The organism is Pseudomonas sp. BF-R-30 (assembly GCF_019956175.1).
GTDB classification, from domain to species: Bacteria; Pseudomonadota; Gammaproteobacteria; order Pseudomonadales; family Pseudomonadaceae; genus Aquipseudomonas; species Aquipseudomonas jessenii.
On record NZ_JAHBDE010000028.1, the window covers coordinates 1 to 57,671 of the forward strand.

Below are 57,671 nucleotides of genomic sequence, written 5' to 3' on the forward strand. Positions count from 1 at the left end.
TGTTCTCGAAGGTCACGGACTTGGCCGTATTGGCCTCGACCATGGCCTTGCCCAGCACCCGGGCGGTCTGGTCGTAACCACCGCCCACCGAACCCGGGGCCATGAATTTCACGGTATCCAACGCGAAGGCTGGTGCGACCAGCACCGCAGCGGTCAAACCGGCGGCCATGCAGCGACTGAAACGACGGATCAAGGCGGACATGGGATCTCCTGATTACATTGTTTTTATCGGTGCCGCTTGCCCATCGAGGTGTGCGATGGACCGGGGCCTGCAAACAAGCTTAGGCCATGGATTCATGGGTTGACTTGTTTTGCTGAAACCACCCGCCAAATGCGCCGCCCCCCCCTTGTAGGAGCCTCCCTGTGGGAGCGAGCTTGCTCGCGATGACGGAGTGTCAGTCGACATTTTCGGTGTCTGACACACCGCCATCGCGAGCAAGCTCGCTCCCACAGGTTCTCGGGTTCCATTGCGACAAAACAATGTCCAGGGCCTAACCTCATTGGCTAAGTGACCAACAACCCGTCGAGCTCGCCGATGCGCAATGTCTTGAAGTCAATGATTTACGTCGCCTTCGCGGTTCTGGTGGCAAGCCCGGGATGGCTGTTGGCGGGGGATATGGCCGACGCCCCCGCTCCTGCCCCCGCTCCCGCAGCCCCGATCATCAGCATCTCCGACAGCGAATTGCTGGGGGTGCAAAACCAGCTCAACAGCCTCAAGCAGCAGGTTTCCCAGGCCAGCAATTACACCCAGCTGGAAAGCTCACAGGACCAGGTGCAAGTACTGATTCAGGACATTGAACGCCTGTCCACATCGCTGCTGCCTGGCCAGGCGCAATTGCAGGCGCAACTGAACGTGCTGGGGCCCGTGCCGCTTGACGAGAACGCACAGGTGACATCTGCAATTACTACCCAACGAGACGCCCTCGGCGAGCAAAAAAACAAGATCGATAGCCAACTCAAAACCCTGGCCGCGCTTAAAATAAGTGCCGCCGAACTGATCACCCAGATTGCCAGCATTCGGCGCAGCTTGCTGGAAGCGGAAGTGACCCAGCAGACCAGCAGTATCCTGAGCCCGAGATTCTGGTCGCCATTGTTCGCTCTTCCGATCGAGGACCGTCAACGTTTCAGCGCCCTCATCGAGCAACTCGAGGCCACGCACCGAGCCGCCTGGCAACCCGGACAACGCGGGATCACGGCCACCCTGCTGATCCTGGCCCTGGTCATATGGACCGTGGGTCGAAACCTCGCCGGCCGGGTTCTGGCGTGGCTGTGCTTTCATCGAATGCCTGCAGGCCGGCTGCGGCGCAGCTCCCTTGCGCTGGCGTCGGTGATGGCGACGGTGCTGACCGCTGGCATCGCCCTGCAACTGCTGCATTTTGCCGGGACCCGGCAACTGCCCTACCCCCCCCTGCTGGCCGACCTGGCGCAATATCTGGAAAAGCTGGCCTATACCTGCGTACTGATCACCGGATTGAGCCGCGCACTGTTGTCCACCAAACATCCTTCCTGGCGCCTGCCCGATATTGCCGATCCGGTGGCGCTGGCGATGGAGCCCTATCCGAGGTTGCTGGCCAGCCTGCTGCTGGTGCTGGTAACCCTGGTGCAGATGAGCAATGTCACCGGCATGAGCGCCGAAGTGGTGTTGTTCGGTCGGGGCATCGTGGCATTGGTCGCGGCACTGGTGATCGGTGCGCTGCTGTTGCGCGTCAGCAAGACGCGCAGAGACCTGATCGTTGCCGGAGAAGCCCCCGAAGGCGTCACCACCTTCGCCGGCCTGATTTACACGTTCACGGGCGCTGCCGTGGTGGTGTCCCTGTTCGCCCTGTTGATTGGCTACGTGACGATGGCCCGGTTCATCACCTATGAAATGGTCTGGATATTCATCATCTGCGCCGGTTTCTACCTGCTCACACAGGTCTATCAGGACACCTGCGACTACGTTTTTTCGCCCCGGCAACCCACCGGCAAGACCATCAAACAGCTGCTGGGCATCGGCAATCCGCGCCTGGAACAGATCTGCACCGTGTTATCCGGAGCCGGCCGCGCCATCCTGATACTGATTGGCCTCATTGCGCTGTTTGTCGGCGGGATCGGTACGACACTCGGGCAACTGTTCACCGGCACGGTGGCCGTACTTGGCGGTGAAGGGCTGCGCAAGCTGAACATCGTCCCGGACAATTTGATGCATGCCCTACTGACACTGATGATCGGTGTCTACCTGATTCGCACCCTGCGCCGCTGGCTGGATCGCGAATTCCTGCCGAAAACCGAGATGGACCCGGGCATGTGCGCCTCGCTCAGCACCCTGTTCGCCAACATCGGCTACGTGTCCGTCGTCCTGCTCACGCTGGCATCGCTGGGGATCAAGTGGACCAACCTGGCCTGGATCGTCAGTGCCCTGTCAGTGGGTATCGGCTTTGGTCTTCAGGAGATCGTGAAGAACTTCATCTCCGGCCTGATCCTGCTGACCGAGCGCCCGGTGAAGGTCGGCGACCTGATCAGCATCAGCGGCGTCGAAGGCGACATCCGCCGGATCAACGTACGGGCCACGGAAATACAACTGGCCGACCGCTCGATCATGATCGTGCCCAACTCCCACCTGATTTCGCAGAACCTGCGCAACGTCACCCTCGGCGGCAGCGCCCAGGGCGTAGTGATACTCGAGCTGATGTTCCCGTTGGATATCGATCCGGAGCTGGTGCAAAACCTGCTGATGGACACCTACACCGAGCATGAATCCATTCTGGATAAACCAACGCCGTTTTTGCGCTTCAGTCAGCTGAAACCCGAAGGAATCACTTTGACCATCACCGGCTATGTCGGCAGCCCACGCACGGTCGGCGCGATCAAGAGCCAGCTGCTGTTTGAAATTCTCAAGCGGTTGGGGGCCGCCGGGATTGAACTGACGAAACCGCCACCCGCAGCATGATGTGGGAGCGAGCCTGCTGGCGATGGTCGCCAACGATAACGCGAACTAACTGACAGACCGCATTATCTTGACGTTTTTCGCGAGCAGGCTCGCTCCTACAGGTTGATCAATGTGCGATACACACCGACTTGAGCTCGGTGTAAGCCTCGATCACCGCACGGCCAAACTCACGGCCCATGCCCGATTGCTTGACACCACCGAACGGCATCGCCGGGTCGAGCAGCACGTGGGCGTTGACCCAGACCGTACCGGCTTCGATGCGAGGCACCAGGTTCATGGCCTTGCCCAGGTCGTTGGTCCACAGGCTGGCCGCCAGGCCGTAGCGGTTGTCGTTGGCCAGTTCGATCACGGCGTCTTCGTCGTCGAACGGCATCACGCCCAGTACCGGGCCGAACACTTCTTCGCGGGCCACGGCCATGCTGTGGTCGATGTCCGCCAGAATGGTTGGCTGCACGAAGAAACCATCACCCTCCAGCAACTCGCCGCCAGTCACCACCCGCGCACCTTGCTGGCGGGCCAGTTCGATGTGCTTGAGCACGCTTTGTTGTTGCTTGCGCGATACCAGCGGGTTGATTGCCGCGTCGCAATTCATGCCAGCGCCAATCGGCATCGAAGAAACGGCGGCGGCCAGGGCTTCGACGAATTGGTCGTGGATCGAACGGTGCACGTAGAAGCGCGAGGCCGCGGCGCAGACCTGGCCGTTGTTCAGCAAGCCGCCGAGGATCGCGCCTTGCACGGCTTTTTCGATGTCGGCATCGGCGAGCACGATCATCGGGTTCTTGCCGCCCAGTTCCAGGGAGAAGCGCGTCATGTTCTCCATGCACGCCACGCCGACACTCTTGCCCACGGCGGTGGAACCGGTGAACGATACTTTGCTCACCAAAGGATGCTGGGTCAGCACGCCGCCAACGGAGGCGCCGCCACCGGTAACCACGTTGAATACGCCAGCCGGGATGCCGGCTTCCAGCGCCAGTTCAGCCAGGCGCATGGCGGTCAGCGGGGTTTCCATCGCCGGCTTGATGATCACCGTACAACCGGTGGCCAGGGCTGGCATCAGCTTCCAGGCGGCGATCAGCAGCGGGAAGTTCCACGGCACAATGCCGACCACGACACCGACCGGCTCACGCTTTGTGAACGCGGTGAACTTGGCACCCGGTGGCAACGGGATCGACACGTCGAAGGTCTGGCCTTCGATCTTGGTCGCCCAACCGGACATGTAGCGCATGAACTCCACCGTGGCGTTGAGGTCCAGGGCGCGGGCCATGTTGATCGACTTGCCCTGGCTCAGGGTTTCCAACTGAGCCAGTTCTTCGGCGTGCTCTTCGACCAGGCGGGTGAAGTTCAGCAGGATGCGTTCACGGTCCGCCGGGCGCAGGCTCGACCACACGCCGGACTTGAACGCCTTGTGGGACGACTGCACGGCGCGCTCGACGAGTTCCAGCGGTGCATCCAGGGTTTCGCACAGGGTTTGCCCGGTGGCCGGATTGACCACGGCGATGCTGTCGCCCTCGGCAAGCACCCACTGGCCGTCAATGAAGCAGCCGTGACGACGTTCGAGGAATGCAGCAACCTGGGGCAGGATTTCAACGTTGCTCATAATTCACCTTTCATTCAGACGATGTGTTCAGGCGCAAATCCGGCCTGATCAGTGTTGTTCTTTGAGGAAGCACGCGACCGCCTGGCGGTCGTCGGCGGAAGCCAGGCCCATGTAGGGCATGTAGGTGCCCGGCACGAAAGCCTGGGGCTGGGTGATCAATTGCGTGATGTTCTCGGCCTGCCAGTCGACGTCTTTGTCGCGCATGGCCTGGGAGTAGCTGAAACCCGCCAGCGAGCCGGACTTGCGCCCATACACACCAAACAGGTTCGGCCCCATCATGCCGGTCGTACCCTTGGTCACCGCGTGGCAGACGCTGCACTCGGTGGCAAACACTTCGGCACCACGGCGCGTGTCCGGGGCGCACTCGGCGGCGGACACCGCCTGAACCAGGGTGAAAGACAGCAAACCGATCACGGGCAAACGCAGCGAAGTGAACATAGGAAAACGACCTTGAAAATCCACACGCCCGCCAGCAGGCGAGCGCCAACACTAAAAATGCCGAGGCAACGGTGCTTCGGCAGGTTGGTAGGGATTGTCGGTGGTCGCCGGTACGCAGGTTTTGCCCTGCGTGCCAGTTGTATTGGCCGGGCTGCCAAACCGGACAATCTGGCATGCACAACCAACTAATTGGCAAACAGGGAAAAGGGCAAACAATAGCCGCACCTTAGTATCCGGACAGACCGCAAACCTGCGCTCAAGAACAAGAACGGATGCCACACCATGCTCAAGTCCCCCTTGCTTCGTCTCTCGACGCTCGCGCTGATGATCAGTGCCGGCAATGCCGGTGCCTATGAACTCTACGCCGATGACGACAGCCATCTGAACGCTACCCTCGAAGCCGTGTTCGGCATTTTCCACAGCCAGGAAAACTACGCCCTGTCCGGTCGCCTGAATGAAGGCAGCTCGTCGTGGCGCGAGGGCTACATCAAATACGGCTTGAGCTTCGATCAAGGCCTGGGCGGTGTGGGCACCGCGTACGGAGCGGCGAACATGCTCAGCTCCGGCACCTGGGGCGATGGCGATGCGGCCGGCTTCTCCGATGGTTCGGAACGCACCACCAAGTTCGAAGACGCCTACCTTGGCTGGCGCTCGGCCGATCTGTTCGGCGCGCTAGGCAGTGACGGCGTCGACCTGTCCTTTGGTCGCCAGAACATTGTGGTCGGTGACGGTTTCCTGATCGACGGCGACGCGCTGAACATGGGCAAAGGCCTGGCCGACGGCGAATTCAACCGGGGCGGCGCTTACTACCTGGCGGCACGCAAGGCCTTCGACGAAACCGCCGTATTGCGTCTGGGCGGCAAGGAAGGCTGGCGCAGCGACCTGATGTGGCTCAAATCCGACAACCGCGCCCAGGCCAAGACCGAAATGTACGTCGGCACCCTGGAGCACGTGGCCGAGGCCGGCACGGTCGGCCTGACCTTCATCAAGACCACCGATATCGATGAACAGTACGCCTCGCCGATCCAGCTCGAACGCGACGGCATGAAGACCTACAGCCTGCGTGCGGCGGGCAACGCCGGGGTGAAAGACCTGTTCCTGTCCGGTGAATACGCCAAGCAGGACAAACCCAACACCTCCAGCGAAGACGCCTGGTACCTGGAAGCCGGCTGGACCTTCTCCGACGCGGTCTGGACGCCTGGCGCCAGCTACCGCTACAGCCGCTTCTCGGAAGGCTACGACACCCTGTTCTACGGTTTCAGCCGTGGCTACGGCACCTGGTTCCAGGGTGAAGTGGCGGGCAACTACGCCGGGCCGTTCAACAGCAACTCGCGCATCCAGAACGTCACGCTGAAAGTTTCGCCACTGGAGAACCTCACCGTCGGCGCGATGTACTTCAACTTCGACACCATCGACCGCAACCTGGGCAACACCGATGGCCACGAAGTCGACCTGTACGCCGAATGGCACGTCAACGACCACCTGACCGTGATGCCACTGGTGGGCATCTACCAACCGGACAAGAGCGCCGAAGACGGTGGTACCCAACTGGGTAACAACGACAAGAACGTCTACGCCCAGGTGGTGTTCGCCACCGGCTTCTAATCTCGGCCGCGGGCAGTGGCCACGCCATTGCCCACGTGGAAAAAGGTATTTCCAATGCACAGAACATTCCTGACGATCCAGAGCAAGATCGCCCTGCTCGCCGGTCTCTGCCTGCTGTTGGTCGTCGGCTTGTTGATGGGTTTGTCGCTCTATCAGACCCACAAGAGCAGCCGGCAAGTGGCCGAGGCCAGCGGCGACATGCTCGCCAATGCGGCCAGGGAACACATGCAGGCCCTGGGCAAAGTGCAGGCCATGCAAGTGCAGCGCACCTTCATGCAGACCCACGAATACGGCCAGGGGTTATCGCGCTACTTGTTGTACCTGCGACAGTTGCAGCATCAGGGCAGCCTGACTCGCCCGCAACTGCGCCAGGAACTCAGCACCCAGCTTCACCAAGCCTTGATCGACAAGCCCGACCTGCTCGGGCTTTATGTCATTTTCGAACCCGGTGGACTCGACGGTGCCGACGCAGACTCCGCCGGCCAGGCGGCCTTGGGCAGCAACGAAACCGGTCGCTTTGCGCTCTATTGGGTGCAGAGCAAACCCGGCGAGCTGCAGGCGGTCATCGGTGACGAAGGCCTGCTTGCCAACACTGAGCCGGGCCCCAGCGGTGCACCGTACAACGCCTTCTACACCTGTGCCCGCGACACCGGCCAGGCCTGTGTGCTGGAACCTTATTTCGACGAGGCCTCCGGCAGCCGCAAACTGGTGACCAGCGTTGCCTTCCCGCTGCTGGAAAACGGCAAGGTCATTGCCGTGGTGGGACTGGATATCAACCTCGCCGCCTTGCAACACAACAGCGAAGCCAGCGCCCGTGAACTGTTCGATGGCAACGGCCAGATCAGCATCGTCAGCCCCCGTGGGGTGATTTCTGCCAACAGCCAGGACGTCGGTCGCCTCGGTCAGCCGATGGACAATGCCGAAGTGATGGACAGCCTGCGTCAGGGCCAGCCAAAAGTGTTTGTCGACGCCCGGCAAATCAAGGTGCTTGAACCGCTGGCGCCGATTGCCGGAGCCGCGCCATGGGGCGTGTTGGTCGGTGTGCCGCAGAACGTGTTGCTGGCACCGGTCACCACGCTGCAGAACGAACTCGATGCCCAGGGCGTGCAAAGCACCGCGCTGGAGCTGTTGCTCGGTGGCGGTTCGGCCCTGCTCGGCCTGCTGCTGATCTGGTACACCGCGCAACGCATCACCCGGCCGCTGCAAGTGCTGACCCGGGTCATGGAAGACATCTCCCTCGGCGAAGGCGACCTGACCCGTCGCCTGCAAGTGCAATCGCGAGATGAAATCGGCCAACTGGCGACCGCCTTCAACCGCTTTGTCGAGCGCATCCACCATTCGATCCGCGAGGTGTCATCGGCGGCGTTGGGGGTGAACGAAGGCGCGCGGCGGGTGCTGGATGCTTCAAACTCGTCGATGAGCAATTTCGACGATCAATCCACCCGTACCAACAGCGTGGCGGCGGCAATCAACCAGTTGGGCGCGGCCGCGCAGGAGATCGCCCATAACGCCTCCGATGCCTCGCAACAGGCTTCGTCCGCACGGCAGCAAGCCGAGGATGGACGCCAGGTGGTGCAGCGCACGATCGAGGTGATGAACGAACTGTCCGGCAAGATCAGTGCCTCCTGCGCCAACATCGAAGTGCTCAACGACAAGACCGTGAACATCGGGCAGATCCTCGAAGTGATCAAGGGCATCTCCCAACAAACCAACCTGCTGGCGCTCAACGCAGCGATTGAAGCGGCGCGGGCGGGTGAAGCGGGTCGTGGATTTGCGGTGGTGGCGGACGAAGTGCGCAGCCTGGCCGGACGCACCCAGACTTCGGCGCTAGAGATCCAGCAGATGATCGAAGAGCTGCAAGTGGGAGCCCGGGAATCGGTCACCACGATGACCGAGAGCCAGCGCCACAGTGAAGAAAGCGTCACCATCGCCAACCTCGCCGGCTCCCGCCTGGGCAGCGTGACCCAGCGCATCGGCGAGATCGACAACGTCAACCAGTCCGTCGCCGCCGCCACCGAAGAACAGACCGCGGTGGTCGAGGCCCTGAATGTCGACATCACCCAGATCAACACCCTGAACCGGCAAGGCGTGGAGAATTTGCAATCGACATTGAGGGCTTGTACCGAGCTGGAGCAACAGGCGGCGCGGTTGAATCAGTTGGTGGGGAGTTTTCGGATCTGAGATTTTGGTTGCCTGATATGCCGCCATCGCGAGCAAGCTCGCTCCCACATTTGGATTTCTGCCGTGCACAAAATCCGTGTACACCTCAGATCCCCTGTGGGAGCGGGCTTGCTCGCGATGAGGCCATCACATCCAACATCTCCACTGGCTGACACTCCGCTTTCGCGAGCAAGCCCGCTCCCACATTTGGATTTCTGCCGTGCACAAAATCCGTGTACACCGCAGATCCCCTGTGGGAGCGGGCTTGCTCGCGAAGAGGCCATCACATCCAACATCTCCACTGACTGACACTCCGCCTTCGCGAGCAAGCCCGCTCCCACATTTGGATTTCTGCCGTGCACAAAATCCGTGTACACCGCGGATCCCTTGTGGGAGCGAGCTTGCTCGCGATGAGGCCACCACATCCAGCACCATCGTTGACTGACACTCCGCCATCGCGAGCAAGCTCGCTCCCACAGAGATCAAGGCAAGCCCGCACAAATCTGGCACCCACAGCCAATGACATGGCATGCGCACACAGCTGCCGCGCCGCACCCCGGGCGTAGTATCGAACCCGACCTCAGGGCACAACCCGCTCCAGGGCGCCCTGCAATGCAACGCTGAACCCCTCCATTTCTCACTAACAACAATAAATCGACCCTCGGGTCGCGGGAGATTTCTGTGCTCAAGAAAAGTGCGCTGGGCTGGCCAAAGATTGCCGGCCTCGGAATTGCGTTGGTGGTGGCCGGGCAGTTTTCCGGCTGGAACTTCGGGCTGGCGGCCGGTGGCTGGCTGAACATGCTGATCGCCACGTTGTTGATGGCCCTGCTCTGCGGTGGCCTGGCGTTATGCGTGGCGGAAATGTCCACCGCACTGCCCAGTGCTGGCGGTGTATTCGTCTATGCGCAAAGTGCGTTCGGGCCGTTCGTGGGTTACCTCGTTGGCGTGGCCTGTGCCCTGGCTTTGACCATCGGCACCGGTGCAGCTGCGACCTTTATCTGCGCCTACACCGAATCGATTTTCGGCCTCGGTGGCTGGCCAGTGAAGATTGCCCTGTTCACGGTGATCATCGGCATCCACATGCGCGGTGTCGGTGAGGCCATGGGCCTGACGTTCATTGCCGGCGTAATCGCCGTTGTCGCCCTGCTCACGTTTGGCGTGGCCATGGCGCCCCATGTCGAGTTAGCCAATTTGCTGAAGTTGCCCGCCAGCGTCGCAACACCGGTCAGCCTTGGCGGTATCTTCGCCTGCGTGCCATTCGCCATCTGGCTGTTCATCACCGTTGAGCAAACCGGCTCGGCCGCCGAGGAGGCGCACAATCCCGGTCGCACCATGCCCCGCGGCATTCTAGCGGCCATTGGCACGTTGCTGGTGACCGCGCTGGTGGTGCTGGTATGCGCACCGGGTGCCGGTGGTGTCGAGCTCGTCGGTTCGGCAGGTGATCCGCTGTATGCCGCGATGTCCAGCAACAGCGCCTTCGGTGAAGGTTCATGGCTGGCCAGGGTGATTGGCTGCGGCGCGGTGTTCGGCCTGATCGCGACCTTCTTCTCGCTGGTCTACGCCGCGTCCCGGCAACTGTTCGCCATGGCCCGCGACGGCTTGTTCCCGCAATGGCTGGGCAAGACCGGCAAGCGCGGCACGCCCTACCCGGCGCTGCTGCTGATCGGTGCCATCGGCCTGCCGCTGTCCGAAGTGGACCCGGCCACGGTGATGCTCGCGGTCGTGTTGCTGCTCAACGTTTGCTACCTGTTCATTTTCGGCGCGTACCTGCACATCAAACGCAACCAACCGGACCTGCCACGGCCGTTCACCCTGGTCGGCGGCAAACTGGTTGCCTGGCTCGGCCTGGCCCTGACGCTGGTGGTGATCGCCGCCTGCTTCCAGCTCGACATGCTGATGCTGATCGCCCTCGCCGTGACCTTCACCCTGTGCATTTTCAATTACCTGTTGCGCAACCGTCGCGCCACCGTCATCGAGGTTCCAGACCATGCCTGAAGACACTCTGCTGCAACGCCGCCATCGCGTACTCGGCAGCGCCTCGCCGTTGTTCTACGACAAGCCCTTGCATCTGGTGCGTGGCGAAGGCGTCTGGCTGTTCGACGTCGACGGTCGCCGCTACCTCGACGTCTACAACAACGTTCCCTGCGTCGGTCACTGTAACCCCCATGTGACCGAGGCCATGCACCGCCAGGCCACCACGCTGAACATCCACACCCGCTACCTGGATGAACACGTGGTGCGCTACGCCGAGCGCCTGACCGCGACCTTCGCCGCGCCGCTGGACACCGCCATGTTCACCTGCACCGGCAGCGAAGCCAACGAACTGGCGCTGCGCCTGGCGCGGTTCGCCAGTGGCGGCACCGGCATCATCGTCAGCGACTACAACTACCACGGCAACTCGGCATCGCTGGCCGAAGTCACCACCGCCCTGCCCTCGCCGGAACCCTTCGCCGCCCATGCCCGGGCCGTGCCGATTCCGTGCCTGTACCACGCACCGGCCGGCACCACCGAAGCGCAACTGGCCGAGCAGTACGCGGCCAACATCGCGGCGGCGATTGCCTCGATGCAAGCCCAGGGCATTCGCCCCGCCGCGCTGCTGATCGACACCCTGTTCGCCAACGAAGGGCTGCCACGGGTACCGGCCAGCTTCGTCAACAAGGCGGCAGCGCTGATCCGTGCAGCAGGCGGATTGTTCATCGCCGATGAAGTGCAGTCCGGTTTCGGTCGTACCGGCGATCACCTGTGGGGCCATCAGGCCCACGGCGTGGTGCCGGATATCGTCACCCTTGGTAAACCGATGGGTAACGGCTATCCACTGGCCGGGTTGATCACCCACAAGGCGCTGGTCGAATCCTTCGGCCGCCACGCCATGTACTTCAACACCTTCGGCGGCTCGCCGGTCGCGGCAGCGGTTGGCATGGCGGTGCTGGATGTGATCGAGCAACAGCAACTGCTCAAGAATGCGCAAAACGTCGGCGCTTATGTGCAGCAACGCTTGCAGGAGCTTGCCAACAAACACTCGATCATCGGCGACGTGCGCGGCAAGGGTCTGTTCTTCGCCATGGAGCTGGTACGTGATCACGCCAGCAAGGAACCGGCCGGACTGGAGGCGCGCAAGGTGGTCAACGACATGCGCGAGAACGGCGTGCTGATCAGCAAGATCGGCGCTGGCGACAACATTCTCAAGCTGCGCCCGCCGCTGGTATTCAGCCGCGACCACGCTGACTTGTTCGTCGACACACTGGACAGCGCCCTTAGCGCGATTTGAGGCTATTGCCATGACTGAATTCCGCAGACCTGCATTCGATACCTTGAGCCATGACCAGCAAGTAACCCGTCTGCACGAACTGGCGCGCCATGCCCTGCAACAGTGGGAAGGGGAATTCGCCGACATCGAACTGGTGAAGTTCCGCGAGAACGCAGTGTTCTCGGCCCGCCGCCACGACGGTCAGCGCGTCGCCCTGCGCATCCATCGCAATGGTTATCACTGCGAGGCCGCACTGCGTTCCGAGCTGCAATGGATGGAAGCCCTGGCCAGCGCAGGTATTACCGTGCCGCAGATTATCCGCGCACAGAATGAAAGCCATCTGATCGAAGTCACCCACCAGGCCATCGGCGAGGCACGTCACATCGACATGCTCGCCTGGCTGCCCGGTGCCACCGCCGGTACTTCCGAGGCGGGTGTGCAGTCCGATACGGAGATCGATTTCCTGTTCAATGAGGCGGGGGCGATTGCCGCGCGCATCCACCTGCATTCGGCGGAATGGCAACAACCGGACGAGTTTGTCCGGCATGCCTGGGATGAAGAAGGCCTGATCGGCGCCAATCCGTTCTGGGGGCGTTTCTGGGAGCTGGAGCAGCTCAGCGACGAGCAACGGGATCTGCTGCAACAGGCCCGGCGTACGGCGCGCAAGGACTTGCGCCAGTACGGTCGGCACCTGGGCAACTTCGGCATGATTCACGCGGATCTGGTGCCTGAGAACCTGCTGATCGAAGGGCCGCGACTACGGTTGATCGACTTCGACGATGCCGGGTTTGGCTGGCACATGTTCGAGTTGGCCACGGCGCTGTACTTCTGTCTGGATGACCCGCGCTTTGATCAGATCAAGGTGGCGCTGCTCGACGGCTACAACGCGGTCAAGCCGCTGACCGAGGCGGATCGCAAGACACTGGCGTTGTTCCTGATGCTGCGTGGCACCACGTACCTGGGCTGGATTCACACCCGCCAGGGCACGCCGACAGCGATTGAAATGGCGCCGATGCTGATTGAGCGGGCTTGCTTGTTGGCTCGGGAATACTTGCAGGCCTGATACACCGCCTTCGCGAGCAAGCCCGCTCCCACAATGGATCTCCAGTGAACACAAATCCTGTGTACGACACTGATCAAAGTGTGGGAGCGGGCTTGCTCGCGAAGAGGCCCTCACAGCCAACATCAGTGATGGCTGACATGCTGCTTTCGCGGGCAACCCGGATCAGGCTCAAGACGGATCGAGACGATCCAGCGCCCGATTCACCGCCAACTCCCCCAGCATGATGACTTGCGCGATGCCCAGCAGGGTGTTGCGGTGCGTGCCTTGCAGAAAACCCGCCAGATCGTTGGCCATGACGCTCGCCGAGGCCAGCGATTCGCAGGCGTGGGCCAGCAGGGTTTCGGTGTTGATGTCGGGGTTGATGGTGAACAGTGTGGAGGGTTTGTGCGAGGTGGCCATGATGTGAGCGGCCGGGTTGGGGCAGGAATCGTTGTCTGGTGGATCAGGCGTAACCTTGAACATGATGTTCTTTTCCGTTGTGATGCAGCCACGCCGTCGCTGCTAAACGAGGGGGTGGCGGCTGTACGCAGGTTAGCAGACCGGGGAAAAGAAGAAAGCCGGCGCGCCCAAGGGCGCCCTGCGCACAGCCACCATCAAATGCAGGTATGGAATACCTGCCTGACGGACACTCGTACGACCTTCAAATACCACGGGCTGCTAAACCCGATCACTGGGAATCAGTGACGCGGACCAAGTTACCGATGGCCTCCAGGGCGCACAAGCCGGCGGATTCTGGCGTAGCTGTAGGCAATGACGCAAGGCGTTGTGGCTTGCAGGAAGTTACTCCTACAGCCGTTAAACATGCATTTCAGATTGATACCGCTTTCGCGAGCAAGCCCGCTCCCACAGGGGGGGCTTCGTCGTACACAGTATTGGTGTTCGCCGAAGATCCAGTGTGGGAGCGGGCTTGCTCGCGAAGAACGATAACGCGGTCTCAATCAAGCCGCGCTGGCATGCTCAACGCGATGAAACAACCGGTTGAAATACACCAGGCTGTCGCGCGGCTCGCGCACGCCCACCTTCGTCAGTTCCACGAACATCACCGAATGCGACCCCACTTCCTTGCACTCGCTGATCCGCCCTTCGAGCTGCACCAGGGCATCGCGCAGCACCGGTACATCGGCCGCGCCGTCGTCCCACAGGTCCCAGGCAAAACGCTCGGCCATCGGCACCTGGGTCATGCCGGCGAAGTGACGGGCCAGTTCTTCCTGCTCGCCACACAGCACGTTGACGCACAGATGGCCGTTGGTGCGGAACACGTCGTGGGTGGCGCTGTTGCGGTTGACGCACACCAGCACGGTTGGCGGTGAGTCGGTCACCGAGCACACGGCGCTGGCGGTGATGCCGCAACGACCGCCAGGGCCGTTGGTGGTGATGATGTTCACCGCGGCAGGCAGCTGCGCCATGGCGTTGCGAAAGTCGATTTGCTGCTGGCTCAGGTCGGCCATGTCGATGCCCCTTCCTTCAGGAGGACCGCTATCTTGCGGCCCGTAGGTGATGGAACAAGACTAAGGCTGCGGGCGCGCCGCAACCATTCTGACGATCCCCATGGTGGGGTTGGGTTTCCGCTAGTCGACTAGGTGGTTTCTTTATCGCAAGGGCCGGCCACAGTGGGTATTCTGCATACAGGCTCCAGAACGATGAGCCGATGCGTGCCGCGCGTTCGCGTGCGAAAACAATAATTAGAAATTATCGTGGCAGCCCCGATGGAAATCCGAAAACCGATTGTTTATATCGTTGACGACGACAAGGACCTGCGAACCTCACTGGCCTGGTTGCTGGAGTCGGTGAGCGTGCAGGCGCAGTGCTTTGCCGGCGCCGAAGAGTTCCTTAGCCAATACGACCCCAAGCAGCCCGCCTGCCTGGTGCTCGACGTGCGCATGCCGGAGACCAGTGGTTTCCAGTTGCAGGAAATCCTCAACCAGCGCGGCAGCACCCTGCCGACCATTTTCGTCTCGGCCCATGGCGATATTCCGATGTCGGTCACGGCGATGAAGAACGGCGCGCTGGATTTCGTCGAGAAGCCCTACAACCCGCAGCAGATGATCGACCGCATCCAGGCCGCGCTGAAGACCGCCGTGCACGCCCAGGCCGATCAGCAGCAGCGGCAGAACCTGCAGAGCAAGCTGGCACTGCTGACCAGTCGTGAGCGGGAAGTGTTGATGCTGGTGATCGATGGCAAGGCCAGCAAGGTGATTGCCCGGGAGCTCAACATCAGCGTGAAGACCGTTGATGTGCACCGCACCAAGATCAAGGAAAAGATGGGTGTGAGCAGCATTGCCATGCTGGTGCGCGAGGTGCTGCATTTACCGGTGGATGAGCCGGTGCGGCACTGAGTGATTTGCAGCGGTCATGAGGCCGCCTTCGCGAGCAAGCTCGCTCCCACAGGTTGATCTCGGTCGTACACAAACTTCGTGTTCACTGAAGATCCACTGTGGGAGCGAGCTTGCTCGCGATGGGGCCGGCACATTCAACATTGATGGTGACTGACATACCGCTTTCGCGAGCAAGCCCGCTCCCACATTGGATCTGCGTCGTACACAGAGCCAATGTGGGAGCGGGCTTGCTCGCGAAGGGGCCAGCAAATACAACATCAATTGTGGCTATACCGCTTGCGATAAGCCCCTGGCGACACACCAAAGCGCGATTTGAACGCCGACGAGAAGTAGCTCGAATCCGAGAAGCCCCAGGCATAACACAGTGCCGATAGCTTCTGCTCGACATCGGCGCGGCGCAGGTTTTCGGCGCAGAAGTCCAGGCGGCGGTGCTTGATGTATTGCGCCACCACCAGGCCGCGCTTGGAGAACATCCGGTACAGGCCGCGCACGGAAATCCCGACTTCACGGGCGATCAGCTCGGGGCACAGTTCTTCGTCGCTGAGGTGGGCGTCGATGAAGGCGATGATCTTGCGGAACTGCCGCTCATGGGCGTCTGCACCGCCGTCCCGGGCGCTGATGCCCGGCAGCAACAGGCTGGCCAGGGCATCGAGCACGGCCTCGCTTTCCTGCATGTCCAGCCCTTCCTGCTGGCGGGTGTCCAGCACCAGTTTGTTGGCCATCGCCGCCAGGGGGCTGCCGGCCGCGATGCGCGTGGCGCAGTTGACGGCATTGAAGTGCGAACCCCGCTCGACCACCTGGCGCGGAAGAATCAGCGACAGCTGTCGGCAATCGTCGTTGTAGATCATGTCGCTCGGACGGCTGGCGTCGATCAGGGCGATGTCGCCACAGCCCAGTTGCGCGCGGTTGTCGCCCTGCTCCAGTTGCGAGCTGCCGCGCATCTGGAACACCGCGTAGTAGTGGCCGTCGCTGCTGGTGCTGACGTCCTTGCTGGTGCGGTACAAATGCACGTGCGCCATGTCGACCACACTCAGGTTGATCGCACCGCTGCGAAATTCCGCCAGTTCGCCGTAGAAATCGGTGTCCAGCGCCCGGGCATCGAAACGCCCACAGGCCTGGTTCACCTGGCTCAACCAACTTTCGAACGCCTCGTTGCGCACCGTCGATGCTGTAATCATGTCCGCAAAGCCTCACGTTTTTGTTGTTATTTTTCGACCGCTTCATCGAGCGGTTCGTCAAAACGGTTGTTTCTGTAGCCATCTCCTCCTTCGACGGCCGCCGGGCGCCCATTCAACAGGCTCCGGCCCAAGCTTTCCAGTCGACCTACGGGTTAAATGTCCAATACCAGACGAGCGGAAAGCGCCCGTGATACACACGCGCAAATCTGCTTGTTGGACGCCTTTTCCTTGTTCGACAGGCAGTTGTCGCGGTGCTCCGGCACGCCGTCCAGTACCTCGACGATGCAGGTACCGCAGATGCCTTCGCGGCACTCGGTGTCGATGTCGCAACCATGGGCCTGCAACACGTCGACCAGGCTGGCGTTGGCTGGCACTTGCAGCACCACGCCGGAACTGGCCAGCTCCACTTCGAACGTGCCGGCCGGGGCGCTGTTGGCGGCCGGGTCTGCGGCAAAGTGTTCAAGGTGAATCGAATCGTCAGAGCGACTGCGGGACGCCACTTCCACCACTTTGTTCATGAAAGGTGCCGGGCCGCAGGTGTAGACGTGGGCGGCGCTGCCGGCACGCGCCAGGCATTCGCTCAACGCGCCGTCCAAATCCGCCGGCTCCACGCCGTAATGAAACTCCACGTGGTCGGCGAATTTTGTCGCCAACAGCTCTGTAAACGCCGCGTACTGCGCCGAACGGGCGAAGTAATGCAAACGATACGGCTGGCCGCTTTCCGCCAGTCGATAAGCCATGCTCAACAGCGGAGTCACGCCGATACCGGCGGCGAACAGCACGTGTTCGCGGGCACTGTCATCGAGACGGAACAGGTTGCGCGGCGCGCCCATTTCCAGCTCCATGCCCTCTTCCACTTGCTCGTGCAGCGCCAGCGAACCACCGCGCGACTGCGCTTCTTTCTTCACCGCCACCAGATACGCACGGCGGTCCTGCGGCGGGCTGCACAGCGAGTACTGGCGGGTCACCCCGGTCGGGCCGGTGAGGTCGACGTGGGCACCCGGTTCATAGGTGTCGAGCGGCTGGCCGTCACTGCGCACGAGGCGAAAGGAACGGATATCCAGCGCTTCGTCGACGATCCTTTCGATCTTCACCTTCATCATTGCATCACCTGAATACTGTTGTTTTGGTTTACTGCACCTTGTAGGAGCGAGCCTGCTCGCGATGAACCTGAGAACAACACGGGGTGTCAGGTTTCCAGCGTCATCGTTGACGATCATCGCGAGCGAGCTCGCTCCTACAGGGTGGGGGCATTTTTCTGCGGCTCAGCGCATGAACAAACCGCCATTGATGTCCCAGCACGCACCCGTTACCGAGGCGGCGTTCTCGGCGATCAGCAGCAACACGCTGTCGGCGATGAACGTTGGGTCACCGAGGGTGCCGGCCGGGATCATTTTCAGGATCTGTTCCAGACGCTCCGGAGCCACGGTTTCGCGTACCACCGGCAAGTCCAGCGGACCTGGCGAGATGCTGTTGACCGTCACGCCCTGGGGCGCCAGTTCACGGGCGAAGACTTTGGTCAGGGTCGCCACGCCGCCCTTGGCCGCCGCGTAATGCGCGCCGGTGGCGGTGCCGCCGTTCTGCCCGGCCAGGGACGCAATGTTGACGATGCGACCGAAGCCGCGCTCGGCAAAGTGCGCGCCGAATACCTGGCAGGCCACGAAGGTGCCCCGCAGGTTGATCGCCATCGACTCGTCGAATTCTTCTGGTGTGATGTCCATCAGTGCGGCGACTTTCGACACACCGGCGTTGTTCACCAGAATGTCGGTGCCGCCCCAGCGCTCGGCGAGCACATCGCGGGCACGTTGAAAGTCGGCCTTGCTGCGCACATCCAGCTCGATGGCCACGGCGCTGGCGCCACTGCCATCGAGTTCCAAAGCCAGTTGCTGCACGCCATCGAGGCGCACATCCGCCAGGCCGACGCGATAACCGGCTGCGTGCAGACGGCGGGCGATGCATTCGCCCAGTCCGCGCGAGGCACCCGTTACGAGGGCTACTCGACTCATGATGTTGCCCTCACAAAAGGAAGCCGAGCGCGCTCAGGCTGTCGGTGGAGTTGATCAGGCGCACCACTTTTCGCTCCAGGGTCGGCACGCCGTCGGTGAAGCGGATACGGTGGTTCAGGTCGGCCACGAACGGCGTGTGCACGCCGCGCTTGTAGGCGTACAGCAGCTGCGCCGAATTGACTTCGACGATATCGCCGGCCGCTTCCACCAGGCGGAAACGCGAGATCGTGCGAATGGTTTTCGCCGCGTCCACCGCCGACGGCGAGTAGCCGGCGGTCAGGCGTTCGATACGCAGGTCACGCATGCGCGCATCGTCGTAGGCGTAGTTGAGGGTCGCTTCGAAATCTTCGGTGTCCGGGTCGATCGGCACGATGTACTTGCCGCTTGCGCTCCACAGGGTCGCCCATTCGGCGTAGTTCTTGTGGTCGAGCAGTTCGGCTTCGCGCCAGATGAACTCGATGGCCTGGGCCAAGGGACCGGTAAAACCGTTCAGGGTGTCGTGATTGCTCATTGGCTCATCATCCTTTTCCACATGTCGTAGGCACCGCGCATGCCGCCTTCGTCGGTGGCGTGGCTGACCTTGTCGCCGTTTTCAGCGGTGATTTCGCGGTTCAGGCCGCGGTTGACCAGGATTGGCGCATCGACGCCGGCGTACGAGCCGCGCTGCACGCGGTCCCAGGCTTCGGCATCGTCAGGGCTGCCGAAACCGAACGGGCCCTGGAAGTGTTCGTGGATGCGCATGCGTTCGCGGTTGGCGATTTCCGGGCCGCCGTCCATGCCGAGGGCCACGTGGCGGATCTCGGTTTCGGTGACCGACACCGGGCGCAGCACGCGGAAGAACGACATCGACATCGCCACGTTGGGGAACAGGTTCAGGTTGAAACCGGCGCCGTGCAGCGAGCGCACGATGCGACGGACCTGATCGGCGGGCAGGGTCTTCGACAGTTCTTCGGTCACATGGGCGAAGCGCTCCTGCAACTGCTCGGTGCCGTCGTCGTGATCGAGGTCGACGTGCTCCGGCACCATCACCATCACGCTGTGGCCGTTGCCCAGGGAGTGGGTCACGGCTTGTTCGTCGGTCATGAACGAGAGCATTTCCGAGGTTTCTTCATCCACCGACGACATGAACGACTTGTGCACGATCGGGAAGTGATAGCCGTCGGTGGTGTTTTCCAGCTGGATCTTCCAGTTGCCCTTGAAGCTGAACTTGTGTTCGCCCTGGGTCTTGATCGGGTAGCCGGCGCCCTGCTTCATGAACAGGTCCATCCAGTGTTTCGCGCCGCCGAGGAAGTCCTCCAGCGGTTCGATCTCGTCGTTGTAGCTGGCGAACACCATGCCGGCGTAGCTCTCGACGCGCAGGCTGGTCAGCGGCAATTCCGACTTTTCCAGAATGCCTTCGTAGCCGTCCGGATACGGCAGCGCGCGCAGCTTGCCGTCCAGGCCATAGGACCAGCTGTGGTACGGGCAGGTGAAACCGGTGGCGTTGCCCTTGTGCTTCTCGCACACGGTGGCGCCACGGTGGCGGCAACGGTTTTCCAGCACGTTGATGTTGTTCTTCTTGTCGCGCACCACAATCACCGGGCGGCGGCCGATGGTGGCGGTCTTGAAGTCGCCGCTATTGCGCACTTCGCTTTCGTGGGCAACCCACACCCAGGTGCGGTAGAAAATCTTGTCCAGCTCGGCTTCGAACAGCGCCGGGTCGTTGTACAGCGAGACGTCGACGCGGTCATGCCGGACCAGGTCTTCGGGGCTTTTCGACGTTGCGATCAGCTGATATTCATGAGTGCTCATGCGGTTCTCCTCATGGCTTCTTTTTATGATTGAGTGGTAGAGGCTTGCAGCTGCGCACCAAAGGCGCAGACCAGTTCGTCCTGACCTTTGCGGCCAACGATTTGCAGGCCGACTTTCAGCCCGCCGCAATCGAGTTCCACCGGCACCGTCAGCGCGGGGTGACCACTGAGGTTGAAAGGCCGCACCAGCGGGGTCATGCCGGCCACGGCTTTGCTGCCGGCGCGGGCTTCGCTGAGGGTTGGCGGCAAGGTTGGCAGCGTCGGCAACAGCAATACGGCGAAGTCTTCCAGCGCTGCATCCACCTGTTGGGTGAACCGCGTGCGCACGGATTCGGCCTGGGCCAGTTCTTCGCGCGTGGTGCGGCTGGCCGCCAGCAAGCGTGTTTCCACATCGGCGCCGATCAGGCCCTTGCCGGTCAAGTGGCCGAATGCCGTCCAGTTTTCGAAATTGATCACGGTCAGGCCGGCGGCAAACGCTGCTTCGAATTCGCTCAGGTGCAGGTTGCTGCGACGCCATCCGGCGCGGTCGGCGGCTGCACCCAGGCTGGCTTGCAGGTGCGAATCACAGGCCACCTCGAGAAAGCCGACCCTGGCGCCGTCGCCTGGCAGCCCTTGAGCGGTAAAGCCCGGGCAGATCACCTGCATCGCGGCGATCAGGTCGTCCATGCTTTTGGCGAACGGCCCGACGCAATCGAGGCTCGATTCCAGTGGATGCGCACCGACACGGCTGACGCGACCATAAGTCGGCTTGAGCCCGGCAATCCCGCAGCACGCTGCCGGCACCCGCACCGAACCACCGGTGTCGGTGCCGATGGCGACGTCCGCCAGGCCTGCCGCGACCGCCGAAGCCGAACCGCTGGACGAGCCGCCAGGCACACGGTCCGGCGCTTGCGGATTGATCGGAGTGCCGGTCCAGTCGTTGATGCCGGTCACGCCGAACGCCAGTTCATGCAGGTTGGTCTTGCCGACGATCTGCCAGCCAGCATCGAGGATCGCATCGACCACCTCGGCGTTTTGCGTCGCCGCCGGTGCATCGGCGAACGCACGGCTGCCTGAGCGGGTCGGATGGCCGGCGATGTCGATGGAGTCCTTGATGGCGACGCGCTTGCCGTTGCCACCGAGGAGGAATTCGCTGATGAAAGTACTCATGCGCTCAGCTCCGAATTGAACAAGCGTTGCGTGCGGAAATGCGCGATCAGCCAGACGCCGTCAACACAACGGAAATCGATGTTCAGGCGCGTGCCGAACAACTCATTGCGGCCATCGGCGTAGGTCGAGATCTGCTGCATGATCCACTGCCCCTGCGCCGCCTTGCCGTCGACCACGATCGACTCGCTGGTGAGGTAATGCAGGTTCAGCTTGAAGTGGTCGGACGGCGGCAGATAACCGCCGACAAACGCCGCCACCGCCTCACGTCCACGGTGTTGACCGAAGGTCTGCGCGGTCTGGGTGCCGAGGCCTTCCCAGACCGCATCCTCGGTGAACAACTGCGCCAACTGGTCGAGATGAATCGCCGCCCGCGGCACATCGCACAGGTCCATGTAGTGCGCCATCAAACGGCGCACTGCGCTTTCCCCTTCGAGCGTCGCCAGACGCTGCAGCAAGGCCTCGTTCATGGCTTACACCTTGGCCGCGTCAGGAATGGTCAGCGGACGACCGATGCGCGCTTCGATCTTGGCGTAGCGCCACAGGCTGTATTGGCCGACCGGTGTGGTGCGGAACAGGTTGCAGGCGTCGATCACCGACTGGTGGCAGTCGACGTCGGCCATGATGTACACGGTCCAGGGCGAGGTGGTGGACGGGCCGACCATCAGGCGGTCGTCATCCATCGCGCCGAGCACGGTGATGCCGGGCATCGCGCCAAGGTCACCCATCATCTGACTGAAGCCCTTCCACACGCTCAGGCCTTCGCCGGTGGGCAGGTCGAAAAAGTTCTGGGTGATGCCGATGCAGAAGACGACGCGCAATGGCTCTTGGGTGGTTTGCGACATGGGTGCGATTCCTTGAAAAAGTAATGGGGATTCAGATGTAGCCCGGGAACGGCGGAACGCCGAGGAACACCGAGCCGGCGCCGTCGTACAGGCCTTCACTGAGGAAGGCGTGCTGGGTCACCACCATCGAGTCGCGCAGATAGCGTTGCAGCGGATGGCGCAGGTAAATGGCGGTGGTGCCGGCCAGGCTGTAGGCGCTCTGCACCACCTCGGCACCGGCCTGGGACACATGAATGGCCGACAGGCGCAACAGGCTGGTCTGCTCCGGCGTGACCGGGTTGCCGACCAGGATCGAGTTCCACACCTGTTCGGTGGCGTTGTAGAAGAAACCGCGCGCGGCGCTGAGCTTGGCTTCAGCCTTGGCGATCTCGATGCGCACGTAAGCACGGTCGGACAATTTCGGCGCGCCGGTGATGCCGCTACCACCCGCCATGCGGCTGATTTCGTCCAGCGCGGCACGGGCCAGTCCGAGGTTGACCACCGCCAGCACTTGCGCGGCGTAGGCGATCGATGGATAGCGGAACAGCGGCTCGTCGATGGTCGAGGCACCGCCGCGGATGAACGTCCAGCGCTCGTCAACGCGTTTATCGGTCACCCGCAGGTCATGGCTGCCGGTGCCTTTGAGGCCGACCACTTCCCAGTTCTCGACGATGTCTACCTGCTCCGGGCGGAACACAGCAGTGCGCGGCTTGCCGCCAGCGGCGCCGATGCCGACACCAAGCAGGTCCGCGCCTTTGCAGCCGCTGGCGAATTTCCAGGTGCCGTTGACCTGATAGCCGCCTTCTACGGCCTCGGCCGGTTGCAAGGGGAACAGGCCGCCAGCGAACACCAGGTCAGGACTTTCGGCGTAGAGTTCAGCGAGGGTTTCCCGCGGCAAGGCTGCCAGGTAGACACCGGCGCTGCCGAAGCTGGCCACCCATCCCGCCGAGCCGTCGGCTTCGGAGATGCGTTCGATCATTTGCAGGAACAGGTGCGGTGCCAGGGCGTCGCCACCGAAGCATTTCGGCGTGGCGGCACGGTAGATGCCCACTTGTTTGAAGCGCTCGATCATGTCCCGTGGCACGTGGGAGCCAGTGTCGAATTCTTCGCGGCGCCGGCGCACTTCATCCAGTACCTGCGCAAAGGCCTGGCTGTCGACGACATTCTCGTCAACGCCGATCGATGCGTCTTGTTGCGCAACCGCTGAACGCAGCATGGGCATTCTCCGTTTTGTTTATTGTTAGTGGGGTGACACGCATGCCCCGTTGTAGGAGCGAGCCTGCTCGCGATGGTCGTCAACGATGACGCTGGAAACCTGGCACCCCGTGGCGCTCTCAGGTTCATCGCGAGCAGGCTCGCTCCTACAGGGAATCGGCGTGGTCACCCTTGCATTGCGGTCCAGTGTAAAAACCGCATCCGGCCGCCACTATTGGTGCGTGCAGCCCCCTCGCTAAAGAAAACCCCTAGACCCACACCGGTAACCTCTGAGCGCATCCCGCTGTGCGAGCAGGTATAAAACGCCATACTGCAAATCTCTGCCGCCAGGGGCCGTGCGATGTACCAGCCAAAACCGAACGACTTTTATGCGCTGATCGAAGCCATGCCGCTGTGCATCATTCTTCATGACGCGCACACCAAGGAGATTCTCTGGGCCAACGCCGCTGCCCTGGCGGCGTTGGGCTTTACCCTGGAGGAACTGACGCCGCTCAAGGCCTCCGACATGACCCGCGATGCGCCGAAATACCGGCGTTCCATAGGTTTGCGCTGGCTCGAAAGGGCCGCGCGCACCGGGCAACGGACCATCGAGTGGTGCTATCGCTCCAAGCAAGGGGTGGAGATTCTTTCCGAGGCGGTGGCGACCCTGGTGCACCTGGACGGTCGCGATGTGTTGATGGTGCAGTTCCGTGACATTTCCAAAGAGGACAAGGTCAAGCGCGACCTCAAGCGTTTCGAGAGCCGGCTCAAGGCCTTCATGCAGGACCTGGCCGAAGGTGTGGCGGTGCTCGGCCCCGAGGGCGATATAGGTTTTATCAGCGACTCCGGCGCGCACCTGCTCGACAGCGAAGTGCACCAGCTGATGGGCGAGAACTTCCTGGCCTGGTGCGACGACGCTTCGCGTCAGCGCTTGTTGCAACAGTTCGCCCATGAAACGCCGGAGCACACGCCGTTCAACGTGCACTACAAGGTGCAGCGCCGGGACGGCGAATGGCGCTGGCATGACGCAACCTGCCGCTACATCGAGATCGAGGACGATCTGGTCGGCCATCTGCTGCTGTTCCGCGACGTGACCGAGCAGGTGCAGGCCGAAGAGGCGCGGCGGGTCAGCGAGCAGAAGCTCGAGTACCTGGCGCGCTACAACGCCATGGGCGAAATGGCCGTGGCCATCGCCCACGAGCTGAGCCAGCCATTGGCGGCGACCCGCAACTTTATTGAAGGCGCAGTGATTCGCCTGGGCAACGCGGGGGAAACCGATCAAGGCGTCGCCTGGGGCTTGCAGAGCGCCGTGCGGCAAATCGAGCATGCCTCGGTGATCATCAAGAGCGTGCGCGATTACGTGGTCAAGCTGGAGCAGACTGAAGAGCTGGTCGACCTTAATGAGCTGCTGCGCGAAACCCGCTACTTCATCAGCCTGCGCGCCGATCCCAGTCTGGTGCGCGTGGAAATCGTCGCCGCGTCCGAACCGCTGCGGGTGAGTTGCGAGAAGGTGCTGATCGGCCAGGTGATCCTCAACCTGGCCTTCAACGCCATTGAAGAAATGGCCGACCTGCCGACTGAACGACGCCTGTTGCGTATCCACGCCAGTCGCGAGAACGATGTGGCCCTGGTGCGCATCGAAGACTGCGGTCGCGGCATCCAGGCCCAGGCGCAGGAGAAGCTGTTCGACGGCTTTTTCTCGTCCAAGGTCAGTGGCAATGGCATCGGCCTGGCGCTGTGCAAGAACATCATCGGCCGCCACCGTGGCGATATCTGGGCGCAAAACCTGGAGCCGTGCGGCGCGGTGTTTACCTTCTCCCTTCCCCTCGCCAATCCCGCCTGACCTGCACCACTACTGTGGTCTGACATACACAAATCCTGTGGCGAGGGGGCTTGCCCCCGTTCGGTTGCACAGCAGCCGCAAAACCTGCTGGCACGGTGTGACTGGCAAATGCTGGGGCCGCTTCGCGACCCAACGGGGGCAAGCCCCCTCGCCACAAATGCAGCTTCGCCCTTCCCACCTCTGACGCCAGTCAAACCCCCGCCTTATCAGATTGTGCAGCCAGTTTCATGACACTGGCACAGACACACAAACACTTGGCAGGCAGGGCAATTCTCCCGATCTCGGGGCACGGCAGAATCAAAGGGTAAAAATCTGCCAAAGCACCCGCGATCCGCGTTACCAACAATTCAGGAAGTTCCCCTTATGCGAACAAACAGGATCTCCGTACAGTCAGCGCTAGGCCTGAGCCTGCTTGTACTCGGTTTGAACAGTGCCCACGCGGACCTGCCCGCCGGTACGATTGGGCAGACCGTTCTGGCGTTTCCACCCGAAGCTCACCGCGCGTTTGTCATCGACGTCGAGTTCGACAGCTTTGTGGCTGGCCGCGTGACTGTGGTCGACCCGGACCAGAAGCGCATCCTCGGCATGGTGCCGACCGGTTTTGCCGCGCCGTCGACCCTCAGTCACGACAAAAAAACCATCTACAGCGCGGACATCTGGTATTCCCGCGGCACCCGTGGCACCCGCACCGACGTGCTCACCGCCTGGGACAGCTCGACCCTGTCGCCGGCCTGGGAAGTGCTGATTCCAAACAAGCGCGCCGAATCGCTGACCCAGCGTTATGCGCTCAAGCCGAGCGGCGACGACAAGTTCGTCTACGTCTACAACTTCACCCCGTCGACTTCGGTGACCGTGGTCGATACCCAGACCAAGGCGGTTGCCACGGAAATCGCCATCCCCGGTTGCGTGCTCAACTACCCGGTCGGTAACCGCCGCTTCGCCTCGCTGTGCGGCGACGGCAGCCTGCAAGTGGTGACCCTCAACGATCAGGGCCAGGAAACCGCGCGCAGCCGCACGCCGTTCTTTGATCCGAACGCGGAAAAACTGGTAGAGCGCGCCGTCAACGTCGGCGACACCTACTACTTCACCACCACGACCGGCACCGTGCGCCCGGTGGATTTCGCCGGTGATGCGCCGAAGGTCTTGCCGTCCTGGTCGCTGGTTTCCGACGAAGACAAAAAGGCCGGCTGGGCGCCGGGTGGCTGGCAGATGATGGCCGTGGCGCCGAAGCTGGACCGCCTGTACGTGCTGATGCACGACACCCACGAACCGATGAAGTGGGAAGACCCGAGCCCGCTGATCTGGGCGTTTGACCTCAAGACCCACAAGAAGGTGGCGACTCTGGAAGCCCCGGTTCCGGTGTGGAGCATGCAGGCAACCGGCGACGACAAGCCGTTGTTGCTCGGCACCGACGTGGAAGGCGGTCTGCAGATTTTCGATCTGAAGACCAACAAGCTCACCGGCAGCATGCCGAAAGTCGCCAAAACCGCGACTCAGGTCCTGAGCTACTAAGAGGTTCGGCCATGCACACAGATCCGATCTTCATCATTGCCAGCGCCATCGCCATCGCGGTGTTGCTGGCCAGCGCCGCGACCCACAAGTTGCGCGCGCCGGCCCGCTTCGCCCGGCAACTGGCGGACTATCAACTGCTGCCCGAGGCGCTGGTGCGCCCGACGGCACGGTGGGTGCCGCTGTTGGAACTGGCCATTGCCTTTGCCCTGCTGGTACCGGTCAGCCGTGGTTACGCCGCGTTGAGCGCCGCCAGCCTGTTGGCCCTGTATGCCGCCGCCATCGGCATCAACCTGTGGCGCGGTCGCGCGGACATCGACTGCGGTTGCGCCGGTCCCGACCAGGCACAGCCGCTGCGTCCGGTGCTACTGGCACGTAACAGCGCACTGATAGCGCTGGCGCTGCTGGCCAGCGTGGCGCCGGTTGCCCGCGACCTCAACCTGTTCGATGGCTTCGTGACCCTGGCTGCCGCCGCGGTTGCGCTGCTCATCTACGCCGCCGCCGATGGGCTGCTGGCGAACTCCCCTCTTCTGCTCAAATTGATTGGTAGGTAATCGAAATGGAAGGCTTGATTGTTTCCAACGTTCTGCTCTGGGTGCTGCTGGTGGCTGTGGCGTTTGTCGTCATGGGCCTGGTGCGGCAGATTGGCGTATTGCACGGTCGCCTGGCCCCGGCTGGCGCGCTGATGGTCGACAAAGGGGTGGCGGTCAACGAGCCCGCGCCGCAAGTCACCGCCAGCGACCGTCACGGTCGCCCGGTGAACTTCGGTTACGCCGGCGAGAAATCGCAACTGCTGTTCTTCCTCTCGCCGACCTGCCCGATCTGCAAGTCGCTGCTGCCGGCGATCAAATCCATCGCCAAGGAGCAGGCCGATCGTCTTGACGTGGTGTTCGTCAGCGATGGCGACATGGACGCCCAACAAGCGCTGATCCGCGAACACAAACTCGAAGACGCCACCTATGTGGTCGGCCCGGAAGTGGGCATGACCTACCAGATCGGCAAGCTGCCGTACGCCGCGCTGATCGACAAGGCCGGCACCCTGCGCGCCAAAGGCCTGGTCAACTCCCGCGAGCACCTGGACAGCCTGTTCGAAGTCGAGCATTTGAAGCACGCCACGTTGCAGCAATACCTCAATGCCCAACCGCACACCCACGATCACGACCACAGCCACGGCCATAGCCACTGATAAGGCAGGGAGACCTTTATGAAACTGCTGGATCTGTTGTTTGAGCGTTCGTCCCGCCGTGTCGCCGACACCACTTCGCGCCGCAAACTGCTGGCACGCATGGGTTCGCTGATGGTGGCCGGTGCCGCCCTGCCACTGTTGCTGCCGCTGGACCGCACCAGCAAGGCCCTGGCCGCGGAGCCTGCGCAGGCCGGCGACCCGGGCGATCCGAACACCTGCGACTACTGGCGCTACTGCTCCATCGACGGTTTTCTGTGCAGCTGCTGCGGTGGGTCGGTGACGTCCTGCCCACCGGGAACCGAAGCCTCGCAAGTGACCTGGATCGGCACCTGCCGCAACCCGGCCGACGGCAAGGACTACATCATTTCGTACAACGACTGCTGCGGTAAGCAAAGCTGCGCCCAGTGCGCCTGTACCCGTAACGACAGTGAAGAACCGGCCTACCGCCCGTTCAACAATAACGATGTGAACTGGTGCCTGGCCGCCAAATCGCACATCTACCACTGCACCGTTTCGGTCATCCGCGGCGTCGCCGTTTAAAGAACGCGCTTTGCGCCGGTTGCTCGCGCAATCGGCGCTTTTTTTCTGTGGCTGCTTTTCTTTTTTTTACTGCTTTGTGTGTGTGTGTACCTGTAGGAGCGAGCTTGCTCGCGAAGGGCGTCAACGATAACGCGGGCTATCTGGTTTAACGCGTCGCCCTTTAGTTCTTCGCGAGCAAGCTCGCTCCTACAACAGGTGCCAAACCGGTCATCAGCGGAGTTGGATTACATGCGTAGTTTGATATTGCTCGGTCTCGTCTGCGCCCTGAGCGCCCCGCTCGCTTTCGCCCGGGCCATTCCCGACCCGGCGCAGAGCCATGCGCCGGGCAACGAAGACGTTCAAACCCCGATTGCCCAGGCCGGTTACAGCGTCGGCGTGAACTACCAGCTGCAATGCGCCGGTTGCCACCTGGGCGACGGCACGGGTTCGGCCGCCAACGACACGCCACGGATGAAAGGTTTCGTCGGTAACTTCCTGAAAGTGCCCGGTGGCCGCGAATTCCTCGTGCGAGTGCCGGGCATGTCGCAGTCAGCGCTGAACAACGCACAACTGGCGGACCTGCTCAACTGGCTGTTGCGCGAAGACGGCATGGCGGGTAGCAGCATGCCGGCCGATTATCAGCCTTACACCGCCGAAGAAGTCATGACATTGCGCGCCAAGACCATGCTCAACCTGCCCGGCACCCGTGGTGAGTTGATCAAGGCCATGCGTGCCCAAGGCCTCGCGATCGATGACGGGATGAATTACTGAGAACATTTGCCCCGCCCCGCTTCAACATCAACCGCCCGGACGATGGACGCGTTGACGGCAAGTAAGTAACGTAACCGGTGCTGTTTTCGAACCTGGAAAATCGAAAAGGGAGTTTGCATCGTGACCGAAGAGACAAAAACCAAAGGACCGACTTCGTACTTCCCGTCCATTGAAAAAAAGTACGGGCAGCCGATCAGCCATTGGCTGGACCTGCTCAAGTCTGTCAGCGACAAGAAACACATGGAGATGGTGGCCTGGCTCAAAACCGAACACGGAATGGGTCATGGTCACGCCAATGCGCTGGTTGCCTATCATCTGGCAGCCACCAAAAGCGCCTAGCCACGGGTCCATCCTTTGCTGTGCTATCGGTGGGGCCGGGTAAAACCGGCTCCACCGTAAGTCTTCTGTTGCCCTATCCTTTCATCCAACCCATCACGCCGGACATCGACCATGTCAGCCCCCGAATCCACCCTCCTCGACAGCTGGCATCACAACGCCCGGGCCTGGATCGACGCCATTCGCAGCGGCACCATCGAAAGCCGCCTCAAGGTCACCGACCAGGCCATCCTGCTGGCGGTGCTGGGTCGCCAGCCCGAGCGTGTGCTCGACCTGGGTTGCGGTGAAGGCTGGTTGTTGCGTGCGCTGGCAGACCGGGCCATCGATGCGGTCGGCGTGGACGGCGATGCGACGCTGGTGGAGGCGGCGCGGACGGCGGGCACTGCGCGGGTGCATTTGGCGAGCTATGAACAACTGGCTGAAGCGAAAGTCGACATCGGCCGCGACTACAACCTGATCTGCGCCAACTTCGCCCTGCTGCATCAGGACATCATCCCCCTGCTCGCTACCATGAACACCCTGCTCGCCCCGGGTGGCGCGCTGCTGATCCAGACGCTGCACCCGTGGGCGGCTGCGGCGGGCGACTACCAGGATGGCTGGCGGGAAGAGACCTTCTCTGGCTTCAAGGGGCAGTGGCAGCCCATGCCATGGTATTTCCGCACCCTGTCCAGTTGGCTGAATGCACTGGACATGGCCGGCTTTGCATTGGCCGGCCTGCAGGAGCCACAGCACCCGCAAAGCCCCGTGCCGCAGTCATTGCTGTTGGTGGCCGAGCCACGGCGCTGAGAGGCTTTAATATCGCACACAGTTCTTGCACCCACCGAACATCCCTGTGGGAGCGGGCTTGCCCGCGAAGAGGCCGGCACATTCAACATCGATTTCGCCTGACATTCCGCCATCGCGAGCAAGCTCGCTCCCACAGGTTCAGTGGCTGTACGCAACATCTGCGAACCACCCAAATCCCTGTGGGAGCGGGCTTGCCCGCGAAGAGGCCGGCACATTCAACATCGATTTCGCCTGACATTCCGCCATCGCGAGCAAGCTCGCTCCCAAAGTGGATTTCTGTTGAGCACAAATCTTGTATTCACCCGGAATCCCCGTGGGAGCGAGCTTGCTCGCGATGAGGCCATCACAGCCAACATCCCTGCCACCTGACACGCCGCCATCGCGAGCAAGCTCGCTCCCACAGTGGATTTCTGTTGAGCACAAATCTTGTATTCACCCGGAATCCCCGTGGGAGCGAGCTTGCTCGCGATGAGGCCATCACAGCCAAATCCCTGCCGCCTGACACGCCGCCATCGCGAGCAAGCCCGCTCCCACAGTGGATTTCTGTTGAGCACAAATCTTGTATTCACCCGGAATCCCTGTGGGAGCGAGCTTGCTCGCGATGAGGCCGTCACAGCCAACATCCATGCCGCCTGACACGCCGCCATCGCGAGCAGGCTCGCTCCCACAGGTTTTGCGGTGAAGGGTCACACCGAGTCGAGCAGTTCGCGATGGGGTTTCCCGTTACCGCAGCAGATCACCCGATTACGCCCGGTGGTTTTGGCTTCGTACAACGCATGATCGGCATCATTGAGCCAAAGCATCGCGTCGGCATGGGCCGGGTTGAATGACGCCAGGCCAATGCTCAGGCTGACTTTCAGGGCCGGGTTCTGCTCGTAGCCCAAGATGGCGAAGCGAGCGCGCAGGGCATCCATGATGGCGGCGGCGCGGTTCAGGGGCAGGTCCGGAAGGATCACGCAGAACTCGTCGCCGCCGTAGCGCCCTGCCACATCGGTCGTTCGCAGGTTCTGCTTGAGCATTTTGCTCAACTGACGCAAGACGATGTCGCCGGCAACATGGCCGTAGGTGTCGTTGATGGCTTTGAAATGGTCGATGTCGATCAGGGCGATCGCTCCGCCTTTTTGCTGGCTGTTGCAACGCTGGAACTCGATCTCCAGTTGGTCCTTCCAGGTGCCATGGTTCAGCAGGCCTGTCAGGCTGTCGGTGCGGCTCAGTGCCAGCAGTTCACGCTTCTGACAGCCCAGAGTATGGGCCTGGCGGAAGCAGATCCAGCCCAGCGCCAGCGGATACAGGCACAGCAACGGCAAACAGGCATAGAGCTGCACCGCGCTGGTGGCAGGAATGAACGCCGGGGAGAAAATCAGCAGGCCAACGCCCACGCCCAGGATTTGCGCGGCTGTCCCGGCCAGCAGAAAGCGCGAGCCACCTATGGCCACGTTGTTCATGGCCATCATGGAAATGGTGGTCGCGCTGGGCAGTGGATTGAATTGCATCGCGGCAATCCAGAAGCCGCCGAGAAAGGCATCAATCAGCAGATTGCGGTGCTCGGCATGATAGGGCGTCTTGGCCCGGCGCGCCCATTGGTAAGCCAGGTGCGGCCAGACCAGGCCATTGAACCACATGAAGCCCCAGACCCAAGGTGCAGGATCGAGTGGATACATTGCCGCGCTCACGCACACCAGCCCCAGGGCCAACCCCAGGATCCGCGATGTATAGAGCCTCCTGGCCAATGAAGATCCCTTTCCTCCCGCTTTTGCCATAGGACCTCTTTGCCACTCCACGGAATGCGATTACAGCCTGTGCCTATGCGCTGGAGTCTATCAGGGCGACATTAAATAGCCATCACCGACTGATGGGCTGAAAATCGCGACATCAGGCTCACATAAAAGCAAAAGCCTCACCCCATAAACGGCTATACATGAAGGAAGGGGTTGATCAATGTCCATAAGAGGAGGCCCATGCAGACCTTTCAAGTATTGATCATCGGCAGCGGGTTTGGCGGCCAATGTGCAGCAATCAATTTGCTCAAGGCCGACATCGACGATTTTCGCCTGCTGGAGCGGCGTGATTTCTTCGGCGGCACCTGGTGCCAGAACACCTACCCCGGCGCGGCAGTCGACGTGCCCTCGCCCCTGTACTCCCTGTCTTTTGCTCCGTATCGCTGGACGCAAATGTTCGCCGAACAGGCCGAACTGCACCGTTACACCCGCCACGTGGTGGAGCACTTCGGCCTGCGGGACAAAGTGGAACTGGGCGCCAATGTCGAGCGCGTCGAATGGGACGACACCCACAAACGCTGGACGGTGTACACCGCCGGCAAAGGCACGTTTTGCGCGCAGTTCCTGATCAACGCGACCGGGCCGCTGAGTCAACCGGTTGTTCCGCGCTTCGACGGACAGGAGCGTTTTCAAGGTAAAGCGTTTCACACCAACAACTGGGATCATCACTACGACTACCGGCAAAAACGCGTAGCCATCGTCGGCAGCGGCGCCAGTGCGGCCCAGGTCATTCCGGCCATTGCCCCGGACGTCGGGCACTTGCATGTATTCCAGCGCACGCCCCATTGGCTCCTGCCCCGGGCTGACCGCAGCTTTGGCCGTTTCCAGCGCTGGCTGCTGGGGTTCAAGCCGGCCTACAAGCTGCTGCGCTGGGGGATCTACTGGCAATTCGAAACCCGGGTGATTGCCTTCAAGTATTCGAAACCGGCGGTGCACATGGTCCAGCGCCAGGCCCTGCGCTTTCTCAAACGCCAGGTGCCGGATGCCGAACTGCGGCGCCAACTGACGCCGGACTACACCATCGGCTGCAAACGGGTGATTCTGTCCAGCACGCTGTACCCGGCACTGGCGCGCGACAACGTGACGCTGCACAGCCGCGAGCAAGGCATCGCGTCCATCGACGAGACCGGTATCGTTACACTGGACGGCCAGCACATCGACCTGGACCTGATCGTCTGGTCCACTGGCTACGATGCCACCGACGGGGTGATTTCCTACCCGGTAACGGGCAAAAAAGGCACCCGTCTCAAGGAGGTCTGGGCGCAGTACCCACGGGCCTACCTCGGCACCGCCCTGCCCGATTTTCCCAACCTGTTCATCGTCACCGGACCGAACACCGGGATCGGCCACACCTCGGCGCTGTTCATCATCGAATCCCAGATGAATTACATCCTCGATTGCATTCGCACCTTGAAGACTCAAGGTTTACGCAGCATCGAAGTTCGCCATGAGGCGGAACGTACCTACACTGAAATGATCCACCGGGAAATGGAACGCACCGTGTGGAAATCCGGTGGTTGCCACAGTTGGTATCAAAGCAAGAGCGGTCATGTGATTGCCATGTTTCCGGGATTCAGCTTCAGCTTTCATCGTTTGACCCGAGCGCTGAAACCCGCCGATCACATTTTGTCCTGAGCAGATAGAAGGGAGACGCGTGATGCTTTTGTTGTTCGTCGTTCTCGCAGTGTTCGTTGCCTGGAGCTGGCTGACCTACCCGGCCATCGGCTACTGGCTCTATGACTTGAGCATGGCGGCCGAGGCCAAGTTGTACCGGCTGCACAAGATCGTCGTGCCCATCCCCGAAATGACCGTCTCGACCTGGCAAGGCGGGCCGTACGAGGCCACCAGCAGTGTGCTGATGCTCCATGGCTTCAGCGCCGACAAAAACCTCTGGCTGCGTTTCGCCCGGCACTTTGTCGGCAGCCATCGGGTGATCATCCCGGACATCGCCGGCCATGGCGAAACCGGCTTCAAGGCGGGCGGCGGCTACGACATCCCGCTGCAGGCCAAACGCATGATCCAGCTGCTGGACGTTTGCGGGGTGGAGAAAGTCCACGTCATCGGCAACTCCATGGGCGGCTACATGGCGGCGTGGCTCGCGGCCACTTACCCGGAACGCATTGTGTCCGTGGCCCTGGTCGACCCGGCCGGGGTCACCGCCCCCGAACCCAGTGACCTTGAGCGGCATTTGGCCAAGGGCCACAACCCGTTTCTGATTCATTCGCGCGAAGAATTCCGGCGTTTCTACGCCATGACCATGGCTTCGCCACCCTGGGTACCGAAGCTGGTGCTCGATGCCGTCGCCCAGCGCTATGAACAGTCCCGCGAAGAGCTGGAGGAAATCTTCCGCGAATTCCGTGCCAGCCCGCCGATGGAACCGCACCTGCCCGACATCACCGCCCCGGCGCTGTTGCTGTGGGGGCGCAAGGACCGGCTGATCGACGTCAGCAGCGTGGCGGTCTGGAGCAAGGGCATTGCCGACTTGCGCGTGCATATCTGGGACGCCATCGGGCACATGCCCATGGTGGAAGCGCCATACGGTTCGGCGCGCCTGTATCGCGAGTTTTTGGCATCGCTGCGCTCGGAGAGCCCACAGGATCAACGACTGCACTAGGTATGTAGTCCTTAACAGAATGAAGTTCGTCAGAAACTTCGTTTGTCGGCGTCGCTGAAGGCTGCGATCTTTCGTCCATCCTTTACGTCACCGCGCCAGGAATCCTGTTCATGAACCACCCGAACTTCGTCAGCCCTGACCTGATCCGCCAACGCTTCTCCAAAGCGATGTCCGACATGTACCGCGAGGAAGTGCCGTTGTACGGCGCGTTGATGGAACTGGTGGAACAGACTAACCGTCACGTGCTGGACAACGATGCGCAAATCCTGCGGCAGCTCACCAGCACCGGCGAAATCGAACGCCTGGACCTGGAACGTCATGGGGCGATCCGTGTCGGTACGGCCGATGAACTGGCGACCCTCGCCCGCCTGTTCGCGGTGATGGGCATGCAACCGGTGGGTTACTACGACCTGACACCGGCCGGCGTGCCGGTGCATTCCACGGCGTTTCGCGCGGTGCATGAAGCGTCGTTGCAGGTCAGCCCGTTCCGGGTGTTCACGTCGCTGTTGCGCCTGGAATTGATCGAAGACCTGCAGCTGCGAGCGTTCGCCCAGTCGATGCTCGACCAGCGTTCGATCTTCACCCCCACGGCCCTCACGCTTATCGAGCGCGCCGAATCCCAGGGTGGCCTGACCGAGCAGCAAGCCCTGGACTTCGTCGAGCAGGCGCTGGAAACGTTTCGCTGGCACCACAGCGCCACCGTCACCGCCGAACAGTATCAACAGCTCAGCGCCCAGCATCGTCTGATCGCCGACGTGGTGGCGTTCAAGGGCCCGCACATCAACCACCTGACACCACGGACCCTGGACATCGACATCGTCCAGGCGCAGATGCCGGCCCACGGCATCACCCCCAAAGCGGTGATCGAAGGCCCGCCTCGCCGCCAGTGCCCGATCCTGCTGCGCCAGACCAGCTTCAAGGCCCTGGACGAGCCGATTGCCTTCACCGATCAAAGCGAGGCTCGCGGCAGCCACAGTGCCCGGTTCGGCGAGATCGAACAGCGCGGTGCCGCCCTCACGCCCAAAGGCCGCGCACTCTACGACCGTTTGCTCAATGCCGCGCGAGACGAACTCAAGGACTTCCCCAACGAAGCCAACGCTGCGCGCTATAACGCCCTGATGGAGCAGCATTTCAGCGAGTTCCCTGACACCTGGGAAGGCATGCGCCAACAGGGCCTGGCTTACTTCCGCTACTTCGTGACGGAAAAGGGCCTGGCGGCGGGCGACCTGAAAAACGCGCCCCTGGAAGACCTGCTCAGCGACGGTTACCTGCGGGTAGAACCCCTGGTGTACGAAGACTTCCTGCCCGTCAGCGCGGCGGGGATTTTTCAGTCAAACCTGGGGGACGCGGCGCAAACCCGTTACGGCGCCCATGCCAACCAGCAAGCGTTCGAACAGGCCCTGGGGCGTTCGACGATCGATGAGCTGGAACTGTACGCCGAGAGCCAGCGGCGTTCGATCGAACAGTGTTTCGCCGCGTTGGCCGATGTTGCTTCAAGTCAATAAAAAACATGACTGAATGATTTGTCACAACTCAATAAAAACGGGCGACCTACAGGTCGCCCGTTTTTTTATATCCGAAACGTTCTATACAGCAAATAAAGTGTTCGCCCAGTGCAATGGCCTCGGCAATCCATGCACTGGTAAAGAGCCCTGACACTGGGCGAACGGAACGTATTTTAGTAGAAGCGGATTAATATGTCCGTACGCAAAAATGAAATTTATCGACACAATGTTTAACAAGATGTCGATTTAAATACTATGCAACACGGCATCTCAAACTCACCAGTTCGACCATTACGAGCTGATTATTCCTATACAAAACTTGCACAAAAACAATCGGCCCGTATAACGCCAATACTCAATATTAGTGCTTGCTGGTCACCGTCAATATGTCGGTATAAACCACGTTGACGCTTTGTCCGACTTTCAAGTCCTTGAGTTTGGCCTGGACTTCAGGTCGTTTGACGTCGACGGTCTTGGACTTGCCTTCCGGGTTTTCGAAGGTCACCTGGTTTTTCTTCAGGTCAATGCTGGTGATTTTCAGCTGCACTTTCACCTGACGGTAAGCTTCGCCGCCGGGGTTGGGGCTACCTGGCGCTGTGCGCATTTCGCCGGTGGCTTCGGCGGTGCCGGGCAGGCCTTTGTCGACATCGGTGTCGAGGAAGGCTGCAACGGCGCTGGTAACCCTGATTTCCACCGTATCGCCAGCCTTGAGGTTATCGAGGTTTTTCGCCTTTTCGGTCAACTGCACAGGGAACTCATTACCCTGCGGGCCTTTAAGGACCACGGAATGGTTCGCGGTATCTACCGAAACGACTTTGGTGGTGACCTGGTCAACCACCACAACTTCGGACAACGGGAGTTCGGCGGCAACCGCGCCAAAACTGGCGACAGACAGCAAGGTTGCGAGGGTGATGGCTTTGCTCAGTGCGTGGCGTTTCATAGGCAGAACATTCCCTGTGATAGATGGCAACAGACGGCGTTGAAACCGGGCTCAACGCCATGTGTGCGAGTGAGCATAGACGCTGTTCAGCGAGTGGTCGCGCCGCAGCGGTGATTTTCCTGACACGAGCGCCTAGTACCCGGTCATTTCCAGATAGCCTTGCCCTGCATGGCTGCCACTGAGGCGCACCGGGCCTTCCCAGTACGGAATGCGCAAGTCCATCCAGGCCTGGGGATTGAGCGCGGCAATGGTTATATCGAGGTGTCTGGCAGGGATTTTGATCGACCAGCGAATGGGCATCTCACGCCCGGCAACCCGGGCGGTGTCTTGCGGCGTGAGGCTGATGTCGCGGGCGTGCAGCAATTGTGTCTGACCCCGGGCGTCGATCCAGGTGCCGGTGAGGTAAGGCTCACCGTCCTTTTGCCGCATGCGATACAGCATCACCTGCTCGCCGCTGTCCAGATGCAGGGAGAACCAGTCCCAACCGGTCTGGTTGCTCGTCAGGGGCTGGCTGCTCCATTCCCGGTCGAGCCAGGCCGGGCCACTGACCTGAAAGGTCTTGCCGTCGATGTCCAGGGTGCCGCTGGCCTGGAAAAACGGCTGGCTGTAGTAATAAGAGGCCTGACCCTGTTCGGATTTCTGGCTGAAGCCCCGGTCCCCCTGAAGCACCAGCGGACCTGTCGAAGTCAACCGCAGCCGGTAGCTGAAACGCCGGTCGCTGGCACTGAGCTGCAGGTCGGCCAACGGGTCGTCGGCAGTCGCCTGGCTACTCAATTGCCAGTCGTCGATCCACGCGTTGAACGGCGCGACGCTGACACCGGCTTGACCGACGCCGCCACGGGCATAACGTTCGGCCGCGTGATGCGCCGTCGCCGATGTCACCGCCGCGTGGCCGAGCCAGATCGTCTGATTCTGCCAGTCCAGCACCTCGGGGGCGGCTTTCAAGGCACTGCGGAACAAGGTCCATTGCGCGCCAAACTCATGCCCCTGATCGTCCTTCAGGTTGGCCGTGACATACCACCATTCGATGCGAAAGCCCTCGTGCGGGCCGTGATCCGCCGGGAAGCTGAACACCCGACCGGGCACCACCGGGGTGAACGCAACGGCCTGGTTGCCCAACCCGGCAAAGCCCTTTTCCACCGGTGCCGGTTGATCGCAACCGCTCGCCAGCAGCGCCAGGAGCAACACGCCGACTTTAATCTTCATGGGCAAACGTCCGCAGCAGGTCCGCCGGTTGCGTGCGGTACAAACGGTACAACGGCCAGGCCGAGGCCAGTAACGTCGCCACCAGCGCCAGCCCCATCAATTGCAACAGTTGCAATGGAAACACTCGCAACGGCAGTCGCCAGCCAAAGGCCTGCACGTTGATCACCGCGTCCAGGCACCACGCCAGGGCGATGCCCAACGGCAACGCCAGCACCAGGGTCAATATCGCCAGCAGCCAGGTTTGCCCGAGGTTGAGCAACATCAAATGCCGACGCGTCACGCCCAACGCCCACAATGGCGCCAGTTGCCCGAGACGGCTCTGGCTTTGGGTCAACAGGCTGATGAACAGCGCCACCCCCGCCACGCACAGCGTCAGGCTGTTGAGTGCGGCGGTGGCAGCGAAGGTGCGCTCGAAGACTTGCGTGGACCAGCCCTTGAGCCGTGCCTGATCGACGATGCGGCTGTCGTCCAGGGTAAATCGTGCCTGCAATGCCGTGACGAACGCCGGGATCGATGCCGGATCGATGCGCAGGTTGAAGCGGTTCGGAGTCAGTTGCGGCCAGCCGCGCAACAGGTGGCGGATGTTCACCAGAATGTGGCCCTTGGGATTGCCATAGTCGGCGTAGATCCCGACGATCCGTGGCGACCACGGGCCGGTGGGCGTCGGCAGCGTCAGGTGATCGCCCAGTTGCACTCGCAGGCGCCGGGCCAGTTGTTCGCTGAGCATCACCGCATCGTCCTTGGCCAGTCGCTCCCAAGGGTTGTCGCCCAAGGCTTCGAGCAGTGGCCAGTGTTGGCGGTAGGTCGGATGGTCGATGATCCCGGACAGGTCCGTCGGCCAGCCCTGCAATTGAATCGAAACCTGCCAGTTGGGCAGCACGGCCGCCAGTTGCGGCTGCTGGTTGAGCCAGCTGTGCAGCTCCCGAGCCTGGGCCGGGTTCTGTGGATTGAGGTAAAGCTCGGCCGTCAGCCGTTGCTCGAGCCAGTCACTGAAGGTCTGGCGAAACCCTGCGGTCATGCTGCCGGCACCGATATTCGCCGCCATGGCCAACAGCAGCGCCATCAAGGCCAGGCTCAACGCCGGCAGTTGCTGGCGGCAATCGGCAACAAACCACTGGCCGAGCACCGAGCGACTGCGCTGCGAAACGAGACTGAGCAGCGCGCTGAGCACCACCGGCAAGGCCAGCGCGGCACCGATCAACAGCGCGGCCATCAACACGAAGCCACTGATCAGGCTGTCGCCGAAGATCAACGCCAGCAACGCGATCATCCCGGCCATGGCCGCCACCCAACCCTGGCGTCGCAACCAGCGCGCATGGGCTTGATGCCAGGCCTGCGGATCAGCCAGCGCCAGCAATGGCAGACGCGCCGCCCGCAGCAGGCTGTTGGCCCCGGCCAGCAACGCGCCGATCAGACTCAGGCCGATACCACTGAACCACCACGACAGACCAAGGCTCAACTGCCCCGCCACTTCGGCGCCATACAAGCCACGCAGGCTGGCGGCGACATCGGGTAACAGCACGCCGGCCAGCAGGTAGCCGCTGATCACCCCGGCCACACCGCCGATCAGGGCCAATCCACCCAATTCGACGGCGAGACAGGCCATCAGCATCCGTGCACTCACACCGCAGGCGCGCAGGGTTCGGAGCAAGCTTCGCCGTTGCTCCAGCGCCAGCCCGATGGCGGCGTGCACGATAAACAGGCCGACCACGAACGACAGCACCCCCAGGGCATCGAGGTTCAGGTGAAAGCTTTCGGTCAGGCGCCTCAGGTTGTTTTCTTCGCCGGCGCGCTTGAGTTGCAACTGGCCCTTGAACGGCTCCGGCAACGGCGCGGTGAAATCCTTCGGTAACAGCAGCCGCGACAGTTGCTGCGGCAACCCCAGAATCTGCTGGGCAAAACCGATGTCCACCAGCAGCACGCCGGGCGCCATATCGGCCTGCACATGCAGCGGCGGCAGGGCCACGCCCGCCAGGTTCAGTGGCCGGTCACCCTCGCGCAAACCCAGTGCCTGCAAGGTCTGCGACGATATCCAGGTGCTGCCCGGCGGACTGAAAAAGCCGACCACCTGTTCAATCGCCAAGGCCTGCCCGGCCACCGCTGCGCCCGCCGGCAGCGACACCGGCTCGATGCCCATCAACTGCAAGCGCTGCTCTTCGTGCCCCTTGAGCGTGACCCGGCCTTGCAGCACCGGTGACACCGGCCACCCCGCGCGCCGCAGATCGATAAACCATTGCTGGGGGAACGTGCCGCCACCGGGCGCACCGAGGCTGGCCTGAGGTTCGCCGCCGATCAACTGACTGGCGCGGGCATAGCTGTCGCGGGCCTGACTGTTGAGTGCCTGGACGCCGGTCAACAGACTGGTGGCCAGCCACAACCCGGTCAGCACACTGAAAAACTGCACCGGATGCTGCCGCCAGTGGCTGAGCAGTGCGCGCAGGGTTTCGCCAAAGATGCGCATGTCAGCGCTCGCCCGCAGCGGCCAGGCGACCGCCGCACAGCAGGGCTTTTTCCGCCAGCCGTGCCGCGACGCCGGGACTGTGGGTGACCATCAACAGGCTGGTGGGGCTGTCGTCGAGCAATTCCAGCAGCAACTGCAACACCTCCGCACCGGTGGTTTCATCGAGGCTGCCGGTGGGCTCGTCGGCCAGCAACAATGGCGGACGCGACGCCAGCGCCCGGCCCAGCGCGACCCGTTGCTGCTGGCCGCCGGACAGTTGCTCGGGGTAGCGCCGCAGCAGCTCGCCCAGGCCCAGGCGTCGCACCAGGTGCGCCTGCCAGCGTGGGTCATGACGCCCCGCCAGCCGCGCCTGAATCGCCAGGTTGTCTTCGACCCGCAGGCTGCCGATCAGGTTGAACTGCTGGAACACCAGGCCGATTTCCGTACGACGCCAGTTTGCCAGTTGCCCTTCATTCATCTGTTCCAGGCGATGCGCGCCACTGCGGATGCTGCCGCGATCGACCTTGTCCAGCCCGGCGATCAGGTGCAGCAAGGTGCTTTTGCCACTGCCCGACTCGCCCATCAGCGCCAGGCTGCTGCCGGGCCTGAGCGTCAGGTCGACGCCTTGCAGCACCGGCAGCGGCCCCTGCGGTGTGGCGTAGCTTTTGAAAACACCATGGACTTCAAGCATGGGTCAACCTGCTGGATAGGCGTGGCTCAAGGATAGCGGCCCTGAATGTTTTTTGTCCGTTGCTGATGATCGCCCCGCCCGCGCCCCGCCCTACCCTCGAAGCTGGTCTAACCATAACGATAAAAAACGGAGACGCCATGCCTCGTTTCACCTTGAGCCCTCGTGGGCTGCTCGCTTGCCTGATCACTGCCTGCCTGACGCAATCGGTGGTCGCCGCCGATGAACCGGTCGCAGCCAGCCCGCAAACCACGGCCAGTAACGCCGCCGTGCTGCAACAACTGCCCTTCACCGACCGCACCGACTACGAGTCGGTCACCAAGGGTCTGATCGCGCCGTTCAAGGGCCAGGTCAAGGACGCCTCGGGCAAGGTCATCTGGGATATCCAGGCCTATGACTTCCTCGCCAAAGACCAGGCCCCGGAGTCGGTCAACCCGAGCCTCTGGCGCCTGGCCCAACTCAGCGCCCATGCCGGATTGTTCGAAGTCAGCCCACGGCTGTATCAGGTGCGCGGCCTCGACCTGGCCAACATGACCATCATCGAAGGCGACGACGGGCTGATCATCATCGACCCGCTGACCATGGCCGAAACCGCCAAGGCGGCACTGGACCTGTACTACCAGAACCGTCCGCGCAAACCGGTGGTGGCGGTGATCTACAGCCACACCCACGTCGACCACTTCGGTGGCGTGCGCGGAGTCATCGACGAAGCCGACGTCAAGGCCGGCAAGGTCAAGGTGTTCGCCCCCACCGGGTTCATGGAACACGTGATGAGCGAGAACGTCTACGCCGGCAATGCCATGAGCCGCCGCGCACAGTTCCAGTTCGGCAGCCTGCTGCCCCGTGGCGAAAAAGGCCAGGTCGACGCCGGCCTGGGCAAGAGCACACCGAGCGGCGGCACTGTCTCCCTGATCCCGCCCACCGACCTGATCGACAAGGAACTGCAAACCCGCACCATCGCCGGTCTCGAGGTAGAGTTCCAGTTGACCCCGGGCACCGAGGCGCCGGCAGAGATGAACCTGTACCTGCCGCAATTGCGCGCCTTGTGCATGGCGGAAAACGCCACGCAAATGATGCACAACATCCTTACCCCCCGCGGCGCGCAGGTGCGTGACGCCAAGGCCTGGGCCGAGTACCTCGACGCCAGCCTGGCGCGCTACGGCGACAAGAGCGACGTGTTGTTCGCCCAGCACAACTGGCCGACCTGGGGTGGCGAACGCATCCGCACCTTCCTCGCCGACCAGCGCGACATGTACGCCTTCCTCAATGACCGCACCCTGCACCTGCTGAACCAGGGCCTGACGCCGCTGGAAATCGCCGATTCGATCAAGAAACTGCCCGGCAGCCTGGACCAGAAGTGGTACACCCGTGGCTACTACGGCTCACTGAGTTTCAACACCCGGGCGGTGTATCAGCGCTACATGGGTTTCTATGACGGTAACCCGGCCAACCTCAATCCGCTGCCGCCGGTAGAAACGGCCAAGCGTTCGGTCGAGGCCATGGGCGGCGAAGCGGCAGTGCTTGAGAAAATGCAGGCGGCGATGGCCAAGGGTGAATACCGCTGGGCCGCGCAACTGGGCAATCAGGTGCTGTTCGCCAACCCGGACAACGGCGACGCCCGCAAAGCCCAGGCCCAGGCGTTGGAGCAAATGGGCTATCAAAGTGAAAACGCCACCTGGCGCAACATGTACCTGACCGGTGCCATGGAACTGCGCAACGGCGTGCCACCCCATGCGGGCACTTCGGTATCGGTGGACATGGTGCGGGCGATGAGCCCGCAGATGTTCTTCGACTTCCTGGCGGTGCGCCTGGACAGTGAAAAGGCCGTAGGCCATGACCTGACCCTGAACTGGACCTTCGAAGACCTGGGCAAGGACTTCAACCTGACCCTGCGCAATGGCGTGCTGACCCACCGTGCAGGGCTCAATGCTCAGGCGGATGCCAGCGTGACCATGAGCAAGGCCACCCTGGAACAGATCAGCCTCAAGCAGCTGGATATTCCGACGGCAATCCAGAAAGGTCTGATCAAGTTGCAAGGCAATGGCAAGAAGCTTGGGGAGTTGATGAGCAGCCTCGATACGTTTGCGCCGCAGTTCAATATCGTCACGCCTTGACCGGATGACGCGGGAAACCGCGTCTTCATCGCGAGCAGGCTCGCTCCTACACTGGATCTGTGGACGAGACAGATTCAGTGTGGGAGCGGGCTTGCCCGCGAAAGCGGTGTTTCAGTCAATGATGATGTCGAATCATGCGGCCCCTTCGCGGGCAAGCCCGCTCCCACAGGGGGCCGGGTTGTTCACAGCATTTGTGAATGGCACAGGTCCAATGTAGGAGCGAGCCTGCTCGCGATGCGGTTCAGGCAGACACCACTTCAACCACCGGCATTTTCCAGCGTTGATTGACCACCTGCTGCCCGGGTCCATACAGGCGCAGGACCAGGGTGAACGCTCCGCTTGCAGGCGTCGGCAACCAGTTGCTCTGCTCCGGTGGAGCGACGTTCTGCAGGATCAACGTCAACCCACCATCCGCATCTTCTTGAAACTGATCCCGGCTGCTCAGGCAGTAGCGATTGATCGGGTTGGCCACCAGTTGCCGGTCCGGCAAGTCATACAGCGTCAGCGACCAGAACTCGCTGGCCGGCGGCAATTGACCCGGTGCGAAACGCAGGCGATAGCTTCGCCCACCCTGCAAGGGTTGCCCCTGATTATCCAGGCGAGTGCCGGTGTAGAAGGCCTCTTCCACGCTGTTGCCGTAGATGCCGACATTAGCCGCGACAGCACGGTTGAGGTAATTGCCGTTCAGCGCTTCGCGAGTGCCGAACAGCCCGAGGGTGGTGCGTACCTGGCTCACCGCGATTTGTAGTTGCGCCTGGGCGTCTTGAATCCCGGCGAGCAGTGCCTGGCGCGTTGCTGGCGGCAACGTCGCCGGGTCGAAACCCTGGCCGGGCACGATGCCGATCCGTGCAAAGCGCGCGCGCAAGGCTTGTTCGGACGGTTGCGTGGGGCACAGGCTGAGGATCTGGTTCAGCGCCGGGATAAACTCCAGCCCCAACCCGGTCTTGCTGTCCCAGGGGCGCCAGTCAATGGCTGGTGCAGCCACAGGCGGCGCACTGCCGATGTATTCATGCAACGAACGCAAACCGTATTGCTGCTGCAAGGCACGCACCACCGGCAGGTCCCCGGCGTTTTTCAGGCCCGTTCTCCCAAGCACCATGACGATTTCGGTTTCACTGCGCAGCACAGCCTTGACGCCGTCCGGTGTCGGGCCTTGCCAGTGGGGTCCGGCGATCAGGTAATTCCCCGCATCGCGACCGGTGCTGAGCACGCCGACATAGGCAAAGTTGTGGGTGTACTGGTCGACCAGTTGAAGCACGTAATAGCGGTCGTCAGGCACGGCCGGCACACTCAACACCTGCGGCTCGCTGCGCAGGTCAAGCCACGCCCAGGAGTACGGCGTGTCGTTGTTCGGCGTGACGATGTCGCGATTGTTCGGGGTAAACAACTCGCTGTAATGACGAAAGCGGTTGAAGCCGCCAACGTACTCCGGCGCGCCCGGCTTGAGCGCCTGTTTTTCCATGGTCTGGTAATGCATGAGCATGGGGTACGCGTAAATCCACGCCTCTTTGGCAATCTGCCGAGGGTCATCGGAATCACCGGCCAGCAGCCGGCGTGGAAACATCAGACTTGCTCCCAATACCCCCATGCCGCCCAGCAACCGGCGGCGACTGAAAATCAGGTTCATGATTCGATCCTCGCAATCGTCGGCAACTGATAACTCCCGTCCAATGCCCCGCCCTTGGGCAGGTACAGGCGCAACAGCAGGTTGAAGGGACCTTGCGGCGTCGGCAGCCAGTTGCCCTGCGGCGCAGCCTTGGGCGCATCGGCTTGCAGGATCAGGGTCAAGCCGCCGTCGGCATCGTATTGTAGACCAGGGCTGCGGTCGCCCAGGGCGTAACGCTGGATCGGGTTGGCCACCAGCAACTGGGTTTTGCCGTCATACAGGGTCAGCGACCAGAACGCATTCACTGGCGGCAATTGCCCGGCGGGAAAATGCAGGCGATAAGCGTGTTGGCCATTGAGTTCCTGCCCCTTTGCATCGTGCAACGCCATCGGGTACAGCGCTTCCACCGCATCGTTGGCGTAGATGTAGCGCCAGGCGACTGCGGCACGGGTCAGGTCATCGTCACCGAACTTGCCGACGTTGGGCGGCGACGGCAGCCAGCCCTGCCGTTCAACCGATAGTTGACTGGAGGCTGCGCGGACCTGTTCGCGACCGGCTTCGGCGCCCTGTGCGACGGCTTCGTTCAAGTCCGCCGGGGCCTGGAATCCGGCCCCCGGCTTCACCCCGATGGCGGCGAAACGGGCCAGTTTCTTTTGTTCGCTGGCGGTCCATTGATGCAAGGGGGCCAGCGCGTTGAAGGTGCTGAACAACACCTGCGCCGGCCCGTGCCTGGTGTCCGTGTACGCTGGCAGTTGCAGCGGTGCCAGGGGTTCAGGGGGCGCACTGCCATTGACTTTTGACAGCGGTTGCAAGGCGTAGCCCCTCAGCACTTGCGCGGCGTCTTTCTGATCCGCTTCGCCCTTGACCTCGGTCCGTCCCAACAGGAAGACCAGCCGGCTCGGTGAGCGAATCACCGCGCTGAACCCCGATGGCGCGGGCCCCTTCCAGTCCGGCCCGACAATCAGGTAGCGCCCCGCCTTGTCACCCGTGGCGCGAGTGCCGATGTAGTCGAGGTTGTCGGTGCGCATGTCCACCAGCTGGAAACTGTAGTAGCGACCTTGCACGGCCGGTACGTCGAGCACCACAGGTTCGCTGCGCAAGTCCAGCAAGGCACGGGAATAGAAGGTGTCGTTGTTGGGCGACACCACTTTGTTGTCTTGCGGGCCGAGCAGGCGCGGTTCGCTGTAGAGACGGTTGAACGGCAGTTTCGCGGCGATGGCGCTGAGCACTTTGTCGTGTTCGACGGTGGCGTAGGCGAACACGTAGGCCTCCTGCGCCAGGTCTTTGGCTTGCTGTTGGTCGAGGGTTGCGGCGTGAACAGTACCCAGGCTCGCGCCCAGGGCCAGAGCGGATATCCAGTAGCGCATGGCAGATCTCCTGGTAGATGCAAAAATGTCATCCACCACCGTCCAATGTGGGAGCGGGCTTGCTCGCGAAAAGGGCATCACATTCAACATTTTCGTTGACTGGTACACCGCTTTCGCGAGCAAGCCCGCTCCCACATTGGCTTTGCGGTGGTTTGACGAATGTTTATTTGGCCCAGCGCCGCAGGTCCGACGGGGTGTAGTCGTCGGTCTTGGCGGCGAAGCCCACGCGCATCGGCTCGGTCTCTTCGTTGGCCAGGCCACCGGCGTAGTAGCGTCCGGAGATCAGGTCATAGGAGGTTTCCAGCACGTTGTAGGTGAAGCCGTGGTCGTACTGCTGGATCGCGTGCAGTTCACCGCTGCGCCACAGTTCACCGCGACTGTCGTACTGGTCCGACTGGGCGATCTGCCAGCTGTCTTCGTCCACATAGAAGCGACGTTTGGCGTAGATGTGCCGTGCACCGGGCTTGAGGGTCGCTTCGACCACCCACACGCGGTGCTTCTCGTAGCGGGCCAGGTCCTGATTGACGTGGTTGGGCTTGATCACGGTGTCGTACTTGAGGTCGCGGCTGCCGATCTTGTAGCTGTTGTAAGGGATGAACAGCTCTTGCTTGCCCACCAGTTTCCAGTCGAAACGGTCCGGCGCGCCGTTGTAGCCGTCGATGTTGTCGGCGGTGATCAGGCCGTTGCTGTAACGGGCGCTGTTGTCGTAGGCGATCATCGGCGCACGGCGCACGCGACGTTGCCCTGGCAGGTATTGCCAGGCCGAACGCGGCTCGGCGACCTGGTCGATCGGCTCGTGCACCAGCACCGCCTCACCGGACAGACGCGCCGGTTCCAGCACCCGGCTCTTGAACATGAACAGGATGTTCGAGCCCGGTTCCAGCCCGCCCACGGTGTCGGCAAAGTTGATCAAAGACTGGTTGCGCACGTAGCTGGTGGCGCCATTTTCACGCACCAGCGCGGCGCTGCTGATGCGCTCGTAACTGCCGCCGCGATAACGGGTCATGTGGTTCCACATCACCTCCAGGCCTTCGGTGGGCAACGGAAACGGAATGCCCCTGGCATAGTCGTGCAAGCCGTTGCCGCCGTCGGCCATGCTGGTCTTGGCGACGTTCTCACGACTGACCGCCAGTACCTCCTTGGGCAGGTTGGCGCTGCGATGGCTCGGGTAGATGTTCATCTTGTAGGTGTCGGGAAAACGCTTGAACAACGCGATTTGCCCGGGGCTGAGAAACTTCTGGTATTGCGTCAGGTTCTGCGCGGTGACGGTGAACAACGGTTTCTCGGCGGCATACGGATCGCTGTAGCCGCCCTTGCTGTCGACGGTGCCGGCGTTGCTCGCCAGACCACCGGTCCAGGCCGGAATGCTACCGTCGGCATTGGCCGCCATTTCCGAGCCCATGGGGGTCAGGGTCTTGCCCAGTGCCGCCGAATCGGTGCCTTTGGCCTGGGCCAGGCCGACGGTGCAGGCCAGGGCCAGCACGCACAATTGCATACGCATAACGGTTCTCCTTAGAAGTCTGCCTTGAAGCTGACGGATGCAAAATCGCGGTCGTCGAGGGTGCTGTAGTCGTTGGAACCGAAGAACGTGTTGTAGGCCAGTTCCACGCTGTAATCGTTCATGTAGACGCCGGTCAGGCTCACGCCCAGCGCTTGCTGGCCTTCCTGGAACGGCCCTTGCGGATCGTAGGAATAGCCCGAGACGTCATGCCGCCAGTTGACGGCCGGAATCAGGTTGATGCCTGGCAACACATCGCTGTATTCGAGGCTGGCGCGCAGGCGATACCCCCACGACCAATCGGTGGCAAAGCCCTTGTCGGTGCAGTATTGGTTGGTCACACCTGAAGCCACCGTGTTGCACAGCGTGCCGTTGCGCGGGGCGCTGCGGCCGAACGCGGCGTTACGGCCCAGGCGTTCGTCCCCGAGATCGTCGATGTGCACGACACCGGCCTCACCGAACAGGCTCAGGCGCGTGGCGCCCAGCACGTTGTCGATGGCCTGGGTGGCCGAACCGGTCAACTGCCAGACGCCCTTGCGCTCCCACGCATCGAACTGGCTGCCATTGGTGGTGCTGAAGCCGGGCGGCAACTGCAACCAGGAACTGCCCCCCGGTCCGGAAATCACCGCAACGTTGACGTCGGGCGCGTTGATCGCGATCGGCATGTTCGGCCGGTAGCTCAACTCACCGGCCAGGGAAATCCCGGTGACAGGCTCGACGCCGTTGAGGCTGATGCCGTACAGGCGAATGTTTTCCGGGAAGGCCGCCGCATAGCTCGGCCCCTGGATACCACCGGGGAAGGTACCGGGCACCGCGGTGTTCCTGGCGTTAATGGTGAAGTACGGCAACCGCGAGTGATAGTTGATGTAGTAGATCGCCGCTTCCGCATCGTTGAGCGCCGGGATCATCTGGCGCAGAGCGAAGCCGAACTGGCCGTTGTCGGACGGCGATTCGTTGCCCCGGGACGTGGCGAACAATCCAGCGGCCTGCATCTGTTGATCGGTCTGCACCTGGCTCAGGTACAGCGGCCCGCAACCCGGCTGGATCACATCACTGCTGGCGAAGAAAGTGCCGCAACCGTCGAGTACGCTGGGGCGCCAGTTGTACTGGTAGAAACCTTCGAGGTTGGTGGTGTCTGTCAGGCCGAAGCTGAAGGAGACCATCTCCACTGGCAACTGGCCCTCCTTGATTTCCACGCCGGGACGGTTGAACGCCGAGATGTCCAACGGGTTGATCACGTTGATGCCGTTCTGGATCAGCAGCGCTTCGCCCCAGGACAACACCTGGTTACCGACCTTTACGTTCAGCGGATGTTCGGCCACCTGGAAGTCTTTCCAGACGTAGGCATCGAGCACCTCGAAGCCCTTGAATTTTGACAGGTCGTCCCAGCCCGAATCGTCGAAATCCTTGAAGCGGCCATTGCCGGTTTCATAGGCATGGTCGTACCAGTACTTGAAGCGAATGAACGCGCCCTGGCCCTGGCCATCGAGACTGATATCGGTGAGCCCCTTGAACAGTTGCGAGATGGGGTCGCCCTTCTTGAAGTTCAGCCGGTTGTCGTCGGCGCTGACGCTGGTGCCATTGGCGTTTACACCCTGGGCCTGCAAGGCGTTGGCGCGGGTCATCAGGCTCTTGTCAGGGTTTTGCGTCGACCAGCTGCTGCCCAGGCTCAGGCTGGTCTTGGTCGACAGGCTCCAGTCTTCGTTGAGGTCAAATGTGGTGGCGTAGGTTGGCCCCGTCAGAACGGCAAGAATCGCCAGCGCAAGGGGTTGCGGGCGAGTGTGGCCAAGCCGGTGAAGCCGTTGGCGGACTCCGGCTGTGGCCGAGCGTTTTTTTATCATTATTAGGCTCCGGTCAGGTTTGCTCAGCCCGGACACGGTGCCCAACTATCGGCCCCGACACGCAAGCGATGGCCGACAAAAAATAATCATCGGGGAGATCTGCGGGGGGCTTCGGTTAATTTCTGAAGGCATACATATCCGTTTCTGCGGATGCGGTCACCTGTGGGAGCAAGCTTGCTCGCGATGGCGGCGTGGCAGGCGATGAGTATTTTGTGGGTGTACATATCCATTGCTGCGGTAACGGCCACTTAGGGTTCCGCCCTTACGGCAGGTCACTTGGAAAAGCCCCAAGTAACCAAAGGCTCTTGCCCCTGACATTCGGTGCCTCGCCGTGGCTCGGCATGCCCTCCAGCGTATGCATTCCCCTGTAGGAGCGAGCCTGCTCGCGAAGGACGTCAACGATAACGCGTGTTGTCTGAATGAACGCGGTGTCTGGACGTTTTTCGCGAGCAAGCTCGCTCCCACAGAAGAGCAAAGACAGAGCGGCGTACACCACGCTCTTCACCACTCATCAGGCCGAGCGTTAGCTCGCCTGCAGCTCTTGATCTTGATCCACCCGCCCCCTCGGCAGGCTGAGTGGAGGTGTTTATCCGGGGATTGGCGCGCAGCGCCGTTCGACGCAGTCGAACTCATTGCATGTAGGTCGAAGCGAAGCCGACCGGAGGGCAATGCTCCCGGATGAATACCGGAGCGAAGGAACCCCGAGCCTCAGCGAGGGGCCGTACGTAAGGGGCGAGACCTTTTGGTTCCTTTTGGGGCGTTTGCCAAAAGGGACTCGCCGTAAGGGCGAAACCATAAGCAGCCGTTACCGCAGAAACGGATATGTACACCGACCCCATCAACCTACAAACCAAGACGAAACTGCTTAGGCGTAATCCCAAACTGCTTACGAAACGCCCGAATGAAATTGCTCGGCTGCCGATACCCCAACCGCTCGGCAATCCGCTCAATCGGCTGATCCCCCGCCGTCAACCAGTGCCGCGCCAACTCCAGGCTATCGCTACGGGTGTGTTGCGCCGCAGCGGTCTGCCAGTGCCGCAACATGCTCTGATGCAAAAACCCATTGGCCCCCAGCAAAGGCTCATCGAGACTGGCCGCTGGCAGGCTCAGACACGGATGTGAACCCTCCAGCACCTCGACACCCATGCTACGCAACCACTGCCCGGCAGCCTGTTGCGGCGTCAAGTGGACCGCGACGAACACCTCGGCCGGCGCGCGCCCCAAACGTCGGGCGATGTTGCGCACCAACGTCAGGGTCGCCGCATCAAGACCAAAAAAATGCGGCGGCTGGTCAACACTGCGCAAATGCAAGCGAGCCTGCCCGTCACCCTCCTCCAGTTCCGCCACTACGTAGTTGGTCACCCGCGGCAGGAAATCAGTGAAACACGCCAGGCTCGCGCGAAGGGTCGCGGCGGAGTCCAGCAGAATGTTCAAACCCCGTAACGTGGTAGTCGCCATGCCATTGACCAGTTCGCAGCCAAACGACACCCCGGCGCCCGCACGTTCGCATTCATTCCACAGGCGTTCGACCAGGTGCGCGGGCACGTGCAGGTCCTGCCCTTCGAGCAACGACTGGCAGATGCCGGCTCGTTGCAGCAGTTGGTCCTGGCACAGTCCGGACTGCCGGGCATGGCTGAGAATGGTACGGGTGAAGGCGCTGGAAATGAACGGTTGGCTGGTCATGGCAGGTTACGGCGAGAAGACAGGCGTGTACTTATGCCAGCCCCTGTGATATCGATCCAATGCATTAAAAGTATCCGACAAATGCAGGAGACGCATGATGGACCTACGACAACTCCGCCACCTTGTCGCCCTGGCCGATTACCGCAACTTCGGCCGTGCCGCCGAGGCGATCAACCTCAGCCAACCCGCCTTCAGTCGCAGCATCCAGACCCTGGAGCGCGACCTCGACTGCGCGCTGGTAGAACGCAGCAGCCGCGAATTCCGTCTGACTGGCCAGGGTGAACTGGTACTGCAACATGCCCGGCGCCTGCTCGCCGGCAGCCAGGCCCTGCAAAACGAACTGACGCAATACAACGGCCTGACCGGTGGCGAGTTGCACTTCGGCTGCGGCCCGTACCCGGCCCAGGTGCTGGTGCCCGAGGCGCTGGCGGAATTCATCCAGGCTCACCCCGCGATCCGCATCAGCTTCCACCAGGGCGACTGGGAGCAACTGGCGGTCTGGCTTCGCGAACAGCAGATCGAATTCCTCGTGGCCGACGCGCGGTACTTCACCGGCGACCCGCAATACCAGGTTCAGCTGTTGCGCCCTAGACGTGGTCGGTTCTTTTGCCGTGTCGGTCATCCCTTGGTGCAGCAGCAGAACCTGTCCCTGCGCGCCCTGCTCGACTACGCGGTGGTCGGCACGCGAATACCGCCGATGATCCGCAAGATCCTCGCCGACGTGCAGGGCGAGGCGGACTTCAACCCGAGCGTGGAGTGCGCGCAATTCGATGCGATCCGCCGCGTGGTGATGCGCTCCGATGCGGTGGGTATAGCCACCATGGAGGCCTTGGCCGAACTGGTGGACCAGGGCCTGATCCGGCTGCTGGAGTTTACCGACGTGCCCAAGGAGGATCCCGGTCTGCAATTGCATTACGGCATCGTCAGCCGTGCCGGGCATTCCCTGACACCGGCCGCGCTGGCGATGGTTGAGGCTGTGCTGACGGTCGACCAACGTTTGCTGGCGTCGAACTAGGCGCATCTGAAACACACACAAATCCCTGTAGGAGCGAGCTTGCTCGCGATGGTGTATCAGTCGACACAGCGGTGAATGACACTCCATCGCGAGCAAGCTCGCTCCTACAGGGTTTGGCGTCACATTCAAATCACGCGCGCCGCGCCAGCGACTGCAAGGCCCGGGGTTCACCGAGGGCGCGCAGCAGGCAGTGCATCGCCTCCTCGCGGCTGCGCTCGAAGCGATAGCGCGACTCGATGTACAGCGCCAGTTTCAATTCCACGGGTTCGTCCAGGGGCAGCGGCACGTGTTGCAGGCCCAGCACGTTGGCGACCCGGCTTGGCAGGCTGATGCCGAACGGCTGGCGATCGGCGACCAGCTTCGCGGCCAGGGTGCTTTGGGTGCTCATCGCCACATTCCGGCGCAGGCCTTTCAAGCCAAGCTGCAAGTCCACCGGGCTGAGCCCGTCGCGGCGGCTCGACACCTGGATCTGCGGCTGCTCCAGATACTCCTGCAGGGTGCGCGGCGGCTCCTTGAGCGCGGCGCCATAGGCGAACACATAATGGTCGGCGGGCAATGCCTGTTTGTGCAGGCCGGCAAGCCCGGCCAGCGGTTGGTCGAGGTCGATCAGGATATCCAGCTTGCCGCTGGCCAGGTCCTGCAAGGCGTCGCGGCGCCGGGGCTGGAAATAACGCACCTGCCAATCGGCGTGGGGCGACTCGAGCAAGGCATCGAGCAACACCGGTTGCAGGCAATCCAGACAACTGACGCGCAGCAGTGGATTGTTCTGCCGCGCGGCGGGAATCATGCGCAAGCCATCGCGCAATGACTCCAGCGCTGCACGCACGTAGTCGGCCAGACGGTGGGCGACCAGTGTCGGCGTCACCCCCAGGCGACTCTTGATGAACAGCGGGTCGCCGCACAACTCGCGCAGGCGACGCAACGCATTGCTCATGGCCGGTTGCGACAGGCACATCACCTCAGCCGCACGGGTGACGCTGCGCTGCTGATAAATCGCATCGAAGGCAAGCAACAGGTTCAAATCGAGCTGGCGTAAATCAAGCATGGTCTTGCTCCGGCAAATCGCTTAACTTCGGGCAGCCTAACCAGTGTTGCGGAACAAGCTGTGAGCCCTACATGACAAAAAGCGATCAGCCACTGCGCGATCAATCGATACCCAATGCGTTCTACGCGCCGACCCTGCTGCCGGCCATCGAAGAGTTGCTGGCCCGTGGCGTGGACCGGGACAGTATCGAAGGCCTGTTTCGTCGCAGCCTGTTCGAGTTGCGCACGCCATTCATGCGCATTCCGCTATTCATGTCGCGGCGCTTCTGGGCGTTTGCCCTGGAGCAGACCGGCGACCCGCTGATCGGCCTGGCGGCTGGCCGGCGTTTCGTTTCCACCGCTACCAATGGCCTGACGTACCTGTTCGACGTGGCCGACTCACTGGACAGCGCCTGCCAGTATTTCGTGCGTTTCTTTCCGTTTTTCAACGGGCACTTCCACGCGCGGATCGTGCGCGGCGACGACAGCGTCCAATTGCACCTGCTCGACCGCGGCAGTGTGAAAAGCAGCGCGGCAACCGCCGATTACATTCTCATCAGCCTGTGCAGCATGTTGCGACGCAAATTCCTCGCCAGCGGCCTGGAGCGTGATCCGGTTCTGGGCGTCGGGCTGGTCGGCGCTTGCACGACCAATGCGCAGGAACATCAACAAGCCTTTCGCGCACCGGTGCAATGGGGGCAGGCGCAGCACTCGATCCGCCTCGATCCACAGCTGTTCGTCATCCCGTTGACGCCGGGCAATCATGAACTGGAACACACGCTGATCGAGCTGCTGGAGCAGACCCGACGCAACAGCGAACCGACCTTGCTGGAGCAAGTCTGCGACCATTTGATCGGCAACCTCGCCGAAGCCAACTGGCAGCAATTCTGTACCACCCAGCACGTGCTCGAGCGCACCGCCGCCCGACGCTTGAAGGCGTTGGGCTGGAGTTTTTCAGAGTTGCTCGACGAATACCGTCGTTACCGGGCCGAAGACTTTTTGCAGGGAACGGACCTGGAGCTGGTGGAGATTTCCGACCGCCTGGGCTACAGCGACGTGCAAAGCTTCAATCGTGCCTGCCTGCGGTGGCTGGGGTGCGCACCGGGTGCCTGGCGAACGCGGCAAGGTCGATAAAAAACACACGGGTGCGCCACGGCTGCCTTTGGTTTTTGCGTTCCCCCCATTTTGTCGTATGCAAGACTGAAGTACGACACCGAACACCTGTGCGAGCCTGCTCGCGATGGGGCCGGCAGGACCCGCACGCAATTGAGCCCAGGGCATCAGCCCTTCACCACCACCCACGTAAAACACAACGGCAACTGCGCTGCCTGCTGCTGATAGCGGTCATAGAGCTCTTCGCGGTTGGAGTGTGGGTATTCCCTGAAGTGACGGATCTGCAGCCCTGCCGCAATGGCGGCGCTGAAGAGGTCGCCCAGGGTGTGGGCGAACCAGTAGGACGGCGCGGCCGGCTGTTCGATCCTGCCTTCGTAGACGATCGGTTCGTGCTGCACGAACGGTTCGCGGCGGAAGTATGAGCTGGCCGGGCGAAAAGGATCGGCTGCCTCGGGGTCGAACATTTCCAGGAACGGATGGGTTTCGTACACCACCAGCGCCCCACCCGGCTTCAGCGTGCGCGCCACATGGCGGAAGAATTCGCCGATGTCCGGCATCCAGTTCAAGACCCCGATGGTGATCAGCGCCAGGTCAAAGCGCTCCTGCAGTCCGGCCGGCAAGTGGTGAATGTCCGCTTCGATGAATTGCGGCGCGTGGGGCGATCGGGACGCCAGTTCCCGTGCCTGCCCGAGAAAGGCTTCGGACTGGTCGACGCCCACCACGCTACGCGCGCCCATGGCGAACAGCGACAGGCTTTCACGACCGTTGTTGCAGCCTAGTTGCACCACGTCCTTGCCGTCGATACCTGTCTGGGTCAGCAAAGCGGTCAGGGTGTCGTCCAGGCAGGAAAAATCCGCGTGCTCCACGCCCTTCAACAAGGCTTGCCATTCGCTGGAGTCCTTGTGGTGACGGGCGGAGTCATTCCAGGCCTCGCGGTTACTGGCGATGGCTTGTTCTTTTGTCGGCAGTTCCATTGCACGCTCCAGGGTCCGGGTCGTCGATTTGACCGGCGAAGTCTAGATCAACCCCATCCTGGCAGGTGTTGCGAACTTGTAATCCGCGCGGCACCGACGGCTGTCCACGGCGCCAGCTATAGTTAAAGACCTTGGGGGAAGTGTGGTTAAACCGATTTAGCAGGTGTTGCCATGAAAAAGACCGACCTGACGCTTTTGCTCGCCGTCTGCCTGGGCGCAACCGCTGTCGTCCACGCGGACGACATGCCCACCACCAACTACAGCAGCGAATTCAACTATTACGGCGCCGACCAACCCTTCGCGCACCCCGTACCGCCGTCGATGAACATTGTGCCGCCGGGTTCGTACATCCCGACCGCGCCCAGGGAATTCATTCCGGTTTCAAGTGAGCACGTGTTTTCCGATTCGCGCCTGCCGACAGTGGCCGACGCCACGGTTCGGGTGTTTATCCGCTCCTACGATCCGGAGCGTGGTGTGTACGTGAACCAGGAAGTCGAGAACCCCAGCTGCATGCTGTCCTGTCTGAGGCAGGGCCCGGTGTTGCAGTGAGGCTTACCACTGGCGCTTGTCCGGACGGGCGAGGCCGAGTTTTTCGATCCGGTAGCGCAACATGTCACGGCTCAGACCCAGCAGGCGTGCCGATTTGGTGACGTTCCAGTCGGTCTTGTCGAGCATCTTGCGCACCATGTCGCGCTCCACTTCCGGCAGGTTCATGGAGTCGCTGCCGCTGAAGGACGGACGCGGCTCGCTGAACTGTGACGGCTCGTGATGAAACATCGGTGGCTCATCCATCAGGCTCAGGCAGACGTTCAACTGATGGGCGGCGATAGTGTCGCTTTGCGCCAGCAACACGGTTTGCTCCAGCATGTTGCGCAGTTCGCGCACGTTGCCCGGCCAGCTGTAGCTGAGCAGCAAATCTTCGGCCTGGTTGCTGAAATGCAGGTTCGGCTTGCCGTAGCGTTTGCCATGTAGCCCCAGGAAGTGCCGGGCCAGCAGCAGGATATCGGCGCCACGGGTATACAGTCGCGGCACCTTGATGGAAATGATGCGCAGGCGGAAGAACAGGTCACGACGAAATTTGCCTTGCTGGACCATCTGTTCGAGATTGCAGTTGGTGGCACTGATCACCCGCAGGTCGACCTTGCGCTCCTTCACTGAACCGACCCGGCGAATGGTCCGGTCTTCCAGTAGTTTCAGCAGCTTGGCTTGCAGCAGCAGGTCCATTTCACCGATTTCATCGAGGAACAGCGTGCCGCCATCGGCCGCTTCCACCAGCCCCATGCGACGATCCTTGGCGTCGGTGAAGGCGCCCTTCTCGTGGCCGAACAGTTCCGACTCCACCAGATTGGACGGGATCGAAGCACAGTTGAATTCAATGAATGGGCCTTTGGCGCGCGGGCCATCGAAGTGCAAGGCCCGGGCCACCAGTTCCTTGCCGGTGCCCGTCTCGCCTTCCACCAGCACCGGCGGCAGGTCGCTGTTGGCCATGCGCCGTTCGGCGTCGAGCAACTGGGTGATGGTGCCCTTGAGGTACGCCATCGGTGCCGACTCGCCAATCAGTGCCTGCACTCCCGACTTCTGGGCCTCGCGCTCCTGGTAAAACGACAGCGTACGCTCCATGCGATCGGTGGCCAGGGCCTTGTCCAGCAGCAACTTGAGCTCTGGCAGGGCCACCGGTTTGGTGACGTAGTGAAAGGCGCCCTCTTTCATCGCCACCACGGCGTCTTCGACGTTGCCGTAGCCGGTCATCATGATCACTTTCAGATCCGGCGCGCTGATGCGCAGCTTCTGGATCAGGTCGTG

The 57,671-nt window shown here is 62.0% G+C and carries 47 protein-coding genes and 3 pseudogenes (1 of these 50 running past the window's edge); 23 read left to right on the forward strand and 27 right to left on the reverse strand.

Annotated elements, in window-relative coordinates; all coding sequences use genetic code 11:
* A pseudogene (locus tag KGB20_RS15760) lies at nt 1–202 on the reverse strand (tripartite tricarboxylate transporter substrate binding protein); the annotation flags it as partial.
* A 333-nt stretch (nt 203–535) separates the two neighbouring features.
* On the opposite strand from KGB20_RS15760, the gene KGB20_RS15765 reads away from it, so the two are divergent.
* Nucleotides 536–2,929 carry a DUF3772 domain-containing protein gene (locus KGB20_RS15765; RefSeq protein WP_154910569.1) on the forward strand — a complete coding sequence of 798 codons (2,394 nt, stop codon included), beginning with the start codon at nt 536–538 and terminating at the stop codon, nt 2,927–2,929.
* Nucleotides 2,930–3,035: 106 nt separating this feature from the next.
* On the opposite strand, the gene KGB20_RS15770 is transcribed toward KGB20_RS15765, so the two are convergent.
* A complete protein-coding gene (locus KGB20_RS15770) occupies nt 3,036–4,526 on the reverse strand; it encodes an aldehyde dehydrogenase family protein (RefSeq protein WP_057715395.1) in 1,491 nt (496 codons plus the stop codon).
* Between the two features lie 48 nt (nt 4,527–4,574).
* Nucleotides 4,575–4,964 (reverse strand): c-type cytochrome, encoded by a 390-nt coding sequence (locus tag KGB20_RS15775; protein ID WP_090454817.1) that lies wholly within the window; start codon nt 4,962–4,964, stop codon nt 4,575–4,577.
* A gap of 282 nt (nt 4,965–5,246) precedes the next feature.
* Between KGB20_RS15775 and KGB20_RS15780 the strand changes: the two genes are divergently transcribed.
* The 6 genes and pseudogenes from KGB20_RS15780 to KGB20_RS15800 all read left to right on the forward strand — a co-directional run bounded on the left by KGB20_RS15780 (nt 5,247) and on the right by KGB20_RS15800 (nt 13,039).
* On the forward strand, nt 5,247–6,569 hold the full coding sequence (locus KGB20_RS15780; protein WP_150815069.1) for a hypothetical protein: 1,323 nt from the start codon (nt 5,247–5,249) through the stop codon (nt 6,567–6,569).
* 273 nt (nt 6,570–6,842) lie between these two features.
* Nucleotides 6,843–7,349, forward strand: a pseudogene (locus tag KGB20_RS29310) (cache domain-containing protein); the annotation flags it as partial.
* Nucleotides 7,350–7,712: 363 nt separating this feature from the next.
* Nucleotides 7,713–8,750, forward strand: a pseudogene (locus tag KGB20_RS29315) (methyl-accepting chemotaxis protein); the annotation flags it as partial.
* Nucleotides 8,751–9,410: 660 nt separating this feature from the next.
* Nucleotides 9,411–10,724, forward strand: coding sequence for an amino acid permease (locus KGB20_RS15790; RefSeq protein ID WP_154910571.1), 1,314 nt, complete (start codon nt 9,411–9,413; stop codon nt 10,722–10,724).
* Nucleotides 10,717–11,997, forward strand: a complete 1,281-nt coding sequence (locus KGB20_RS15795; protein ID WP_154910572.1) for an aspartate aminotransferase family protein — start codon at nt 10,717–10,719, stop codon at nt 11,995–11,997. Before KGB20_RS15790 ends, KGB20_RS15795 begins: the two co-directional genes overlap by 8 nt.
* Nucleotides 11,998–12,007: 10 nt before the next feature.
* Nucleotides 12,008–13,039, forward strand: coding sequence for a phosphotransferase enzyme family protein (locus KGB20_RS15800; RefSeq protein ID WP_154910573.1), 1,032 nt, complete (start codon nt 12,008–12,010; stop codon nt 13,037–13,039).
* 168 nt (nt 13,040–13,207) lie between these two features.
* Here the strand turns inward: KGB20_RS15800 and KGB20_RS15805 are convergent, their stop codons facing one another.
* Nucleotides 13,208–13,501 (reverse strand): DUF6124 family protein, encoded by a 294-nt coding sequence (locus KGB20_RS15805; protein WP_154910575.1) that lies wholly within the window; start codon nt 13,499–13,501, stop codon nt 13,208–13,210.
* 476 nt (nt 13,502–13,977) lie between these two features.
* A complete protein-coding gene (hpaC, locus tag KGB20_RS15810) occupies nt 13,978–14,487 on the reverse strand; it encodes a 4-hydroxyphenylacetate 3-monooxygenase, reductase component (protein ID WP_057715405.1) in 510 nt (169 codons plus the stop codon).
* A gap of 258 nt (nt 14,488–14,745) precedes the next feature.
* On the opposite strand from hpaC, the gene KGB20_RS15815 reads away from it, so the two are divergent.
* A complete protein-coding gene (locus KGB20_RS15815; RefSeq protein ID WP_090454806.1) occupies nt 14,746–15,375 on the forward strand; it encodes a response regulator transcription factor in 630 nt (209 codons plus the stop codon).
* A 257-nt stretch (nt 15,376–15,632) separates the two neighbouring features.
* On the opposite strand, the gene feaR is transcribed toward KGB20_RS15815, so the two are convergent.
* The 9 genes from feaR to KGB20_RS15860 all read right to left on the reverse strand — a co-directional run bounded on the left by feaR (nt 15,633) and on the right by KGB20_RS15860 (nt 23,535).
* Complete coding sequence (feaR, locus tag KGB20_RS15820; RefSeq protein WP_154862362.1) at nt 15,633–16,553, reverse strand: transcriptional regulator FeaR; 921 nt, start codon at nt 16,551–16,553, stop codon at nt 15,633–15,635.
* 152 nt (nt 16,554–16,705) lie between these two features.
* Nucleotides 16,706–17,656 carry a PDR/VanB family oxidoreductase gene (locus KGB20_RS15825; protein WP_057715407.1) on the reverse strand — a complete coding sequence of 317 codons (951 nt, stop codon included), beginning with the start codon at nt 17,654–17,656 and terminating at the stop codon, nt 16,706–16,708.
* Between the two features lie 162 nt (nt 17,657–17,818).
* Nucleotides 17,819–18,559: an SDR family NAD(P)-dependent oxidoreductase gene (locus tag KGB20_RS15830; RefSeq protein ID WP_057715408.1), complete on the reverse strand. Its 741-nt coding sequence runs from the start codon at nt 18,557–18,559 to the stop codon at nt 17,819–17,821.
* A 10-nt stretch (nt 18,560–18,569) separates the two neighbouring features.
* On the reverse strand, nt 18,570–19,070 hold the full coding sequence (locus KGB20_RS15835; protein WP_154910576.1) for an aromatic-ring-hydroxylating dioxygenase subunit beta: 501 nt from the start codon (nt 19,068–19,070) through the stop codon (nt 18,570–18,572).
* On the reverse strand, nt 19,067–20,350 hold the full coding sequence (locus tag KGB20_RS15840; RefSeq protein WP_102672315.1) for an aromatic ring-hydroxylating oxygenase subunit alpha: 1,284 nt from the start codon (nt 20,348–20,350) through the stop codon (nt 19,067–19,069). The genes KGB20_RS15835 and KGB20_RS15840 overlap by 4 nt, the downstream gene beginning before the upstream one ends.
* A 23-nt stretch (nt 20,351–20,373) precedes the next feature.
* Nucleotides 20,374–21,498 (reverse strand): amidase, encoded by a 1,125-nt coding sequence (locus tag KGB20_RS15845; protein ID WP_154910577.1) that lies wholly within the window; start codon nt 21,496–21,498, stop codon nt 20,374–20,376.
* Entirely contained in the window at nt 21,495–21,965 is a 471-nt protein-coding gene (locus tag KGB20_RS15850; protein WP_154910578.1) for a nuclear transport factor 2 family protein, read from the reverse strand. The genes KGB20_RS15845 and KGB20_RS15850 overlap by 4 nt, the downstream gene beginning before the upstream one ends.
* Nucleotides 21,966–21,968: 3 nt before the next feature.
* Nucleotides 21,969–22,340, reverse strand: a complete 372-nt coding sequence (locus KGB20_RS15855) for a hypothetical protein (RefSeq protein WP_057715413.1) — start codon at nt 22,338–22,340, stop codon at nt 21,969–21,971.
* Nucleotides 22,341–22,371: 31 nt separating this feature from the next.
* Nucleotides 22,372–23,535, reverse strand: coding sequence for an acyl-CoA dehydrogenase family protein (locus KGB20_RS15860; RefSeq protein WP_154910579.1), 1,164 nt, complete (start codon nt 23,533–23,535; stop codon nt 22,372–22,374).
* A 339-nt stretch (nt 23,536–23,874) separates the two neighbouring features.
* On the opposite strand from KGB20_RS15860, the gene KGB20_RS15865 reads away from it, so the two are divergent.
* The 8 genes from KGB20_RS15865 (at nt 23,875) to KGB20_RS15900 (ending at nt 30,463) form a co-directional block, all read left to right on the forward strand.
* Complete coding sequence (locus KGB20_RS15865; RefSeq protein WP_154910580.1) at nt 23,875–25,356, forward strand: sensor histidine kinase; 1,482 nt, start codon at nt 23,875–23,877, stop codon at nt 25,354–25,356.
* Nucleotides 25,357–25,719: 363 nt separating this feature from the next.
* Nucleotides 25,720–26,868 carry an amine dehydrogenase large subunit gene (locus tag KGB20_RS15870; protein ID WP_154862354.1) on the forward strand — a complete coding sequence of 383 codons (1,149 nt, stop codon included), beginning with the start codon at nt 25,720–25,722 and terminating at the stop codon, nt 26,866–26,868.
* A gap of 11 nt (nt 26,869–26,879) precedes the next feature.
* Nucleotides 26,880–27,419: a MauE/DoxX family redox-associated membrane protein gene (locus KGB20_RS15875; protein WP_154862353.1), complete on the forward strand. Its 540-nt coding sequence runs from the start codon at nt 26,880–26,882 to the stop codon at nt 27,417–27,419.
* 5 nt (nt 27,420–27,424) lie between these two features.
* Complete coding sequence (gene mauD, locus KGB20_RS15880; protein ID WP_150815354.1) at nt 27,425–28,051, forward strand: methylamine dehydrogenase accessory protein MauD; 627 nt, start codon at nt 27,425–27,427, stop codon at nt 28,049–28,051.
* 18 nt (nt 28,052–28,069) lie between these two features.
* On the forward strand, nt 28,070–28,591 hold the full coding sequence (locus KGB20_RS15885; protein WP_150815355.1) for a methylamine dehydrogenase light chain: 522 nt from the start codon (nt 28,070–28,072) through the stop codon (nt 28,589–28,591).
* A gap of 228 nt (nt 28,592–28,819) precedes the next feature.
* The gene (locus KGB20_RS15890) at nt 28,820–29,341 is read left to right on the forward strand and encodes a cytochrome C (protein WP_150815140.1); all 522 of its coding nucleotides are present in this window, start codon (nt 28,820–28,822) and stop codon (nt 29,339–29,341) included.
* Between the two features lie 120 nt (nt 29,342–29,461).
* A complete protein-coding gene (locus KGB20_RS15895) occupies nt 29,462–29,680 on the forward strand; it encodes a DUF4287 domain-containing protein (protein WP_154862350.1) in 219 nt (72 codons plus the stop codon).
* Between the two features lie 111 nt (nt 29,681–29,791).
* Complete coding sequence (locus tag KGB20_RS15900; RefSeq protein ID WP_154862349.1) at nt 29,792–30,463, forward strand: class I SAM-dependent methyltransferase; 672 nt, start codon at nt 29,792–29,794, stop codon at nt 30,461–30,463.
* A gap of 686 nt (nt 30,464–31,149) precedes the next feature.
* Here the strand turns inward: KGB20_RS15900 and KGB20_RS15905 are convergent.
* Entirely contained in the window at nt 31,150–32,223 is a 1,074-nt protein-coding gene (locus tag KGB20_RS15905) for a diguanylate cyclase (protein WP_154862347.1), read from the reverse strand.
* A 198-nt stretch (nt 32,224–32,421) separates the two neighbouring features.
* Here KGB20_RS15905 and KGB20_RS15910 point away from each other — a divergent pair, with 198 nt between their 5' ends.
* The 3 genes from KGB20_RS15910 (at nt 32,422) to KGB20_RS15920 (ending at nt 36,360) form a co-directional block, all read left to right on the forward strand.
* Complete coding sequence (locus KGB20_RS15910) at nt 32,422–33,876, forward strand: flavin-containing monooxygenase (RefSeq protein ID WP_223532771.1); 1,455 nt, start codon at nt 32,422–32,424, stop codon at nt 33,874–33,876.
* A gap of 22 nt (nt 33,877–33,898) precedes the next feature.
* A complete protein-coding gene (locus KGB20_RS15915) occupies nt 33,899–34,855 on the forward strand; it encodes an alpha/beta fold hydrolase (protein ID WP_090456361.1) in 957 nt (318 codons plus the stop codon).
* A 110-nt stretch (nt 34,856–34,965) separates the two neighbouring features.
* Nucleotides 34,966–36,360 (forward strand): VOC family protein, encoded by a 1,395-nt coding sequence (locus KGB20_RS15920; RefSeq protein WP_154910582.1) that lies wholly within the window; start codon nt 34,966–34,968, stop codon nt 36,358–36,360.
* 361 nt (nt 36,361–36,721) lie between these two features.
* Here the strand turns inward: KGB20_RS15920 and KGB20_RS15925 are convergent, their stop codons facing one another.
* The 4 genes from KGB20_RS15925 to KGB20_RS15940 all read right to left on the reverse strand — a co-directional run bounded on the left by KGB20_RS15925 (nt 36,722) and on the right by KGB20_RS15940 (nt 41,637).
* Nucleotides 36,722–37,300: a hypothetical protein gene (locus KGB20_RS15925; RefSeq protein ID WP_154910583.1), complete on the reverse strand. Its 579-nt coding sequence runs from the start codon at nt 37,298–37,300 to the stop codon at nt 36,722–36,724.
* A gap of 132 nt (nt 37,301–37,432) precedes the next feature.
* The gene (locus KGB20_RS15930; protein WP_154910584.1) at nt 37,433–38,506 is read right to left on the reverse strand and encodes a lipocalin-like domain-containing protein; all 1,074 of its coding nucleotides are present in this window, start codon (nt 38,504–38,506) and stop codon (nt 37,433–37,435) included.
* Nucleotides 38,496–40,967: an ABC transporter permease gene (locus KGB20_RS15935; protein WP_154910585.1), complete on the reverse strand. Its 2,472-nt coding sequence runs from the start codon at nt 40,965–40,967 to the stop codon at nt 38,496–38,498. Before KGB20_RS15935 ends, KGB20_RS15930 begins: the two co-directional genes overlap by 11 nt.
* Before the next feature lies 1 nt (nt 40,968).
* Entirely contained in the window at nt 40,969–41,637 is a 669-nt protein-coding gene (locus KGB20_RS15940; protein WP_090456368.1) for an ABC transporter ATP-binding protein, read from the reverse strand.
* Nucleotides 41,638–41,774: 137 nt separating this feature from the next.
* Between KGB20_RS15940 and KGB20_RS15945 the strand changes: the two genes are divergently transcribed.
* Nucleotides 41,775–43,748 carry an alkyl/aryl-sulfatase gene (locus tag KGB20_RS15945; RefSeq protein ID WP_154910586.1) on the forward strand — a complete coding sequence of 658 codons (1,974 nt, stop codon included), beginning with the start codon at nt 41,775–41,777 and terminating at the stop codon, nt 43,746–43,748.
* A 241-nt stretch (nt 43,749–43,989) separates the two neighbouring features.
* On the opposite strand, the gene KGB20_RS15950 is transcribed toward KGB20_RS15945, so the two are convergent.
* The 5 genes from KGB20_RS15950 to KGB20_RS15970 all read right to left on the reverse strand — a co-directional run bounded on the left by KGB20_RS15950 (nt 43,990) and on the right by KGB20_RS15970 (nt 51,743).
* Nucleotides 43,990–45,375, reverse strand: coding sequence for a DUF1254 domain-containing protein (locus tag KGB20_RS15950; protein ID WP_154910587.1), 1,386 nt, complete (start codon nt 45,373–45,375; stop codon nt 43,990–43,992).
* A complete protein-coding gene (locus KGB20_RS15955; protein ID WP_154910588.1) occupies nt 45,372–46,721 on the reverse strand; it encodes a DUF1254 domain-containing protein in 1,350 nt (449 codons plus the stop codon). Before KGB20_RS15955 ends, KGB20_RS15950 begins: the two co-directional genes overlap by 4 nt.
* Before the next feature lie 163 nt (nt 46,722–46,884).
* Entirely contained in the window at nt 46,885–48,222 is a 1,338-nt protein-coding gene (locus KGB20_RS15960) for a DUF1329 domain-containing protein (RefSeq protein ID WP_154910589.1), read from the reverse strand.
* An 11-nt stretch (nt 48,223–48,233) separates the two neighbouring features.
* Complete coding sequence (locus KGB20_RS15965) at nt 48,234–50,060, reverse strand: DUF1302 domain-containing protein (protein ID WP_150815127.1); 1,827 nt, start codon at nt 50,058–50,060, stop codon at nt 48,234–48,236.
* Nucleotides 50,061–50,903: 843 nt separating this feature from the next.
* Nucleotides 50,904–51,743, reverse strand: coding sequence for an AraC family transcriptional regulator (locus KGB20_RS15970; RefSeq protein ID WP_090456379.1), 840 nt, complete (start codon nt 51,741–51,743; stop codon nt 50,904–50,906).
* 97 nt (nt 51,744–51,840) lie between these two features.
* Here KGB20_RS15970 and KGB20_RS15975 point away from each other — a divergent pair, with 97 nt between their 5' ends.
* Nucleotides 51,841–52,758 (forward strand): LysR family transcriptional regulator, encoded by a 918-nt coding sequence (locus KGB20_RS15975; RefSeq protein WP_154910605.1) that lies wholly within the window; start codon nt 51,841–51,843, stop codon nt 52,756–52,758.
* A gap of 130 nt (nt 52,759–52,888) precedes the next feature.
* Here KGB20_RS15975 and KGB20_RS15980 read toward each other — a convergent pair whose 3' ends face one another.
* Nucleotides 52,889–53,803, reverse strand: a complete 915-nt coding sequence (locus KGB20_RS15980) for a LysR family transcriptional regulator (RefSeq protein WP_154910591.1) — start codon at nt 53,801–53,803, stop codon at nt 52,889–52,891.
* A gap of 71 nt (nt 53,804–53,874) precedes the next feature.
* Here KGB20_RS15980 and KGB20_RS15985 point away from each other — a divergent pair, with 71 nt between their 5' ends.
* Nucleotides 53,875–54,915, forward strand: coding sequence for an AraC family transcriptional regulator (locus KGB20_RS15985; RefSeq protein WP_154862334.1), 1,041 nt, complete (start codon nt 53,875–53,877; stop codon nt 54,913–54,915).
* A gap of 146 nt (nt 54,916–55,061) precedes the next feature.
* On the opposite strand, the gene KGB20_RS15990 is transcribed toward KGB20_RS15985, so the two are convergent.
* The gene (locus KGB20_RS15990; protein ID WP_154862333.1) at nt 55,062–55,868 is read right to left on the reverse strand and encodes a class I SAM-dependent methyltransferase; all 807 of its coding nucleotides are present in this window, start codon (nt 55,866–55,868) and stop codon (nt 55,062–55,064) included.
* Nucleotides 55,869–56,039: 171 nt separating this feature from the next.
* Here KGB20_RS15990 and KGB20_RS15995 point away from each other — a divergent pair, with 171 nt between their 5' ends.
* On the forward strand, nt 56,040–56,417 hold the full coding sequence (locus KGB20_RS15995; protein WP_150815249.1) for a hypothetical protein: 378 nt from the start codon (nt 56,040–56,042) through the stop codon (nt 56,415–56,417).
* A gap of 3 nt (nt 56,418–56,420) precedes the next feature.
* Here the strand turns inward: KGB20_RS15995 and KGB20_RS16000 are convergent, their stop codons facing one another.
* Nucleotides 56,421–57,671: the 3' portion of a sigma-54-dependent transcriptional regulator gene (locus tag KGB20_RS16000; RefSeq protein ID WP_154910592.1), read on the reverse strand. 183 nt of this gene lie beyond the right edge of the window; 1,251 of the gene's 1,434 nt are visible here — the last part of the coding sequence; its start codon lies beyond the right edge, outside the window — the gene reads right to left on this strand; it ends in the stop codon at nt 56,421–56,423.

Excerpts from the sequence above, each read along its gene's own strand:
- KGB20_RS15765 (WP_154910569.1), top strand. The coding sequence starts at position 536 with ATGCGCAATGTCTTGAAGTCAATGATTTACGTCGCCTTCGCGGTTCTG.
- KGB20_RS15770 (WP_057715395.1), bottom strand. The coding sequence starts at position 4,526 with ATGAGCAACGTTGAAATCCTGCCCCAGGTTGCTGCATTCCTCGAACGT.
- KGB20_RS15775 (WP_090454817.1), bottom strand. The coding sequence starts at position 4,964 with ATGTTCACTTCGCTGCGTTTGCCCGTGATCGGTTTGCTGTCTTTCACC.
- KGB20_RS15780 (WP_150815069.1), top strand. The coding sequence starts at position 5,247 with ATGCTCAAGTCCCCCTTGCTTCGTCTCTCGACGCTCGCGCTGATGATC.
- KGB20_RS15795 (WP_154910572.1), top strand. The coding sequence starts at position 10,717 with ATGCCTGAAGACACTCTGCTGCAACGCCGCCATCGCGTACTCGGCAGC.
- KGB20_RS15800 (WP_154910573.1), top strand. The coding sequence starts at position 12,008 with ATGACTGAATTCCGCAGACCTGCATTCGATACCTTGAGCCATGACCAG.
- KGB20_RS15805 (WP_154910575.1), bottom strand. The coding sequence starts at position 13,501 with ATGTTCAAGGTTACGCCTGATCCACCAGACAACGATTCCTGCCCCAAC.
- hpaC (WP_057715405.1), bottom strand. The coding sequence starts at position 14,487 with ATGGCCGACCTGAGCCAGCAGCAAATCGACTTTCGCAACGCCATGGCG.
- KGB20_RS15815 (WP_090454806.1), top strand. The coding sequence starts at position 14,746 with ATGGAAATCCGAAAACCGATTGTTTATATCGTTGACGACGACAAGGAC.
- feaR (WP_154862362.1), bottom strand. The coding sequence starts at position 16,553 with ATGATTACAGCATCGACGGTGCGCAACGAGGCGTTCGAAAGTTGGTTG.
- KGB20_RS15825 (WP_057715407.1), bottom strand. The coding sequence starts at position 17,656 with ATGATGAAGGTGAAGATCGAAAGGATCGTCGACGAAGCGCTGGATATC.
- KGB20_RS15830 (WP_057715408.1), bottom strand. The coding sequence starts at position 18,559 with ATGAGTCGAGTAGCCCTCGTAACGGGTGCCTCGCGCGGACTGGGCGAA.
- KGB20_RS15835 (WP_154910576.1), bottom strand. The coding sequence starts at position 19,070 with ATGAGCAATCACGACACCCTGAACGGTTTTACCGGTCCCTTGGCCCAG.
- KGB20_RS15840 (WP_102672315.1), bottom strand. The coding sequence starts at position 20,350 with ATGAGCACTCATGAATATCAGCTGATCGCAACGTCGAAAAGCCCCGAA.
- KGB20_RS15845 (WP_154910577.1), bottom strand. The coding sequence starts at position 21,498 with ATGAGTACTTTCATCAGCGAATTCCTCCTCGGTGGCAACGGCAAGCGC.
- KGB20_RS15850 (WP_154910578.1), bottom strand. The coding sequence starts at position 21,965 with ATGAACGAGGCCTTGCTGCAGCGTCTGGCGACGCTCGAAGGGGAAAGC.
- KGB20_RS15855 (WP_057715413.1), bottom strand. The coding sequence starts at position 22,340 with ATGTCGCAAACCACCCAAGAGCCATTGCGCGTCGTCTTCTGCATCGGC.
- KGB20_RS15860 (WP_154910579.1), bottom strand. The coding sequence starts at position 23,535 with ATGCTGCGTTCAGCGGTTGCGCAACAAGACGCATCGATCGGCGTTGAC.
- KGB20_RS15865 (WP_154910580.1), top strand. The coding sequence starts at position 23,875 with ATGTACCAGCCAAAACCGAACGACTTTTATGCGCTGATCGAAGCCATG.
- KGB20_RS15870 (WP_154862354.1), top strand. The coding sequence starts at position 25,720 with ATGCGAACAAACAGGATCTCCGTACAGTCAGCGCTAGGCCTGAGCCTG.
- KGB20_RS15875 (WP_154862353.1), top strand. The coding sequence starts at position 26,880 with ATGCACACAGATCCGATCTTCATCATTGCCAGCGCCATCGCCATCGCG.
- mauD (WP_150815354.1), top strand. The coding sequence starts at position 27,425 with ATGGAAGGCTTGATTGTTTCCAACGTTCTGCTCTGGGTGCTGCTGGTG.
- KGB20_RS15885 (WP_150815355.1), top strand. The coding sequence starts at position 28,070 with ATGAAACTGCTGGATCTGTTGTTTGAGCGTTCGTCCCGCCGTGTCGCC.
- KGB20_RS15890 (WP_150815140.1), top strand. The coding sequence starts at position 28,820 with ATGCGTAGTTTGATATTGCTCGGTCTCGTCTGCGCCCTGAGCGCCCCG.
- KGB20_RS15900 (WP_154862349.1), top strand. The coding sequence starts at position 29,792 with ATGTCAGCCCCCGAATCCACCCTCCTCGACAGCTGGCATCACAACGCC.
- KGB20_RS15905 (WP_154862347.1), bottom strand. The coding sequence starts at position 32,223 with ATGGCAAAAGCGGGAGGAAAGGGATCTTCATTGGCCAGGAGGCTCTAT.
- KGB20_RS15910 (WP_223532771.1), top strand. The coding sequence starts at position 32,422 with ATGCAGACCTTTCAAGTATTGATCATCGGCAGCGGGTTTGGCGGCCAA.
- KGB20_RS15915 (WP_090456361.1), top strand. The coding sequence starts at position 33,899 with ATGCTTTTGTTGTTCGTCGTTCTCGCAGTGTTCGTTGCCTGGAGCTGG.
- KGB20_RS15920 (WP_154910582.1), top strand. The coding sequence starts at position 34,966 with ATGAACCACCCGAACTTCGTCAGCCCTGACCTGATCCGCCAACGCTTC.
- KGB20_RS15925 (WP_154910583.1), bottom strand. The coding sequence starts at position 37,300 with ATGAAACGCCACGCACTGAGCAAAGCCATCACCCTCGCAACCTTGCTG.
- KGB20_RS15930 (WP_154910584.1), bottom strand. The coding sequence starts at position 38,506 with ATGAAGATTAAAGTCGGCGTGTTGCTCCTGGCGCTGCTGGCGAGCGGT.
- KGB20_RS15935 (WP_154910585.1), bottom strand. The coding sequence starts at position 40,967 with ATGCGCATCTTTGGCGAAACCCTGCGCGCACTGCTCAGCCACTGGCGG.
- KGB20_RS15940 (WP_090456368.1), bottom strand. The coding sequence starts at position 41,637 with ATGCTTGAAGTCCATGGTGTTTTCAAAAGCTACGCCACACCGCAGGGG.
- KGB20_RS15945 (WP_154910586.1), top strand. The coding sequence starts at position 41,775 with ATGCCTCGTTTCACCTTGAGCCCTCGTGGGCTGCTCGCTTGCCTGATC.
- KGB20_RS15950 (WP_154910587.1), bottom strand. The coding sequence starts at position 45,375 with ATGAACCTGATTTTCAGTCGCCGCCGGTTGCTGGGCGGCATGGGGGTA.
- KGB20_RS15955 (WP_154910588.1), bottom strand. The coding sequence starts at position 46,721 with ATGCGCTACTGGATATCCGCTCTGGCCCTGGGCGCGAGCCTGGGTACT.
- KGB20_RS15960 (WP_154910589.1), bottom strand. The coding sequence starts at position 48,222 with ATGCGTATGCAATTGTGCGTGCTGGCCCTGGCCTGCACCGTCGGCCTG.
- KGB20_RS15965 (WP_150815127.1), bottom strand. The coding sequence starts at position 50,060 with ATGATAAAAAAACGCTCGGCCACAGCCGGAGTCCGCCAACGGCTTCAC.
- KGB20_RS15970 (WP_090456379.1), bottom strand. The coding sequence starts at position 51,743 with ATGACCAGCCAACCGTTCATTTCCAGCGCCTTCACCCGTACCATTCTC.
- KGB20_RS15975 (WP_154910605.1), top strand. The coding sequence starts at position 51,841 with ATGGACCTACGACAACTCCGCCACCTTGTCGCCCTGGCCGATTACCGC.
- KGB20_RS15980 (WP_154910591.1), bottom strand. The coding sequence starts at position 53,803 with ATGCTTGATTTACGCCAGCTCGATTTGAACCTGTTGCTTGCCTTCGAT.
- KGB20_RS15985 (WP_154862334.1), top strand. The coding sequence starts at position 53,875 with ATGACAAAAAGCGATCAGCCACTGCGCGATCAATCGATACCCAATGCG.
- KGB20_RS15990 (WP_154862333.1), bottom strand. The coding sequence starts at position 55,868 with ATGGAACTGCCGACAAAAGAACAAGCCATCGCCAGTAACCGCGAGGCC.
- KGB20_RS15995 (WP_150815249.1), top strand. The coding sequence starts at position 56,040 with ATGAAAAAGACCGACCTGACGCTTTTGCTCGCCGTCTGCCTGGGCGCA.